The 57,671-nt window shown below is 39.5% G+C and carries 54 protein-coding genes, 1 pseudogene and 1 riboswitch (2 of these 56 cut by a window edge); of the genes and pseudogenes, 45 read left to right on the forward strand and 10 right to left on the reverse strand.

Annotation, left to right across the window (positions count from 1 at the left end):
- From ACLIBG_RS04725 to spoIIID, 24 genes are all read left to right on the forward strand, one after another.
- Window positions 1–870: the 3' portion of a methyl-accepting chemotaxis protein gene (locus tag ACLIBG_RS04725; protein ID WP_439311573.1), read on the forward strand. It extends 420 nt beyond the left edge of the window; 870 of the gene's 1,290 nt are visible here — the last part of the coding sequence; the start codon falls outside the window, past its left edge; its stop codon occupies window positions 868–870.
- A 92-nt stretch (window positions 871–962) separates the two neighbouring features.
- Entirely contained in the window at window positions 963–1,403 is a 441-nt protein-coding gene (gene rpiB / locus ACLIBG_RS04730; RefSeq protein ID WP_439311574.1) for a ribose 5-phosphate isomerase B, read from the forward strand.
- 71 nt (window positions 1,404–1,474) lie between these two features.
- On the forward strand, window positions 1,475–2,023 hold the full coding sequence (locus ACLIBG_RS04735) for a TIGR01440 family protein (protein ID WP_439311575.1): 549 nt from the start codon (window positions 1,475–1,477) through the stop codon (window positions 2,021–2,023).
- A gap of 191 nt (window positions 2,024–2,214) precedes the next feature.
- On the forward strand, window positions 2,215–2,982 hold the full coding sequence (locus ACLIBG_RS04740) for an NRDE family protein (RefSeq protein WP_439311576.1): 768 nt from the start codon (window positions 2,215–2,217) through the stop codon (window positions 2,980–2,982).
- 189 nt (window positions 2,983–3,171) lie between these two features.
- Entirely contained in the window at window positions 3,172–4,407 is a 1,236-nt protein-coding gene (glyA, locus tag ACLIBG_RS04745; RefSeq protein WP_439311577.1) for a serine hydroxymethyltransferase, read from the forward strand.
- Window positions 4,408–4,746: 339 nt separating this feature from the next.
- Window positions 4,747–5,376, forward strand: a complete 630-nt coding sequence (gene upp, locus ACLIBG_RS04750) for a uracil phosphoribosyltransferase (RefSeq protein WP_439311578.1) — start codon at window positions 4,747–4,749, stop codon at window positions 5,374–5,376.
- A gap of 131 nt (window positions 5,377–5,507) precedes the next feature.
- Entirely contained in the window at window positions 5,508–6,629 is a 1,122-nt protein-coding gene (gene wecB / locus ACLIBG_RS04755) for a non-hydrolyzing UDP-N-acetylglucosamine 2-epimerase (protein WP_439311579.1), read from the forward strand.
- 494 nt (window positions 6,630–7,123) lie between these two features.
- Entirely contained in the window at window positions 7,124–9,337 is a 2,214-nt protein-coding gene (locus ACLIBG_RS04760) for a S8 family serine peptidase (protein ID WP_439311580.1), read from the forward strand.
- 335 nt (window positions 9,338–9,672) lie between these two features.
- Complete coding sequence (locus tag ACLIBG_RS04765; RefSeq protein WP_439311581.1) at window positions 9,673–10,035, forward strand: ATP synthase subunit I; 363 nt, start codon at window positions 9,673–9,675, stop codon at window positions 10,033–10,035.
- A gap of 195 nt (window positions 10,036–10,230) precedes the next feature.
- On the forward strand, window positions 10,231–10,953 hold the full coding sequence (gene atpB / locus ACLIBG_RS04770) for a F0F1 ATP synthase subunit A (protein ID WP_439311582.1): 723 nt from the start codon (window positions 10,231–10,233) through the stop codon (window positions 10,951–10,953).
- 90 nt (window positions 10,954–11,043) lie between these two features.
- A complete protein-coding gene (gene atpE / locus ACLIBG_RS04775; RefSeq protein ID WP_439311583.1) occupies window positions 11,044–11,250 on the forward strand; it encodes a F0F1 ATP synthase subunit C in 207 nt (68 codons plus the stop codon).
- Window positions 11,251–11,390: 140 nt separating this feature from the next.
- Window positions 11,391–11,945, forward strand: a complete 555-nt coding sequence (gene atpF / locus ACLIBG_RS04780; RefSeq protein ID WP_439311640.1) for a F0F1 ATP synthase subunit B — start codon at window positions 11,391–11,393, stop codon at window positions 11,943–11,945.
- Window positions 11,942–12,484 carry a F0F1 ATP synthase subunit delta gene (locus ACLIBG_RS04785; protein WP_439311584.1) on the forward strand — a complete coding sequence of 181 codons (543 nt, stop codon included), beginning with the start codon at window positions 11,942–11,944 and terminating at the stop codon, window positions 12,482–12,484. Before atpF ends, ACLIBG_RS04785 begins: the two co-directional genes overlap by 4 nt.
- A 21-nt stretch (window positions 12,485–12,505) precedes the next feature.
- Window positions 12,506–14,020, forward strand: a complete 1,515-nt coding sequence (gene atpA, locus ACLIBG_RS04790) for a F0F1 ATP synthase subunit alpha (RefSeq protein ID WP_439311585.1) — start codon at window positions 12,506–12,508, stop codon at window positions 14,018–14,020.
- Window positions 14,021–14,118: 98 nt separating this feature from the next.
- On the forward strand, window positions 14,119–14,976 hold the full coding sequence (atpG, locus tag ACLIBG_RS04795; RefSeq protein WP_439311586.1) for an ATP synthase F1 subunit gamma: 858 nt from the start codon (window positions 14,119–14,121) through the stop codon (window positions 14,974–14,976).
- A 34-nt stretch (window positions 14,977–15,010) separates the two neighbouring features.
- The gene (gene atpD, locus ACLIBG_RS04800) at window positions 15,011–16,423 is read left to right on the forward strand and encodes a F0F1 ATP synthase subunit beta (RefSeq protein ID WP_439311587.1); all 1,413 of its coding nucleotides are present in this window, start codon (window positions 15,011–15,013) and stop codon (window positions 16,421–16,423) included.
- Window positions 16,424–16,516: 93 nt separating this feature from the next.
- On the forward strand, window positions 16,517–16,912 hold the full coding sequence (locus ACLIBG_RS04805; protein WP_439311588.1) for a F0F1 ATP synthase subunit epsilon: 396 nt from the start codon (window positions 16,517–16,519) through the stop codon (window positions 16,910–16,912).
- Window positions 16,913–17,180: 268 nt separating this feature from the next.
- A complete protein-coding gene (locus ACLIBG_RS04810) occupies window positions 17,181–17,411 on the forward strand; it encodes a DUF1146 family protein (RefSeq protein WP_439311589.1) in 231 nt (76 codons plus the stop codon).
- Between the two features lie 133 nt (window positions 17,412–17,544).
- Window positions 17,545–18,255 carry a YwmB family TATA-box binding protein gene (locus ACLIBG_RS04815; RefSeq protein WP_439311590.1) on the forward strand — a complete coding sequence of 237 codons (711 nt, stop codon included), beginning with the start codon at window positions 17,545–17,547 and terminating at the stop codon, window positions 18,253–18,255.
- Between the two features lie 35 nt (window positions 18,256–18,290).
- Window positions 18,291–19,628: a UDP-N-acetylglucosamine 1-carboxyvinyltransferase gene (gene murA / locus ACLIBG_RS04820; RefSeq protein WP_439311591.1), complete on the forward strand. Its 1,338-nt coding sequence runs from the start codon at window positions 18,291–18,293 to the stop codon at window positions 19,626–19,628.
- 235 nt (window positions 19,629–19,863) lie between these two features.
- On the forward strand, window positions 19,864–20,778 hold the full coding sequence (locus ACLIBG_RS04825) for a S66 peptidase family protein (RefSeq protein WP_439311592.1): 915 nt from the start codon (window positions 19,864–19,866) through the stop codon (window positions 20,776–20,778).
- A 463-nt stretch (window positions 20,779–21,241) separates the two neighbouring features.
- Entirely contained in the window at window positions 21,242–22,414 is a 1,173-nt protein-coding gene (gene spoIID, locus ACLIBG_RS04830; protein WP_439311641.1) for a stage II sporulation protein D, read from the forward strand.
- Between the two features lie 210 nt (window positions 22,415–22,624).
- On the forward strand, window positions 22,625–23,494 hold the full coding sequence (locus ACLIBG_RS04835) for a peptidoglycan DD-metalloendopeptidase family protein (RefSeq protein WP_439311593.1): 870 nt from the start codon (window positions 22,625–22,627) through the stop codon (window positions 23,492–23,494).
- A 624-nt stretch (window positions 23,495–24,118) separates the two neighbouring features.
- A complete protein-coding gene (gene spoIIID / locus ACLIBG_RS04840) occupies window positions 24,119–24,433 on the forward strand; it encodes a sporulation transcriptional regulator SpoIIID (RefSeq protein ID WP_439311594.1) in 315 nt (104 codons plus the stop codon).
- Between the two features lie 282 nt (window positions 24,434–24,715).
- Here the strand turns inward: spoIIID and ACLIBG_RS04845 are convergent, their stop codons facing one another.
- Window positions 24,716–25,756, reverse strand: coding sequence for a nuclease-related domain-containing protein (locus tag ACLIBG_RS04845; RefSeq protein ID WP_439311595.1), 1,041 nt, complete (start codon window positions 25,754–25,756; stop codon window positions 24,716–24,718).
- 939 nt (window positions 25,757–26,695) lie between these two features.
- Here ACLIBG_RS04845 and ACLIBG_RS04850 point away from each other — a divergent pair.
- The 4 genes and pseudogenes from ACLIBG_RS04850 (at window position 26,696) to ACLIBG_RS04865 (ending at window position 29,781) form a co-directional block, all read left to right on the forward strand.
- A complete protein-coding gene (locus ACLIBG_RS04850) occupies window positions 26,696–27,697 on the forward strand; it encodes a rod shape-determining protein (protein WP_439311596.1) in 1,002 nt (333 codons plus the stop codon).
- A 75-nt stretch (window positions 27,698–27,772) separates the two neighbouring features.
- Window positions 27,773–28,578, forward strand: a pseudogene (locus ACLIBG_RS04855) (flagellar hook-basal body protein).
- A 10-nt stretch (window positions 28,579–28,588) separates the two neighbouring features.
- Window positions 28,589–29,419, forward strand: coding sequence for a flagellar hook-basal body protein (locus tag ACLIBG_RS04860; protein WP_439311597.1), 831 nt, complete (start codon window positions 28,589–28,591; stop codon window positions 29,417–29,419).
- Between the two features lie 80 nt (window positions 29,420–29,499).
- Window positions 29,500–29,781, forward strand: coding sequence for a DNA-directed RNA polymerase subunit beta (locus ACLIBG_RS04865; protein WP_439311598.1), 282 nt, complete (start codon window positions 29,500–29,502; stop codon window positions 29,779–29,781).
- 124 nt (window positions 29,782–29,905) lie between these two features.
- Here the strand turns inward: ACLIBG_RS04865 and ACLIBG_RS04870 are convergent, their stop codons facing one another.
- Window positions 29,906–30,052, reverse strand: a complete 147-nt coding sequence (locus tag ACLIBG_RS04870) for a lmo0937 family membrane protein (protein ID WP_439311599.1) — start codon at window positions 30,050–30,052, stop codon at window positions 29,906–29,908.
- A gap of 147 nt (window positions 30,053–30,199) precedes the next feature.
- Here ACLIBG_RS04870 and fabZ point away from each other — a divergent pair, with 147 nt between their 5' ends.
- Both fabZ and ACLIBG_RS04880 read left to right on the forward strand, forming a co-directional pair.
- Entirely contained in the window at window positions 30,200–30,619 is a 420-nt protein-coding gene (gene fabZ, locus ACLIBG_RS04875) for a 3-hydroxyacyl-ACP dehydratase FabZ (protein ID WP_439311600.1), read from the forward strand.
- A 128-nt stretch (window positions 30,620–30,747) separates the two neighbouring features.
- Window positions 30,748–31,068 carry a hypothetical protein gene (locus tag ACLIBG_RS04880; protein ID WP_439311601.1) on the forward strand — a complete coding sequence of 107 codons (321 nt, stop codon included), beginning with the start codon at window positions 30,748–30,750 and terminating at the stop codon, window positions 31,066–31,068.
- 133 nt (window positions 31,069–31,201) lie between these two features.
- On the opposite strand, the gene ACLIBG_RS04885 is transcribed toward ACLIBG_RS04880, so the two are convergent.
- On the reverse strand, window positions 31,202–31,390 hold the full coding sequence (locus ACLIBG_RS04885) for a YjfB family protein (protein WP_439311602.1): 189 nt from the start codon (window positions 31,388–31,390) through the stop codon (window positions 31,202–31,204).
- A 250-nt stretch (window positions 31,391–31,640) separates the two neighbouring features.
- Here ACLIBG_RS04885 and ACLIBG_RS04890 point away from each other — a divergent pair, with 250 nt between their 5' ends.
- The 9 genes from ACLIBG_RS04890 (at window position 31,641) to ACLIBG_RS04930 (ending at window position 44,350) form a co-directional block, all read left to right on the forward strand.
- A complete protein-coding gene (locus tag ACLIBG_RS04890; RefSeq protein WP_439311603.1) occupies window positions 31,641–32,135 on the forward strand; it encodes a competence protein ComK in 495 nt (164 codons plus the stop codon).
- Between the two features lie 262 nt (window positions 32,136–32,397).
- The gene (locus tag ACLIBG_RS04895) at window positions 32,398–33,267 is read left to right on the forward strand and encodes an efflux RND transporter periplasmic adaptor subunit (protein ID WP_439311604.1); all 870 of its coding nucleotides are present in this window, start codon (window positions 32,398–32,400) and stop codon (window positions 33,265–33,267) included.
- Window positions 33,264–36,335 (forward strand): efflux RND transporter permease subunit, encoded by a 3,072-nt coding sequence (locus tag ACLIBG_RS04900; RefSeq protein ID WP_439311605.1) that lies wholly within the window; start codon window positions 33,264–33,266, stop codon window positions 36,333–36,335. The genes ACLIBG_RS04895 and ACLIBG_RS04900 overlap by 4 nt, the downstream gene beginning before the upstream one ends.
- 424 nt (window positions 36,336–36,759) lie before the next feature.
- Entirely contained in the window at window positions 36,760–37,077 is a 318-nt protein-coding gene (locus ACLIBG_RS04905) for a hypothetical protein (protein WP_439311606.1), read from the forward strand.
- A gap of 421 nt (window positions 37,078–37,498) precedes the next feature.
- Window positions 37,499–39,658: a helix-turn-helix domain-containing protein gene (locus ACLIBG_RS04910; protein ID WP_439311607.1), complete on the forward strand. Its 2,160-nt coding sequence runs from the start codon at window positions 37,499–37,501 to the stop codon at window positions 39,656–39,658.
- A 186-nt stretch (window positions 39,659–39,844) separates the two neighbouring features.
- The gene (locus ACLIBG_RS04915; RefSeq protein WP_439311608.1) at window positions 39,845–40,888 is read left to right on the forward strand and encodes a TRAP transporter substrate-binding protein; all 1,044 of its coding nucleotides are present in this window, start codon (window positions 39,845–39,847) and stop codon (window positions 40,886–40,888) included.
- Between the two features lie 129 nt (window positions 40,889–41,017).
- A complete protein-coding gene (locus tag ACLIBG_RS04920; protein ID WP_439311609.1) occupies window positions 41,018–41,494 on the forward strand; it encodes a TRAP transporter small permease in 477 nt (158 codons plus the stop codon).
- A gap of 4 nt (window positions 41,495–41,498) precedes the next feature.
- On the forward strand, window positions 41,499–42,770 hold the full coding sequence (locus tag ACLIBG_RS04925; protein WP_439311610.1) for a TRAP transporter large permease: 1,272 nt from the start codon (window positions 41,499–41,501) through the stop codon (window positions 42,768–42,770).
- 341 nt (window positions 42,771–43,111) lie between these two features.
- Window positions 43,112–44,350 carry a Zn-dependent hydrolase gene (locus ACLIBG_RS04930; protein ID WP_439311611.1) on the forward strand — a complete coding sequence of 413 codons (1,239 nt, stop codon included), beginning with the start codon at window positions 43,112–43,114 and terminating at the stop codon, window positions 44,348–44,350.
- 268 nt (window positions 44,351–44,618) lie between these two features.
- Here ACLIBG_RS04930 and ACLIBG_RS04935 read toward each other — a convergent pair whose 3' ends face one another.
- The 4 genes from ACLIBG_RS04935 to ACLIBG_RS04950 all read right to left on the reverse strand — a co-directional run bounded on the left by ACLIBG_RS04935 (window position 44,619) and on the right by ACLIBG_RS04950 (window position 47,812).
- The gene (locus ACLIBG_RS04935; RefSeq protein ID WP_439311612.1) at window positions 44,619–45,353 is read right to left on the reverse strand and encodes an ABC transporter ATP-binding protein; all 735 of its coding nucleotides are present in this window, start codon (window positions 45,351–45,353) and stop codon (window positions 44,619–44,621) included.
- Window positions 45,353–46,120 (reverse strand): ABC transporter permease, encoded by a 768-nt coding sequence (locus ACLIBG_RS04940; RefSeq protein WP_439311613.1) that lies wholly within the window; start codon window positions 46,118–46,120, stop codon window positions 45,353–45,355. The genes ACLIBG_RS04935 and ACLIBG_RS04940 overlap by 1 nt, the downstream gene beginning before the upstream one ends.
- The gene (locus tag ACLIBG_RS04945) at window positions 46,117–46,404 is read right to left on the reverse strand and encodes a thiamine-binding protein (protein ID WP_439311614.1); all 288 of its coding nucleotides are present in this window, start codon (window positions 46,402–46,404) and stop codon (window positions 46,117–46,119) included. Before ACLIBG_RS04945 ends, ACLIBG_RS04940 begins: the two co-directional genes overlap by 4 nt.
- A gap of 394 nt (window positions 46,405–46,798) precedes the next feature.
- A complete protein-coding gene (locus tag ACLIBG_RS04950) occupies window positions 46,799–47,812 on the reverse strand; it encodes an ABC transporter substrate-binding protein (protein ID WP_439311616.1) in 1,014 nt (337 codons plus the stop codon).
- Window positions 47,813–48,142: 330 nt separating this feature from the next.
- Window positions 48,143–48,252, reverse strand: a riboswitch (TPP riboswitch).
- Window positions 48,253–48,530: 278 nt separating this feature from the next.
- On the opposite strand from ACLIBG_RS04950, the gene ACLIBG_RS04955 reads away from it, so the two are divergent.
- The 3 genes from ACLIBG_RS04955 (at window position 48,531) to ACLIBG_RS04965 (ending at window position 51,139) form a co-directional block, all read left to right on the forward strand.
- The gene (locus ACLIBG_RS04955; protein WP_439311618.1) at window positions 48,531–49,256 is read left to right on the forward strand and encodes an ABC transporter ATP-binding protein; all 726 of its coding nucleotides are present in this window, start codon (window positions 48,531–48,533) and stop codon (window positions 49,254–49,256) included.
- 116 nt (window positions 49,257–49,372) lie between these two features.
- Complete coding sequence (locus ACLIBG_RS04960; protein ID WP_439311619.1) at window positions 49,373–50,389, forward strand: ABC transporter permease; 1,017 nt, start codon at window positions 49,373–49,375, stop codon at window positions 50,387–50,389.
- Between the two features lie 90 nt (window positions 50,390–50,479).
- Window positions 50,480–51,139 carry a TetR/AcrR family transcriptional regulator gene (locus tag ACLIBG_RS04965; RefSeq protein ID WP_439311621.1) on the forward strand — a complete coding sequence of 220 codons (660 nt, stop codon included), beginning with the start codon at window positions 50,480–50,482 and terminating at the stop codon, window positions 51,137–51,139.
- 269 nt (window positions 51,140–51,408) lie between these two features.
- On the opposite strand, the gene ACLIBG_RS04970 is transcribed toward ACLIBG_RS04965, so the two are convergent.
- On the reverse strand, window positions 51,409–52,062 hold the full coding sequence (locus tag ACLIBG_RS04970) for a LiaF transmembrane domain-containing protein (protein WP_439311622.1): 654 nt from the start codon (window positions 52,060–52,062) through the stop codon (window positions 51,409–51,411).
- Window positions 52,063–52,517: 455 nt separating this feature from the next.
- On the opposite strand from ACLIBG_RS04970, the gene ACLIBG_RS04975 reads away from it, so the two are divergent.
- Entirely contained in the window at window positions 52,518–53,597 is a 1,080-nt protein-coding gene (locus ACLIBG_RS04975; RefSeq protein WP_439311623.1) for a glycosyltransferase family 4 protein, read from the forward strand.
- 31 nt (window positions 53,598–53,628) lie between these two features.
- Here ACLIBG_RS04975 and ACLIBG_RS04980 read toward each other — a convergent pair whose 3' ends face one another.
- Entirely contained in the window at window positions 53,629–54,822 is a 1,194-nt protein-coding gene (locus tag ACLIBG_RS04980) for a CDP-glycerol glycerophosphotransferase family protein (RefSeq protein WP_439311624.1), read from the reverse strand.
- On the reverse strand, window positions 54,815–55,213 hold the full coding sequence (gene tagD / locus ACLIBG_RS04985; RefSeq protein ID WP_439311626.1) for a glycerol-3-phosphate cytidylyltransferase: 399 nt from the start codon (window positions 55,211–55,213) through the stop codon (window positions 54,815–54,817). The genes ACLIBG_RS04980 and tagD overlap by 8 nt, the downstream gene beginning before the upstream one ends.
- A 312-nt stretch (window positions 55,214–55,525) precedes the next feature.
- On the opposite strand from tagD, the gene galU reads away from it, so the two are divergent.
- Window positions 55,526–56,404: a UTP--glucose-1-phosphate uridylyltransferase GalU gene (gene galU / locus ACLIBG_RS04990; protein WP_439311628.1), complete on the forward strand. Its 879-nt coding sequence runs from the start codon at window positions 55,526–55,528 to the stop codon at window positions 56,402–56,404.
- A gap of 53 nt (window positions 56,405–56,457) precedes the next feature.
- Window positions 56,458–57,671, forward strand: the beginning of a protein-coding gene (locus ACLIBG_RS04995) for a CDP-glycerol glycerophosphotransferase family protein (protein ID WP_439311630.1). It continues 1,312 nt past the right edge of the window; only the first 1,214 of its 2,526 coding nucleotides appear in the window; its start codon is at window positions 56,458–56,460; its stop codon lies beyond the right edge, outside the window.

Raw genomic sequence — 57,671 nt, forward strand, 5'->3', positions numbered from 1 at the left:
AAAAAAGTAGCAAATCAAGCAGCTGATCATTCCGAAATGATTAGCGCTTCTTCAGATGATATTTCTAAAGGTGCGGTCAGTTCGGCCGAAGCTATTCAAGAAACAGCTGAAGCAGTGGAAGAAGCAACGAGACTTGCTGAAGAGGTACAAGAGAAAGCGGACCAATCAAAACAAAAGTCAAATGAAATGTTAGAGACGTTAAATACGAGCAAAGATGTGGTAAACAAATTAGTCGAAGGGATTCAAAAACTGGCAACCGAACAAGAAGCATCGTTAAAGGATGTCGAGCATTTAAAACAAAATGCACTGCAAGTTGAAACAATCATTACGATGGTTGGTGAAATTGCTGAACAGACAAATTTGTTGGCTCTTAATGCGTCAATTGAAGCTGCACGAGCTGGTGAGCATGGACGTGGATTTGCCGTTGTTGCTGATGAAATTCGTAAACTGGCTGATCAAAGTGCGAAAGCCGTTCAACGGATATCCGATCTAATTGTAGCAATTCAAAACGGGGTAAATCTAGTTGTTAATCAGATTAATGATAATGTGGAACATGCAAATAAAGAAGCAAAAAGCGGTGTGAAAACGAATAAAGCGATTGAGGAAATGTCCGGTTCGATTGTAGAAGTAGCATCTGAGGTCGATACCATTACAAACCTCGTCAGTAAGCAATTGGAATCCATTCAAGGAACGGTGAAGCAATCACAGGAAGTAGCTGCAATCGCTGAAGAAACATCCGCTGCATCCGAAGAAGTGAATGCAGCCGTACAAGAACAAACGAGTACGATTGATGAGGTCGATTATTTAGCGGAGCAACTGGATAAACAAGCTCAACGGTTAAAAGAGCAAATCAATCAGTTTAAAATGTAAAAAAATAAGCGTAAAATAAAGATAGAAGGATCGATTAATCAAAAAGCCTATTTTATGAGTTTGAAAGCCAACAAAGAAGGGTGCTGAATAAAATGAAAGTAATTATAACAGCAGATCATGCTGGCATGACAGTGCGTAATGAAGTGATCAGCTTGCTGGAGGAAATGGGTATTGAATACGAGGATACCGGTTGTGACTGTACAACTTCTGTTGATTATCCGGACTATGCGTTACCGGCTGCGAAGCGAGTGGCTGAGGGCGAGTTTGACCGTGGAATTTTTATTTGTGGAACGGGTATCGGCATGTCAATATCCGCAAATAAAGTAAAAGGCATTCGATGTGCGTTGACCCATGATGTGTACAGTGCAAAGCTAACAAGGCAGCATAATGACTCCAATGTGCTTGCAATGGGAGAGCGTGTAGTTGGACCAGGACTGGCACGAGAAATTGCCAAAGTATGGTTAGAAACAGAATTTGATGGTGGTCGCCATGCAAATCGAATAGGAAAAATAGCAACCTACGAAAATGAATAAGACTTGCTCAAATCAGCGGGTGTATGGTGCAGTTTCCATTGCTCCCACAACGAAAGAAAGGTGAATGAGAAATGAAACAGTTTTTGGACCGAGTGAAAAAGGATATGGCTACAATTGTTTCCGAATGGGAAAATAGTGGACACTTAAAAGCAGGGCAGTTATTTGTTATTGGCTGCTCGACAAGCGAAGTTGCTGGGGAACATATTGGAACTTCCGGTAGTGAAGAAATAGCAGCAGTTATTTTGGAGCAACTCGAAAAGCTGGAACAAGCAACAGGTATTCACCTTGTGTTTCAATGTTGTGAACACTTAAATCGGGCACTCGTTATCGACCGTGAACTATTGCAAAATCTGCGATTGGATGATGTAGCAGTCATACCAGTAGCTAAAGCCGGCGGGTCCATGGCTGCATATGCATACAAACAGAAGAAGGACCCTGTTGTAGTAGAAACGATTCATGCACATGCGGGCATGGATATCGGTGATACGATGATCGGTATGCATTTAAAGCACGTTGCCGTCCCACTTCGATTTGAACAAAAAATGGTCGGAGAGGCACGGGTAACAGGAGCCCGCACTAGACCAAAGCTTGTTGGTGGAGTCCGTGCTTGCTATAAATAATTTTCATGAAGCCTGGAAATATTTTTAGCTAATGCCTAAAAAGGTAATAGTGATAGAAGTTCAAACTGCTGAAAAAGCATTAAAGCTGTTTTTAACAAGATAATATAGCGATAGCTTTTCAATGCCCTCTTAACCTACGCGGTTAAAAGGGCGTTTAGCTTTACTCAACGGAACCGGAAGGAAAGATTTGAATGTGCTTGATTAACTTTCAATTTCATGAGCATCCGAACTATAAACTCATCTTGACAGCGAATCGAGATGAATTCTACAATCGACCGACAGCTGCAGCTCACTTTTGGGAAGATTATCCGCAAATTTTGGCCGGTCGAGATTTACAACGAATGGGAACATGGCTTGGAATTACAAAAACAGGTCGATTTGCTGCTTTGACCAACTATCGCGATTCGAGTCAAAAAGCAATCAGTCCACGTTCGCGCGGGGACATAGTGGCTAATTATTTAAAAAAGGATACAGCACCTGCTGAGTATATAGCTTCGTTGCAAAAGCACCGCCAGGAATATAATGGTTATAACATTATAGTTGGAGATCCAGATCAACTTTTTTATTATTCTAATATTGAAAATGAGGTTAAACAGATCTCCCCGGGTACGCACGGGTTAAGCAATCACTTTTTGAATACGCCATGGCCAAAAGTGATACAAGGAAATAAAAATTTAAAATCATATACAAGTGTTAATCAAACGATTGATCAACCAGATGAATTGTTTCGGACGATTTCCGACACGACGGAAGCAAATGATGAAAATCTTCCTGATACAGGAGTGGGTTATGATTTGGAGCGTAAATTATCGTCCCAGTTTATTGTTATGCCCGATTATGGCACACGCGCCTCAACCGTTTTACTTGTTGACAAAAACAATTATATTTATTTGAAGGAAAAAACGTTTGAAAACGGACGATTTACCTGCGAAACACAATTTTCTTTTGCAGCCGAATAAATGCTGTACATTGTGTAGTTGCTTGTTTTTTCATCGCAGCGTCTGTCGACAAGCGGGAGATGGAAACAGACAGACGGTTCCTTTTTTGGTAGAATAGTCGGTACGTATAATACATGAACAACCTATCAATTTTTGATATGATAAAAAAGTATTGAAATGAAAATCGGTGAAATACGGGAGGTTCAAGGAATGGAACATTTAAAGCGTGATGATCAAGAGCTATACGAAGCAATCCAAGCGGAGAGAAAACGACAGCAGGAAAAAATAGAACTCATCGCCTCGGAAAATTTTGTATCGGAAGCTGTAATGGAAGCACAAGGTTCTGTACTGACGAATAAATATGCAGAAGGATATCCGGATAAGCGATATTACGGTGGGTGCGAGTATGTCGACGTTGCCGAGAATTTGGCACGCGATCGTGCTAAAGAAATCTTTGGTGCAGATCATGTGAATGTACAACCACACTCTGGTGCCCAAGCAAACATGGCCGTTTACTTCACAATCTTGGAACTTGGCGACACGGTATTAGGCATGAACTTAAGCCACGGTGGGCATTTAACTCATGGCAGTCCGGTTAACTATAGCGGCAAGTTTTATAATTTTGTTGAATATGGCGTGGACAAGGAAACAGAATTAATTGATTATGATGATGTTTTAAATAAAGCACAAGAAGTAAAACCGAAGCTAATTGTAGTAGGTGCCAGTGCTTATTCTCGTGAAATTGACTTCAGCAAATTTCGGGAAATTGCAGATGAAGTTGGGGCGTATTTAATGGCTGATATGGCACATATTGCCGGGCTTGTCGCTGCTGGACTTCATCCAAATCCGATCCCGTATGCGGACTTTGTTACAACGACGACACATAAAACATTGCGCGGTCCACGTGGCGGCATGATTTTATGCAAAGAAAAATATGCAAAGCAAATTGATAAAACCGTCTTCCCGGGTTTGCAGGGAGGCCCTTTAATGCACGTGATTGCTGCAAAAGCAGCTTCATTTAAAGAAGTGCTAAGTGAAGATTTTAAAACATATGTTAAACAAATTATCGCCAATGCCAAAGCATTCAGTGAAGCCTTGACTGAAGAAGGAATCCGCATCGTTTCCGGAGGTACAGACAATCATTTGTTGCTGCTTGATGTTACACCGTTACAACTGACTGGAAAAGTAGCCGAGGAAGTGCTTGATAAAGTCGGTGTAACCGCAAATAAGAACACAATCCCATATGATACGGAAAGTCCATTTGTAACGAGCGGTGTCCGTGTAGGAACAGCGGCTGTAACGACACGTGGGTTTAAAGAAACCGATATGAAGGAAGTCGCAGCAATTATTGCTTTAACATTGAAGAACCATGAAGACGAAGCTAAATTAGAGGAAGCTTCCAAGCGCGTATTAGAGCTAACGAGCAAATTTCCACTTTACGTATAAAAAGAGTGGTTACAGCATGTGCGCGGATAAAATATAGTTTATAAAATAAGCTAGCAGACACACTTTTTCGACAGTGTTCCTGCTAGCTATATTTATAGGGTATGTATAAATATAACGAACTTTTGGATCATCCATAAAGGTGTTGACCTCTGCAAGTATAGTGTCATTTTGCCCAATGTTGACCATTTCCATATTTGCAATAGTAATTTATATACAATGCATTGATCAAAACATATCTAGATTCATTTCTTAACGTAATCGAAGGATTCACGCTTGAAAGCTGTAGTCTTTTTCTGTACAATTTTGACGATGGACTAAAATAAGAGAGGATGTAATAGCGTGAGCAACGTATTTGTACTGGAACATCCGCTAATACAGCATAAGTTAACATACATAAGAGATAAAAACACGGGAACGAAAGAGTTCCGAGAGCTCGTTGATGAAGTTTCCATGTTGATGGCTTTTGAAATTACGAGAGATCTTCCACTGAAGGAAATAACAGTTGAGACTCCTGTGAAAGAAGCGAAATCGAATATATTAGCCGGTAAAAAAATTGGCTTGATTCCAATTTTGCGAGCAGGATTAGGAATGGTAGATGCAATGCTTAATTTACTTCCTGCTGCTCGGGTCGGTCATGTTGGGCTTTATCGTGACCCGGAAACATTACTGCCTGTCGAATATTATATTAAGTTACCGTCTGATATTGCCGAGCGTAAATTGATTGTCCTTGATCCGATGCTTGCAACTGGCGGATCTGCCAATGATGCCATTGATTCGTTGAAAAAACGCGGTGCAAAAAGTATAAGCTTGATGTGTTTAATTGCTGCTCCTGAAGGCGTGGAATTAATTAAAGAAAACCATCCCGATGTTGACATATACTTAGGTGGACTTGACGATGAATTGAATGAAAAAGGATATATCGTACCTGGTCTTGGTGATGCTGGAGATCGTCTATTTGGTACGAAATAGTTCCATTTCGATTTTTTTGTGAAGTGTAACAATAAAATGTTTTAACTAATAGAATGCTTGGAAGTTGTTGGTATTTTTGCTAGTTATAGGAGAACTGTGTGAACGAATATAAATTGGAGTGAAACGATGGCATGCGTAAAAAAATTAAAGTGATGTCGATTTTCGGGACAAGGCCGGAAGCAATTAAAATGGCACCCCTTGTATTAGAACTGAATAAACGATCCGATGAATTCGAATCGATCGTTACTGTTACAGCGCAACACCGAGAAATGCTCGATCAAGTCATGGAAATTTTCGATATCACTGCAGACTATGATCTAAACATTATGAAAAGCAAGCAATCACTCGCCCAAATTACGACGAGAGCGCTCGAAGGTCTTGATGAAGTAATGAAAGAAACAAAGCCGGATATCGTACTCGTTCATGGCGATACTAGTACAACTTTTGCCGCTTCACTTGCTGCTTATTACAATCAAATTGCGCTCGGACATGTGGAAGCAGGTTTACGTACGTGGGATAAATATTCCCCTTATCCGGAAGAAATGAACCGGCAACTAACTGGTGTGATGGCTGATTTACACTTTTCGCCGACGGATAAATCGAAACAAAATTTGTTAAATGAAAATAAAGCGCCAGAAAGCATCACTGTAACAGGGAATACGGCGATTGATGCATTAAAAACAACCGTTGATTCGAGTTATACGCACCCGTTACTGGATGGTCTTGATAACAACCGATTAGTATTAATGACAGCCCATCGTCGCGAAAATCTCGGAAATAACATGGAGCAAATGTTTCGAGCAATAAAACGTCTCGTTGAAACACACGACGATATCCGTGTTATCTATCCCGTCCATTTAAATCCAGTCGTTAAACAGACAGCCGATGAAATTCTCGGGAACGATGACCGGATACAATTAATTGAACCGCTTGGCGTTGTAGATTTTCATAACTTTGCAGCGAAATCCCATTTAATTCTGACGGATTCCGGTGGTATTCAGGAAGAAGCGCCTTCACTTGGTGTGCCGGTTCTCGTGCTGCGTGACACGACTGAACGTCCGGAAGGGATTGATGCGGGGACATTAAAGCTTGCCGGAACCGATGAAGAGACCATTTTCAATATGGCCAATGAATTACTTTCTGACCCATCAGCATACAAGGAAATGGCACAAGCAGCTAATCCATACGGTGATGGACATGCTTCAGCACGAATTGCCGACGCGATTGTAGAATATTTTGATTCAAAAAATTAATCATGTGTACTGTCGATTGTGATTCAACTTCAGTACACTAATTAAATATATAAAACACAAAACAGTTAATGTCTTCCCATTAGCTGTTTTTTTGACGTTTTTTAAGTGGGTTTATTGAATAAAAACAACTTCGATGGTGTTTGTTTTACAGAGTGATTTAATGTATATTCCTCCTTTTTTTCCAAAAACTAAGGCTAAGAAAAGCGCAAGCGCCCTGGTCAGCCTCAGGCATAGCTTAAGCAAGAAATCGTAGCGGCGGTTATTGTCACGAAGAGTTATTGCTTAAGACCTCGAGGGGCTGGGCTGGCAGGCTTAGAACGCCACGTCCTGGGACTGCGCGTGAATGCTCGCCCCACCGAAAAGACTTGCACTAGAACATCCTGGGACTGTAGCTACGCTTTCTTCCCATCGAAAAAATTTGTACGTCGAAGCTAGATAGCTATAAACAAAATTTTATACTTTTTGATTTTTTTTAAAAAAGGAGCCCCCCCTATATGCACATACTTGTCCTTCTATTCTTATCGTTATCCCAGCTTATTTTTACGCCTGATACCATTGACGCGTCAACAGAACAACAAGATCAGGATTCTATCATTATAGAGGTAGAAGGGGATCCAAGTGAACATGAGGAATACTTGGAATTGCATCATCCCTTCGTGAAAGTGGTAGCTGTTTATGACACGCTATTCACCGGTATCGCATTACAAGGGAAGCCGGAAAAATTGGTTAGGGCAGGTCGTCAGGATTTTGTCAAAGCCGTCCATCCTGTCCATACATACAAAACAATGCAAAATCCGATCAACATGCCGAACGAATATGAACTATTCGGCAAATCAAATGTTGTCCTTCCTTCTGCCATAAATGATACGAATTACACAGGGAAAGGAGTTAAAGTGGGGGTGGTTGATACCGGCATCGATTATAATCATCCTGATCTAAATGCAAATTACAAAGGTGGTTATGATGTTGTTGATTTGGATGACGATCCAATGGAAACACAACCGTCTGAAGGAATGCCAACTGCTCATGGCACCCATGTATCGGGGATTATCGCATCAAATGGAAGTCTGAAAGGTGTGGCTCCAGATGCGGATATTTATGCTTATCGGGCATTGGGTCCTGGCGGAGCAGGTAGTTCGATTCAGGTTATTGCCGCAATGGAACAAGCTGTGAAAGATGGAATGGATATTATTAATTTATCGCTTGGCAATACGGTGAATGGACCGGATTATCCGACAAGCAAAGCGGTGAATAAAGCAGTAGAGCTTGGAACAGCAGTTGTCATAGCTAATGGTAATGACGGGCCGGACAACTGGACGGTCGGATCTCCTGCTACAGCATCAAAAGCAGTTGGAGTCGGAGCGGCAACTAATCCGCAGAAAATCCCTTATATATATGAGCCTTTAAATGAAAAAACGATCCAAATATCTCCAGTGGACGGCTCCGTTCCGTGGAACCTGTCGAAAGATTATCCAATCGTTCGACTCGCTGAACAGGGGGATATAAATGGTAAAATAGCGGTTATAACACGATCAGAAACACCTTTTTATGAACTCATTCAAACAGCAGAACAAAAAGGCGCGGTTGCGGCAATCATTTATAATAACGATGAGGCATTTCAGGGAGCGATTACAAATGAAGAAGATCCAATTACAATTCCTGCTGCAGCTATAGCGGGTAATGACGGAAAATGGTTGCTGAATAAAATGAAGACCAAAACATTGTACATGGATACAAGATATGAAGAGATGGAAACAACGACAGCTACCTTCAGCTCCAGGGGGCCGGTAACTGTGAACTGGCGAATAAAGCCTGATATTCTCGCACCCGGAACAAATATTTTGAGCACCGTTCCCGGCGGCTACGATGCTTTTAATGGAACAAGCATGGCAGCTCCCCATGTGACCGGCGCGATTGCCGTCATTAAAGAAGCAAAGCCTAATTGGACAAACAAACAAATTATTGGCGCTTTAAAAACAACCGCACAGCCAATAAAAGTAGATGGAGAACTGCTTGAGCCGAACGTTCAGGGGATGGGAAATATTTCAATTAGCCAAGCGTTACACACGAAAACAATCATAACTGAGCCATTACTCACTTTTGGAAAAATGGAAGATTATAAAGTAATAAATGAAAGAAATATAACAATCGAAAATATGTCTGATGCGCCCCAAACCTTCCATTTCAACATTCCGAAGCAGAGAAAAGGATTAACCTTTAAATTACCGCAAAGCTTTACTGTGAAAAAAGGGGAGAAAAAACAACTGCCAATTGAATTGACTACAATTCCTTCCCTTATAAATGAAGGGATCTATCAAGACTGGATTGTACTTGAAAGTAAAGATACGGAAAAAACAATCCATTTACCGTATTTATTCGTTAATCAAACAGCAGACTATGAAAAGGCAACAGGCTTTCAATTTTCATTGAACCCTTTTTCCGATAATCATACATATACATACCAGTTGTATATGACTGAACGTGCAAATAAAGTTGACGTCCATCTATATGATGCTGAATCACTCTTGTATAAACAAAAGCTACTTACATTAAAAGATGTTGACATTGGGATGAATAAAGGGGAAATAGAGAATGTAAAAATTAATCCAGGCTACTATAAAGCAGTCATTACCGTCGAACTGGAAAGTGGAGCTTATGAAAGCCATGAAACAGAGCTGATGATAGATGGTGCTCAGCCGAATAAGTAAAGAGTTTTTTAAGCGACTAAATACCAAAAAAATGTTCACAAAAATGTCATCCTTTCGACAGGATTCTTCCTTTATAATGGCAAAGGGGCAGAGCAAAAAGCATGTAAGGTGTACGCTTTTATACCCTTATTGTCAATAACTGATACTAATTGACAATGCTGTATCGCTAAGGTAGAATTGCAAGGTGTGGATTGTATTATTTTATACTGCATAACTATGTGCTTTCTGAAGGAAAAACAGTATGAAAAATACAAGAGCAAAAGTTCTTCCTGCAAAAATTAGTTTTTGCGGACAGTTTTCTATTACTTTAATGATTTAGAAGAGAAGAGTGAGGAATGTTGAATTATGAAAGAATGGTTGTTCGACAACGAAAGTGGATGCTCTATCTTCTCGCACTTTTAGTACTTGGGGCTGGGCTTACACCTTACACAAGCATTTTTTTCGGGCTTGTCTTAGGAAGTATCATTAGCTTTTATAATTTAAGCTTAATGCAAAAGAAAATAAATGATTTTTCCGAAGCCGTAGAGAAAAAAAAGAAGGCAAGGGGACTTGGCACATTGTCCCGCTTAGCTGCCGTTGCCTTAGGAGTACTTATCGTAGTTCGCTTTGAAGAAAATATCGATTTAATCGGTTTTATTGCTGGGTTAATGACAGCGTACTTTGTCATTATGCTGGATTTTATTTTGTTTAACAGATAGGGGATGGCAACCGCTCCCCAGCTGTACAACAACACGGCAACTAAAAGTTTACTGCCGCTGTTTTTCACTTAAGTAGATTGAGAAGGAATAGTACTTTCTCACTGCATAAGCGTCACAAAGGCCTTCGCCAATACCGACTTGGCGTTGAAGCCGACTAACTTGAACAAAACTGGTCTGAAAGCGGGGTGAATTTGTATGGATCACGGAGCACCAATTGTGGAAAATGTATTTGGTATTTCCTGGTTGGATTTTAACTTGTCCAACGTATTGATGATAGCCATTTCGTCACTGATCGTATTTGTCTTATGTGTGCTAGGTGCCAGAAAACTTGAAATGAAACCAACAGGTACACAAAATGTAATGGAATGGATTCTTGATTTCATTAAAGGCATGATTAATGACACAATGGACTGGAAAACAGGAAAAACCTTTCTTCCGCTAGCACTTACATTATTTACTTACATTTTAGTTGGTAATTTGCTTGGCGTTATTACAAATGGGGTGTTTGGAGATGAGGTATGGTGGAAATCACCGACAGCCGATCCAGGCATTACACTTACCCTATCAACAATGGTCATTTTATTATCTCACTTTTACGGGATAAAGATGCGGGGCGGAAAAGAATACTTCCTTGATTATTTCAGACCAATCCCGGTACTGTTTCCGATCAAGTTGATCGAAGAGTTTGCCAATACGTTAACATTAGGTTTACGTCTATTTGGTAACTTGTACGCCGGAGAAGTTCTTTTGGCACTATTGGTAGGACTGACTACTTCAGGTGTCTTTGGTTTCCTTGGTGGAGCAATCCCATTCCTCGCATGGCAAGGTTTCAGTATCTTCATTGGAGGAATACAGGCATTTATATTCACCATGCTGACATTAGTGTTCATTTCACACAAAGTTAGCGACGAACATTAAAACATATGTATAACCCAGCTTTAATAGATATTCTGTTGAAACTGGAAATAATGAATAAATGATATAAAAATTATGAGGAGGATTTATATTATGGGAGCTTTAGCAGCTGCAATTGCAGTAGGATTAGGTGCACTTGGTGCAGGTATTGGTAACGGTTTGATCGTAAGTCGTACAGTTGAAGGGATTGCTCGTCAACCAGAACTTAGAGGTCAATTGCAAACAACAATGTTTATCGGGGTTGCGTTGGTAGAAGCTGTGCCGATCATTGGTGTAGTTATCGCATTAATCGTTATGTAACACCTTTTGTATGTGTTTCAAAAAGGAGGTTCTGTCGGATTATTTGACCGACCTCTTTTAAAGCAAATGGCGAAGCGGATGTTTACCTTCGCCGTTGTGTTTATACGGAGAACAAATAATTGTATTGTCGTTATATATTTATGACCGATGTGGAAGGAGTGAATTCTGTGCAAGCACTTACGGATTATACACATGTATATGCTGTGTTGGGTGGTCTTCGTGTTGGAGACATGCTCGTTCAACTTTTCTTCTTTATCGTATTGCTTATTTTAGTACGCAAGTATGCCTGGGGACCTGTCATGGACATGATGAAAAAACGGGAAGACTATGTTGCAGGTGAAATTGAAGCAGCAGAAAAAAGCCGGGCAGAGGCGGAACAAGCATCAAAAGAAGCGGTTGAACAATTAAAGCAAACAAAGCAAGAAGCACAAACAATGATAGAAGACGCGAAAAATGCTGGTGTAAGACAAGAAAAGGATATCGTTCAATCGGCACGTCTTGAAGCAGATCGAATTAAGAAAGCGGCACAAGAGGAAATCGAAAACGAAAAAGAGAAAGCAATTCAAGCACTTCAAGATAAAGTGGCTTCACTATCCGTTCTTATTGCAAGTAAAGTAATTGAGAAGGAATTAAGCGCACAGGATCAAGAAGAATTGATCAATGACTATATTAAAGAGGTAGGAGAAGAGCTATGAGTGATGCCGTAGTTGCCAAACGATATGCAGATGCTCTTTTTCAAATTGGCGACGAAAAAGCTACATTGGATCAATTAATAGAAGAACTAGGTGTAGTTAAAGAAGTATTCGAAGTGAATGATAGTCTTTTTATATTCCTGAAGCATCCTCGTATAAATAACGAGAAAAAGAAACAGTTTCTGGAAGAAGTATTTCAAGGCATCCAGACTGATGTTTTAAACACATTGAAAATTCTTGTAGAACGCCAGCGTGTGGGTATTATCCCATCTATGGTAGATGACTTTATCCAGCTATACAATGATGCAAAAGGAATTGCAGAAGCTACTGTATACTCTGTTCGGGAACTATCGCAAACAGAAAAGAAAGAGTTGGAAGCGTCTTTCGCCAAACGGTTCGATAAAAATACAATTAAAATTAAAAACATTGTTGATCCCGAGCTAATCGGCGGAATGAAAATTCGCATCGGGAGTACGATTTACGACGGTACCATCAGTGGAAAATTAAAACGTATGGAACGAAGTATTGTAACTGTAAACTAATGGAGATAGGGGTGAAATGGTATGAGCATTAAAGCTGAAGAAATCAGTACGCTGATAAAACAGCAAATCGAAAATTTCGATTCAGATATTGAAGTAAGTGATATCGGAACCGTTATTGAAATCGGTGACGGGATCGCACGTGCTCATGGCCTTGACAATGTTATGGCCGGTGAACTCGTCGAATTTTCGAACGGTGTTATCGGTATGGCACAAAACCTGGAGGAAAGTAACGTTGGTATCGTTATTCTAGGACCATATACCGAAATTAAAGAAGGCGATGAAGTTCGCCGAACAGGTCGAATTATGCAAGTACCGGTAGGAGAGGAACTATTGGGTCGTGTTGTCAACCCGCTTGGCCAGCCGATTGACGGGAAAGGTCCTGCTGAAACGACAAAAACACGTCCAATTGAATCAGCTGCACCGGGTGTTATGGCTCGTAAATCAGTTGATGAGCCATTGCAGACTGGGATTAAAGCGATCGACGCACTCGTACCAATTGGAAGAGGGCAGCGTGAGCTTATTATCGGTGACCGTCAAACAGGTAAAACGACTGTAGCAGTGGACACCATCTTAAATCAAGCAGATCAGGATATGATTTGTATCTATGTAGCGATCGGTCAAAAGGAATCTACAGTTAGAAGCACAGTTGAAACTTTTCGACGCTACGGTGCTCTAGATTATACAATTGTTGTATCTGCAGGAGCGTCAGAGCCTGCACCATTATTGTATTTGGCTCCATATGCCGGAGTATCAATGGGTGAAGAATTCATGTATAACGGCAAGCACGTACTTGTTGTTTATGATGACTTATCCAAGCAGGCAGCTGCATATCGTGAGCTGTCCTTATTGTTGCGCCGTCCACCGGGTCGTGAAGCATTTCCAGGGGATGTATTCTATTTACACTCCCGTCTATTGGAACGAGCTGCGAAACTAAATGATGATCTTGGCGGAGGTTCTTTAACTGCATTACCTTTCGTTGAAACACAGGCAGGCGATATTTCTGCTTATATTCCAACAAACGTTATTTCGATAACGGATGGACAGATTTTCTTACAGTCTGACCTATTTTTCTCAGGGGTTCGTCCGGCGATTAACCCTGGTCTTTCGGTATCACGTGTTGGTGGTTCCGCACAAATTAAAGCAATGAAAAAAGTAGCGGGAACTTTGCGTCTTGATCTTGCAGCTTTCCGTGAGCTTGAAGCATTTGCTCAATTCGGTTCTGACCTTGACAAAGCTACACAAGCAAAGTTAAACCGAGGACAACGTACGGTTGAGGTTTTGAAGCAAGGTCTTCATAAACCACTCGTTGTAGAAAAACAAGTTATGATTATATATGCCTTGACAAGAGGATTCCTTGATGACATTTCAGTAGAAGATATTGTTCGGTTTGAAGAGGAATTCAACATGTGGCTTGACGGTAATAGCGAAGAATTACTAGCAACGATCCGAGAAACAGGAAAGCTTCCTGAAGATGACGATATGGCAAATGCTATTAATTCGTTCAAGAAAACATTTTTACCAACAGAAAGTAAATAAGAAGGTTGATTATTTAGAATAGAAGGTTTAGAGCTTGAGACAGCAGTTAGACGCCTCATTCTAAACCTGAATTCTGCTTTGAAAGGGTGGTGAAAAGCTTGGCATCACTTAGAGAGATAAAAGGTCGTATAGATTCAACGACGAAAACAAAACAAATAACGAATGCGATGCAAATGGTTTCTGCCTCCAAAATGTCGAGAGCAGAAGAAAATGCACGGAAATTTGCTCCATACAGTGATAAGATCCAAGAAGTTGTTGCAAGTATTGCAAATAACAACTCGGATGTTTCACACCCCATGTTGAAAAGACGTGACGTAAAAAAGACTGGCTACTTGGTCATTACTTCAGATAGTGGACTTGCAGGTGCATACAACAGTAGTGTTTTAAAGCATTTGTACCAGTCCATCCACAAACGTCATAATTCAACAGATGAATATACTGTAATAACCGTTGGGCGAATGGGTTTTGACTTTTGTACGAAGCGAGATTTACCAGTTTCCCAAAACGTGCTCGGACTATCCGATCAGCCACGATTTGCAGAAATTAAGGAATTGGCATCAAAATCCGTGCAAATGTACAGCGATGAAGAAATAGATGAGTTAATCATCATTTACAATCATTATGTCAGTGCTATTTCCCAAGTTGTAACAACAAAAACATTGCTTCCAATTACGAATATTGAAAGCAGTGGTGCGGCAAGTGATTATGAATATGAGCCAGACCAAGAACAAATTTTAAAAACATTACTGCCACAATATGCGGAAAGTTTGATTTATGGTGCATTGCTACAAGCAAAAGCTAGTGAACATGCTGCCCGTATGACGGCAATGAAAAGTGCAACGGATAACGCCGATGACTTGATTGGTGACTTAACATTATCGTATAACCGTGCTCGCCAAGCGGCTATTACACAAGAAATAACCGAAATAATTGGTGGAGTTGCTGCACTCGAATAATAAAGGATTTTGAAAGAAGTTAGGAGGGAAATCGATGAGTAAAGGACATGTAACACAAATAATGGGACCTGTCGTTGATGTAAAATTCGCAGACGAACAGCTACCTGAAATTTATGATGCATTGATCGTCCAGTTGGAAGCTCAGGAAGCAGGTGAGGAAGATACCCTTACTTTGGAAGTGGCATTGCACCTTGGTGATAATGCAGTACGGACAGTTGCTATGGGCTCAACGGATGGAATTAAGCGCGGATTGGAAGTAACAAGTATGAACGGGCCTATCTCTGTACCGGTCGGCGACGTAACATTAGGACGTGTATTTAACGTTTTAGGTGAAAATATTGATCTTGATGAGCCGCTTCCGGAAGACACACGTAAGGATCCGATTCACAGACAGTCTCCACAATTTGAAGACTTATCTACAGAAACAGAAATTTTGGAAACAGGTATCAAAGTAGTTGACCTTTTAGCACCATATATTAAAGGTGGAAAAATCGGTTTGTTTGGTGGTGCTGGTGTAGGTAAAACCGTACTTATTCAGGAGCTTATCAATAACATTGCACAAGAGCATGGCGGTATTTCCGTGTTCGCTGGTGTTGGAGAGCGTACTCGTGAAGGGAACGACCTTTACTACGAAATGAAAGATTCCGGCGTTATCGAAAAAACAGCAATGGTTTTTGGACAGATGAACGAACCACCTGGTGCACGTATGCGTGTTGCACTATCAGGACTTACGATGGCAGAATACTTCCGTGACGAGCAAGGACAGGACGTATTGTTGTTTATTGATAACATCTACCGATTTACACAAGCAGGTTCCGAAGTTTCGGCACTTCTTGGTCGTATGCCATCAGCGGTAGGGTATCAGCCAACACTTGCAACGGAAATGGGACAGTTACAAGAGCGTATTACTTCAACAAATAAAGGATCTGTTACATCAATCCAGGCTATTTATGTACCTGCCGATGACTACACAGACCCGGCACCTGCGACGACGTTTGCTCACTTGGATGCAACGACAAACCTTGATCGTAAATTATCCGAGCAAGGGATTTATCCTGCGGTTGATCCATTGGCTTCAACTTCTCGCGCACTGGATCCGGAAATTGTTGGTGACGAACATTATGAAGTGGCAACTGCTGTTCAGCGTACACTTCAGCGTTACCGGGAATTACAGGACATTATTGCCATTTTAGGTATGGATGAATTAAGTGATGAGGATAAACAAACGGTTGACCGTGCACGCCGTATTCAGTTCTTCCTATCACAAAACTTCCACGTAGCTGAGCAGTTTACCGGCCAAAAAGGGTCATATGTACAGGTTAGTGAAACAGTTCAAGGATTCAAAGAAATTCTTGAAGGAAAATATGATGACCTGCCAGAGGACGCATTCCGTTTGGTCGGCCGTATTGAAGAAGTAGTGGAAAAAGCAAAAGGAATGGAAGTTTAAATTAGGAGCACTTGGACTGAGTATTGAATTACTTGCTCATAAAAGAACGTGATTTTAAGCCCGATGCTTCAATAGTCTCTGGGAGGGGTTACATTGAAAACTCTAACGGTGAGTGTTGTTACTCCTGATGGCCCTGTTTTGGAAGATGACTTCGAGATGATTAGTTGTAAAGCAGAAAATGGAGAACTTGGTATTTTACCTGGACACATTCCAATGGTTGCCCCATTAACAATTAGTTCTGTTCGCTTAAAGCGAGGCAGCGATGAGGAAAAGATTGCTGTAAATGGTGGATTTTTGGAAGTTCGTCCCGACAAAATAACCGTTCTTGCCCAATCAGCGGAAAAGCCTTCCGAGATTGATGTTACACGTGCCGAAAAAGCAAAGGAACGTGCGGAGCAACTGCTACAGTCAAATCAAGACCAAGTCGATTTCCAACGGGCTGAATTGGCACTCAAACGAGCAATGAACCGTTTAGATCTTGCGAAATAACGTTAAGATAAATTAAAATGGTCATTTGTAAAAGCACACAGCATTTCGGAATGAAGTGTTGTGTGCTTTTGTTGTTAAGGAAATTTTCTCAGCTATAAACGGTGTCGATATTTCCCGGGAAATAAAGCTTTTTGTGTTATTTCCGCATGATGCTTTTTTTACACAACCAATTTATCCATTACTAATTCTTATTTTATTGACAAACAGTACTGTGAATGGCAAAGTATCTATTATAATCGAACTTCATTCAAGTAGTTAGGTGGTTTATATGTTTTCAATTGGCCAAATGGCACTTGTTACTATGATTTCGCACTTGATTTTTATTTATATTACCTGGGTTGCTATACAATCCCTTAATGTCGACCCGTTAATCAGAAAAGGGAAGATTGTTGAAGCTAGGATATTGATCATTTTTGTTACTATCTTCATTGGTACAAATGTCAGTCGTTTTGTGCTTGACATACTGAATGCATCACAAAATCTCATATATTTGTTTTAATAACAAATTTCATGGAACGACATGTCCTTTCATAATAAAAGGAGATCGTTACGAGGTTTGTCGCAATTTGTTTCGTATGAATTAGGATCCGCCGGTACATACTGTTTCTAGTATGTTCAAGGGGGATTTTTTCATGAAAAATACGATATTATTCACTGCATTTATATTTCTTCTTATCACCTCAACTGGAACTGCTCAGCCAATAGAACGTGATGAACTTATACTTATAGCGACCTTTTTAATGGAACATAAACAAGATATCGCTGAATGGGAAGTAATTGTAAAAGAAAAGATTTCGAACGAAAAGGCACATAATTTGTTAAAGGAACTTAAAGATAGTCACTTGGTCACTGTTACTGAAGATGAAAATGTTATAAAATATGTCATTGGGGACACTAATAAAGGCGAACCGTTCTCCGTATACTATAATGTAATCATTCCTAAGCAGAGGGATCATGCAGAAATTGTTGCCGTTATTAACGGTGATTACTGGGATCATACGGTGTTAGAAAAATATCGCTCCTATATGCAGACAAATATTGCGGTTTTCACACAATCTTCGCAACTGTTTACTTGTCTGAAGACAACAGATAGTGGTATAATGGATATTAGTGTTTTATTAGATAGTCTACAAAATAACTTTAATTTGCTACATATGTCTACACAAACTGACACAGTAGAAAATTCGACGCATAAAAAGTTGATATATGGGTATACACCACTATGGGAGACGAAAATACCGATTAAGAATAGTCCTGTGAACATTCAAATTGTGGAAAAAGGTGCAGGACCCGATCAATCCAATTTAACAATCGGAACACCTATCCTAGTAAATGAATATTAATGTAGTGAGACTAGAAATTGAAGGAGATTTAACACATGGAAAAGATCATCGTAAGGGGCGGAGAGCGGCTGAGTGGTTCCGTTAAGGTAGAAGGTGCTAAGAACGCTGTACTACCCGTTATTGCAGCTAGCATGATCGCCAGTGAAGGGAAAAGTGTTATAACGAATGTACCGGAACTAGCTGATGTATATACGATTAATGAAGTACTACGCAGTATGAATGCGAATGTTAAATTTAAAAACAATACAATAACTGTAGATGCCACCAAACAACTAACAACAGAAGCTCCGTTTGAGTATGTAAGGAAAATGCGGGCATCTGTCTTAGTACTGGGTCCATTATTAGCTCGTTATGGTCATGCTAAAGTTGCACTTCCAGGTGGATGTGCGATTGGCACAAGACCAATTGATTTGCACCTAAAGGGATTCGAAGCAATGGGAGCTCAAGTAAGTGTTGGAAACGGCTTTGTTGAAGTACGTGCAAACGGACGTCTTCAAGGAGCCAAAATATATTTGGATGTTCCCAGTGTCGGAGCAACAGAGAACATTATGATGGCTGCAGCACTTGCTGAAGGAAAAACAGTCATTGAGAACTGTGCAAAAGAACCCGAAATAATGGATCTTGCAAATTATATGAATAAATTGGGTGCTAATGTTATTGGAGCAGGTACAGAAACAATTAAGATTATCGGAGTTGAATCTTTAAAAGGCGCCAAACATTCCATTATACCAGATCGGATTGAAGCTGGTACATTCATGGTTGCTACGGCAATTACAGGTGGAAATGTTCTTGTTAAAAATGCAGAGAGTGAACATTTGCGACCGCTTATTTCCAAACTGCAGGAAATGGGTGTAAAAATTACAGAAGAAAACGGCGGTATCCGAGTGATTGGGCCGGAACAATTAAAACCAACGGATATTAAAACATTACCGTATCCGGGTTTTCCTACAGATATGCAATCGCAAATGATGGCATTGATGCTCTGTGCAGAAGGAACAAGTGTGTTAACTGAAACAGTATTTGAAAATCGGTTTATGCACGTTGAAGAGTTTCGTCGCATGAATGCAAAAATGAAAATTGAGGGGCGTAGTGTTATTATAGAAGGTCCTCGCAATTTGCAAGGTGCAGAAGTAGCAGCGACTGATTTACGTGCCGGTGCAGCACTTATTTTGGCAGGTTTACGAGCAGAAGGTGTCACACGAGTAACCGAACTGAAACATGTGGATCGTGGCTATGTTGATCTGTCGGGCAAACTGGCTGAACTTGGTGCAAATATTAAACGAGTAAGCGAATCTGTAGAAGAAAAAGTGGACACCACACCAATCGTACCTTTAGATTATCAGACTAATAGAGTAATAGCAGAGCTTTCTTAAATAAATACAATGATCTAATGAAAAAGGTGAGACGAAATTGTTTCATCTTTTTTTTATGAACAAATATACATGTGTTTTCTGTTAGTTTTCAATGGTTATTTGATAAACTATTCGGACCTACGAGCCGTCGTTCCAAAGATAGAGGTTACTTTTTATAGAAACATATAAAACCTATTGGAAACATACTTATAATACAGAGTCTATCTGTAAACTTTTGAGAAAGGGGGAAACGAATATGATTCAACCGGAACGATTAAACAAGGGTGATACGATTGGTATTGTTTCTCCATCTAGCCCACCGAATAAAAAGGCTTTGCATAATGGCATCACTATGCTTCAGAAAATGGGTTTACATGTAATGGTCGGAAACAATATGGAAAAGGAATATGGATACTTAGCAGGCAGAGATGAGGACAGATGGAACGATTTTAATGAGATGATTGCCCGTAAGTCGGTGAAAGCAATTATTTTTGCACGTGGAGGATATGGAGCAGCACGTATTGCACCGTATATTGACTATCATTTAATTGCACAAAACCCAAAAATCATTTGGGGGTATAGCGATATAACGTATTTGCACACAGCTATTCGACAGCGAACCGGACTTATAACATTTCATGGTCCGATGACTGTATCAATCGGTAAAGATAATGTTCACCCTTTGTCCATCAAAATGTTTCGTCAATTATTCCAACCTACCGAACTATTTTATTCTGAAAAAATATCTCCTTTACATGTAATCTCCAGAGGAAAAGCTACAGGGCAGCTTGTTGGTGGCAATTTATCATTAATTACTCGGTCGCTCGGAACTCCTTTTGAAATGGATACAAAAGAAAAAATCATTTTAATAGAGGATATTGGTGAGGAACCTTATAAAGTGGACGCCATGCTAAATCAATTAAAACTAGCAGGAAAGTTGAAAGAAGCTACTGGAGTTATTGTAGGTGATTTTGCTGAAGCAGCTCCGAAAGAGACGCCAACGCTTACGATGCATGAAGTGTTTCATCATTATTTTTCCAAATTGGATATTCCTGTGCTAGCAGGCGTTCAAATCGGCCATTGTGAGCCGAACTTCTCTGTACCACTTGGAGTCAAGGCGACAATTGATGCTGATAAAAAAACAATTTGGATTGAGCCTGGCGTTAAATAAAAGTTCTATTCTATCTTCACGATGTATAAAAATAGTAGTAGAAGTTGTTCAAAAGTATCTCTGGATTTCAGCACTTTTTACCTTTCTCATTAAACACGCAAAAACACTTACAACATGTATGTCAATTCATCACAGATCAGCTTGGATAGAGTTAGCCTATTGAACCGTGTCTATTAATTTTGGTATTTACCAGTCATTTACCGGACAAAACCGCACAATAAAGAATAGGGGGGCGATAGAATATTAAAAATATGCTAATGATTTAAAGTGAAAAATTCACTAATATCCAACTAGCTTATTGCACGTATTTATAGATACAATACATCCGCCAGCACTCGAGTAACTCGCTTCCATGGTGAGTGTAATAAAACAATTCCGTTGTTCGATCGATATACAACCGTATCCGATAGTAGTGTGAAAAATTCTCGCTGAATTTGGTTACAGAGGAGGACAGCAAATATTGATGAAACATAAACGTCATTTATTGAAGAAACACATTCGTCCTAAAAAAAAATCAACATTGCTGGAACGAGCTCAGGAAAAGCAAAAACGGAGGATCAGCAAGGTTGAAAACACAAAAAGAGGTAATACTCAACCATTGAAACCACGTAACGGCTTTTCTCAGTTGAAATCTTCATGGAAGCTCCCAGCTATTTTATTCGTTTCAGTACTCGTAATCATCATTGTTGTTGTACCGACATTGATTGTAATCCCATTTATTAAAGATGGCAATCAACAAGTGGTGCCAACAGAGCAGGAAGCAATACCAACTGTTAAACAAGCAGATTCTCCTTTTTCAGTTGCAGTTATGCGATCTGTATCTGACGAAATAGAGGATGTCCCGTTGGAAACGTATGTGACAAGAGTCGTTGCATCGGAAATGCCGGCAGAATTTGAAGTAGAAGCATTAAAAGCACAAGCACTTGCAGCACGGACGTATATCGTTAATCATTTAATGCACAATGAAGCAGATGTGGAACCAGATGTAACTGATACGACGAAACATCAAGTGTATCAAAACGAAACGGAATTACGCGAAAGATGGGGAAGTGACTTCGACTGGAAAATGGAAAAGGTTAGAAATGCGGTATATGCAACACAAGGGGAAATTTTAACGCATAATCAAGCACCTATTACACCAGCATTTTTTTCAACGAGTAATGGTTTCACGGAAAATTCCGAAGATTACTGGGAAAACGAACTGCCTTATTTACGAAGTGTAGAAAGCAGTTGGGATAAAGATTCACCAAAATATTTAGATCAGAAAGTATTTTCCATTCAAAAGGTAGAAGAGTCGTTACAAGTAGATCTTCCAGAAGCATTGCCGATGCAAGCGGCAATTACCCGGACGGAAAGTGGACGTGTGGCCGAACTGACACTGGCCGATCATACAATTAGCGGCAGAGATGTACGCGAAAAGCTGGATTTGCGCTCTAGCGATTTTTCCATCGAGCAAAAAAATGGGCACTTTGTTTTTACGACTAAAGGGTACGGGCATGGAGTCGGCATGAGTCAATACGGAGCCAATGGAATGGCAAAGGAAGGGCAAAACTACAAAAATATCGTCAGCTATTATTACCAAGGGGTTGAAGTGAGTAATGTAGATGAAATTGCACCGACCCTTGTTTCTAAATAATTGTTTTTTGCTACTGATTTGAGTTGTTTTTTTCATTAATATTTTCGTTTCCGACTGACCCAATTACGTATATCGTTGCAGGCTTCTTCGTCATAAATTTATTACTGTTTCCCAAATTGGGAAATAAATTCGAAAATAAATAAAAATTTTTCCACATTATGTATATAATCTCTTTTATTTGATCACAATGGTTGTTGAGGTGATGATCAAATGAAAGAAGAACAAAACGGCGCTTCTAAAAATAAGTTTCGCCGCATTTTCCGCAAGAAGTGGTTTTTCCCTGCACTGTATTTAACAATCGCAGCACTTCTGTTGACCGTTGTTGTATGGTATCAGAACGTGGATAACCAAATTCCTGATGAGGTCGAGGAAAATGAGACAGCTGACGGAATCGGTACCGATCCATATAATGAAGATGCAGAAGCAGTAATGGACCAGCAAGAAGTCATTAAAATGCCTGTAAAAAATGAGGAACAAGCAGAAATCGTAACTAAATTTTATGATTACAACGCAGATGAAAAGGATCAGGAAAGTGGATTGATTCTTTATAACAACCGCTACTACCAAAGTACAGGTATTGATATTGCTTCAGCAGAAGGAGAGCCTTTTGACGTAATTGCATCCCTTAGTGGAACAATTACAGAAGTAAAGGAAGACCCATTGCTTGGTAATGTCGTCGTAATCTCCCATGAAAATGATGTTGACACGTATTATGCAAGCTTGGGAGAAGTTGACGTGAAAGCAAACGACAAGATTAAACAAGGTGACAAAATAGGAACAGCAGGGAAAAACCTATTTGGTCAAGACAGTGGCACCCATGTCCAATTTGAAATTAGAAAAAATGACATGCAGGTTAATCCGGAAGACTTCTTTAACCAGCCATTAAGCAAGCTAGATAACGTTAAGACGGAAAATGACGAAGCAGCCGAAGAAGAAGTGGAAAAAGATACTTCAAAAGAAGAAGATGCATCTGAAGAGCAAGAAGGTACAGATGAAGAACAAGAAGCACCCGGAAATGAAACAGATGAAGGAGATACCGATAAGCAAATGGAATCCTCAACATCTTCCGGTCGCGCATAGACAAAATTAATAATATAGGAAAAGCAATCGACCCCGAATTTACCCGGGGTTATTTTTTTGCATAAAATGCGTATACAAATCATATCGTTTAAAAATGTCGTCTCATTTTCCAAAGCTTGAAAAATTATTCCGACATGCCACACGTAATTTAGCAAATCGCTTTTCTTTAAAAGCACACATCGTTGAATATTTAAATTTATAACTGTTTGCACTAAAAAGTGACAAGGTTATCCATCTAAAATCCCCATCTTATTCTACATCCAATCATGTTTATCCAGTTCAATAAAAAATTATAGAACAGCCTTTTTGAAAATACTACTTGTCCATTTTGGAAAATTTGCAATTTTACTCATAAACACGTACAACGAGTAATAAAATGTTACAAACCAAGCATTCAAGTAATGTCTGAGGTGAGAGCTTGTGTGGTCTTTCCTATTTACATATTTAAACGTTCTTTACATATAGAAATGGCAATTACAGATCGTACGTCGCTGCAGAAGAGATATTCGTTAGCAGATATGGAGGCAGTCGTCTTATACCGGTTTAAATCATGGGAGCCACGTAAACATGTTGCACCTTGTCTCTATCGACACCTCGGAAATTCAGCATAGGGAGGCGAACGGTGTGCACGATTACATCAAAGAAAGGACTATCAGGATAGGCAATTATGTCGTGGAATCACGAAAAACCGTCCGTATGATAGCAAAAGAGTTTGGTGTTTCAAAGAGCACAGTTCATAAAGATTTGACAGAACGATTACCAGAAGTGAATCCTGAATTGGCAAGACAAGTAAAAGAAGTTCTAGATTACCACAAATCTATTCGCCACTTAAGGGGAGGTGAAGCGACAAGAAACAAATATCGCACGGAAAGCACATCGAAAATACAATCAAAGAAAACCACACCAGAAAAAAAGATCCCAAAAAAACCAGTTGGATAATAAAAGAATACTGGAAGAACTATTAAATAAAACGCGGTAAATGAATGCAACCTTAAAAAATTATAATAAAAAATAAATCACCATTCTTGGGGAGCATAACAGCTTCCCTTTTATTACGTAATTAAAAAAGATAAAAACGACGCAAGGTATACAAGATGGCATAGCTTAGCGTAGAAAATGTGATTCCGGAGGATGGGCTGAATACAGCAATTGAAACACGACTTGTCGCTATTCATTCGAAGCGATTATTCCCTAGCCTTTTTGACACCCTCTTTTATTACGTTAGCTAAAGACGGTGGAATTCATTATTAGTGGGAACAGTTTTTTCTTCTGAGGGAAATCTGAGTCTTGAGGAAAATGATTTAAGGATGGAGCATAATATTTTCTACCTTTATTTTCTCCAGTAGTATGAAGATTCATTGGCTTCAGCAAGTTATATGCAGTGTGCGGAGAGGAAATTTGCAGTAATTCACGATATTCTAGATTGGTAATCGTATCCTTATAAAGGAGAAAGAAATCGAAAAGTAATTGCTTATGGCTATGCTTATCGGAATAATTGCACTTTGGACACCCCCATTTCCTAAATAAACGACGCATAGGGTAAAAACCGCAATTTTCACAGACGATACCTTGCATTAAGTGGTTTGCTGTTATTTGATATTTTGCGAGTAAGTCAGCGTACAGTGGATCGTTATGCTGTATTATCAAATCGATAAGACGGTCTATACTTGGTTTATTCAACTTTTTCTGGCTGAATTGTTTCTTTCGTTCATTTAATTGCGTTGGCAAATTATCAAAATGAATGAATTTGTTATAATAAGATGGATTGTTATGTACGTGTTTTATGATGGAGGAGGGGTGACTGGAGACCACAATTGTTTCTATGGGAAGATTAATATCGAATTGTTGAAGCCAATTATTCAGGTTCCATTTTTGCGTTTCTGCTTGTAAAACTGGATCTGAAAAACCAATTTCTTTTCCATCTACCTGTTGAATGAGCTGTTTTTGCAAAGAATCATAAATCACTGTCCCTTTTAAATTTTTGATTTCCACAATACAGATAAAAGATGGCGTTAAAATTAACGTATCAATCTGGAAATAATGCTCACTATGCTTTAGTCGCAAGCCGTAAAATAAATACAAATCATTATTGGGATATAAAGATAATTTATAGTCGACCCTCTTTTCTCCAATAAACCCAGCATAAAATCGAGCGTATTCATTACGTAAATGCTCATTGTTTTGATGGGATTTCTTAAGCCGACGAAAAAGAGCTTCGTATGCCAAAATAATATGAGGTTTTGTACGAGGTATTACAATCAAGACATCACTTCCTTTAAAAACTTACGTACAATTACAATATTCTACAAAGATTTACAAATACCTGCTTACTCTCACTATTTTTTATTTGAATAGTAAAAAATTGAAGGATATCCCGCATTTAAGGGATCATATCCACACTCGAGGAGAATATATCCGCACTCGAGGAGCTTATATCCACACTCGAGGGGAATATATCCGCACTCAGAAGATTATATCCACACTCGAGGGGAATATATCCGCACTCGGAGCTTATATCCACACTCAAGGTGAATATATCCGCACTTGAGGGGAATATATCCGCACTCGAGAGCTTATATCCACACTCAAGGGGAATATATCCGCACTCAGAAGCTTATATCCACACTCAAGAGGAATATATCCGCACTCGAGGAGCTTATATCCGCACTCAAGGGGAATATATCCGCACTCGAGAGCTTATATCCACACTCAAGGCAAGTATATCCGCACTCGGAGCTTATATCCACACTCGAGGGGTATATATCCGCACTCGAGAGCTTATATCCACACTCAAGGGGAATATATCCGCACTCGGGAGCTTATATCCACACTTGAGGGGAGTATATCCGCACTCGAGAGCTTATATCCACACTTGAGGGGAATATATCCACACTCGAGGAGCTTATATCCACACTTGAGGGGAGTATATCCGCACTCGAGAGCTTATATCCACACTCAAGGGGTATATATCCGCACTCGAGAACCATATATCCGCACCCGAACGAAAACCCGCCCCCTTAAATTTCCGTATAGGAGCAGCAATTCAAACCAAATGGTAAATAAATAGACCTTTGTCGAAAAATGATTCTACAATTTTTAATTATTTGCAGTTAATTGTAGAAGTTTGTGGTAAAATATAATATTAGTTATGGATTTTCGAATATGCACAGGATTGTATTGTTGCAAGGAGGATTAAAGCTCATGTTTTCTAGGGATATAGGGATTGATCTTGGAACAGCAAACGTGCTGATCCATGTTAAAGGTAAAGGAATTGTTTTAAATGAACCGGCAGTTGTGGCCATGGACCGAACGCAAGGGAGAGTTCTTGCTGTTGGGGAAGAAGCACACCGTATGGTCGGTCGTACACCAGGAAATATTGAAGCAATCCGTCCGTTGAAAGATGGAGTGATTGCTGATTTTGATGTAACAGAAGCAATGTTAAAGCACTTTATAAATAAAATAAATGTTCGCGGATTTTTATCAAAACCAAGAATGTTGATATGCTGCCCAACGAATATCACGAAAGTTGAGCAAAAGGCGATAAAAGAGGCTGCTGAAAAATCAGGTGGCAGAAAAGTCTATCTTGAGGAAGAACCAAAAGTGGCTGCGGTCGGCGCCGGTATGGAAATTTTCCAACCGAGCGGAAACATGGTTATCGATATTGGTGGTGGAACAACGGACGTGGCGGTACTATCCATGGGAGACATTGTAACGGCAGAATCGATTAAAATGGCCGGTGACAAATTTGATTTTGATATTTTACAGTATATCAAAAAAGAGTACAAACTCCTGATCGGTGAGCGTACAGCAGAGGATATTAAAGTAAATGTCGCAACTGTATTTCCGGGATCTCGTCACGAAGAAATGGCGATCCGCGGACGGGACATGGTATCCGGGTTACCTCGAACGATAACCGTTTATTCAGCCGAAATAGAGGAATCGCTGCGTGAATCGGTCGCATTGATTACACAAGCGGCAAAATCCGTCCTTGAACGCACTCCACCTGAATTGTCTGCGGATATTATTGATCGCGGTGTAATTTTAACAGGCGGCGGCGCAATGATTCACGGCATAGACCAATTATTGGCTGAAGAACTTAAGGTGCCTGTATTTATTGCGGAAGAACCGATGAATTGTGTAGCGGCCGGAACAGGTATCATGTTGGAAAACATAGATAAAATTGAACGTAAAAAAATAATTTAAAGAATCGTGATAGGGTGGCACAAAGGGATGTACAATCGCCCATTTAACAGATGAGCCAATAAGGAGGTTGACAGCTTGCTTAGAGGATTTTACACAGCCGCAAGCGGAATGATTGCACAACAGCGGCGTCAGGAAGCACTATCTAATAATATTGCGAACGCAAATACTCCCGGTTACAAAGCGGATGAAGCTACGGTACGGGCGTTTCCGGAAATGCTGCTGCAACAAATGGGCTCAAAAAATATTCCGACTGAACGCGGATTGAAATTACCGGTGCAGCAACCAATTGGCAGTATAAATACAGGCGTGTATGTTCAGGAGACAATTCCTGATTTTACGCAGGGCGATGTTAAAGCTACCGGGATCTCGACGGATGTCGCTCTTGTGAATCAGTTGCTTCCGGATGAAACAGGCAGCTTGTTTTTTACGGTGCAAAATGAAGCCGGAGAGACGCGCTATACACGTAATGGTAATTTCACCGTGGATGGACAAGGTTATCTCGTTACGAATGAAGGGTATTATGTCTCAGCCCAGTACAACCAAATAATCAAAATTTCACCATGTCACCGGAAGGGATTTTAGAAGCCGCTGGGCAAAATACCCCGCTTGGCATCACTTATATTGCTGATGCAAATAATTTAATTAAAGAAGGTAATGGCTTGTTTCGTGCCGGTGCAGAAGGAGATGCAGTCGCTTCCGAACTGGCTGGGGCAACATACACAATCAAACAAGGTTTTTTGGAACGTTCCAACGTCGACTCACTGCAATCCATGACGCAAATGATGGAGTCTTATCGGATGTTTGAAACGAACCAGCGTGTGTTAAAAGCCTATGATGAAAGTATGGGAAAAACAGTTAATGAAATTGGCCGTTTAGGCTAGGAGGTATGTTATGTCACGTTCTATGATTCAATCCGTAGTTACGATGAATCAGCTGCAGCATAAATTAGATGTTATCGGACATAATTTAGCAAATAGCCAAACGACAGGCTATAAAAGCAGGGAGACCGAATTCTCTTCTTTGTTATTTCAGCAGATGAATAATTTATCCGACCCGGGAAATGCTACGGGTCGCTTGACGCCTGATGGATTGCGTATCGGTTCCGGTGCGAAGCTTGGAGGAATCCATACAAATAATGCGCTTGGTTCCATCCAAGAAACGGATCGCGCTCTTGATACTCTGTTGTTACAAGAAAACACATTATACCAAATAAGTGTAACGGATGGCGGTGCAACGGAAACGCACTATACTCGGGACGGAGCATTTTATTTGCAGCCGGTTAATAATGACACAGATGTCATGTTGACGACTAGCGATGGCCACCCTGTCCTAGGGCTTACCGGCCCGATTGTAATCCCACAAGGATTTGATGCAATTGATATTCATCCGAGCGGACAAATAACAGTCAAACGTGGCAACGAAACAGAAGTAGTTGGGAACTTAGCGATTGTAGAAGCTGTCCGCCCAAGGTTATTGGAAACAACAGGGCAGAACGCCTTTAGACTACCTGATTTAGCTGTCATGGGATATAATTATGATGATATTATTGAAGCAGCAGATCCGACTGTCGATGTACTTAAAAGCGGCGCACTTGAGCAGTCTAATGTTGACCTTGCCAAACAAATGACTGATTTATTAATGACACAGCGATCTTATCAATTTAATGCACGTACAATTTCGATGGGTGATCAAATGCAAGGGTTAATTAACCAGCTCCGTTAAAAAATTTGAAGTTCGATCGATTACTAATTTTTCGGCGATAAAGAAGCCGATTTTTCAAAAGAATTAAGGTGAAACAATCCATGAGCCAAGAAAAAAATGAAAAAAATGAATTGACAACTGAAGATCAGCAAGCTAATGATCAGACTAGAAAGCAGAAAAAGGAAAAAAAGAAATGGTTAAAGAAACCAAGAAGACGCATTTTTCCTATTGGTTTGCGCATCGTTTTTGTTCTTTTGCTTTTCGCGGCAAGTTTGATGATCGGTTTAATGGTTGGATATGGAGTGCTGGGTGATGGAGATCCTGCCGATGCATTAAAGAAAGAAACATGGCAACACATTATCGACATCGTCACAAAAAAATAAAACAAGTGGGCAATATCAGATTCTTATTTATGAAACAAACACGTTCGCCAGTAGTGAGCGAACGCGCGTTTCCTAACTTGAAAATCATTCAATTTTTATACAAAACGTAAGGCATCAGTATTTGTTAGAGTGGCTTCCTGCCTGTAATAAGTCTAATGATTAGCACAACTAATGCAATCACAAGTAAAATGTGAATAAGGCCTCCAGCAATTTCAAATGAAAACCCGAGTAGCCACAAAATAATTAAAATAACAAATATCGTCCAAAGCATAACAAGCACCTCCTTATATCTTGATAGATGGTGTAATAATACGTGTTTGGTTTAATACATTTTTCGGACGAAGAGGTACATCTGTTACTTATAAAATACATATAGCCAATTTTAGTGCCGTTTAAACATTTTTTTGGAGTTGATTAGATGGATGTAAATGAAATTAAAAACATAATCCCACATCGCTATCCTTTTTTGTTTGTCGATCAAGTACTTGAAAAAGAGGAAGGCAAGCGAGTTGTCGGTTTAAAAAATGTAACGGTAAATGAGCCATTTTTCCAAGGACATTTCCCTGATTATCCAGTAATGCCCGGCGTGTTAATTCTTGAAGCGCTAGCTCAAGTTGGTGCGATTGCCGTACTTGATATAAAGGAAAACAAAGGGAAAATTGGATTTTTAGCCGGCGTGGACAAATGTCGATTTAAACGGCAAGTTCAACCGGGGGATCAATTAAAATTGGAAGTGGAAATATTGCGCATGAAAGGACCTATCGGAAAAGGAAAAGGTGTTGCAACCGTTGACGGTGAGCTTGCATGTGAAGCAGAAATAATGTTTGCTATTAAATAAATGAATAATTGATTCTTTAAACCTCTATTTATATAGAGGCTTTTTCATTTTCATAAAAAAATCTGTATCACTTAGCTAAAAGTGGTTAAGCTAAAATGGAAATCCAAATGACAAAGGAGGGAAGTCGGATGAAAAGGAACTTATTATTGAAACTTTGTGCACCGCTAATTGTTTTAGCGCTTGTAACAGCTTGTGGAACAACAGATGATTCGCCGGGTGACGACAATAACGACGCTCCGATGAATGAAGAAAACAATGATGAACTGAATAACAACGAGGATCAAATGGATAATGGAGATAATAACAACGATATGGGCAATGGGAACCAAGATAATAACAACGACATGGGCAACGATAATAACAATAATCCTGCTGACAATGATAACATGAACGAACCTGATTTGAATGATAATAATGGTGAAATGAATAATAATAACAACCAACAATAGGTTGATGTTTTCAAGTATGGATTGCAAAATTCCCTATTAAAAAGCTGGGGATTTTACACGTTCAATGTCACCCAAATTACTAAGCACATTCGCTAAATGTTTAAGCGAGTGTGCTTGTTTTGGTAGAATGAAGTTAAATGTTAAGATCAATTCGTGTGCCAAGGGAAGGATGATCCACTTTTTGATTTGATTGTTGCAACATTTCGACCAATTGATTTCCTTGTTGCTCCGTGAGGTTTTTTGCATGATTCAAAACAGCCAAACCAGCATCAGCTCGAACTTGTTTATTAGCCATTACGACAGACATAGCAGCAATATCCATTTGCACTCCCCCTTTTAAATGTCTATTCTGCAATCAATTATACCATATCCTTCCACTGTTTCGGAAGGTTTTATTCCAGCTAGTGACAAGTGAGAGCTTGTTAAGCTGTATCCAGATACATTCCAAATCCTCCTAATGCTTTGTAAAAACAATTTCCTTTAACAACTAGCTCATGCTCGCTTTTCCAGTGGCAAATATATAGATTAAATAGACTGAAAATAGTATAATAAGAGGTTAAAGGAGGCATTGCATGTCAACGGTGATTGTTGTTTCACAGCTCACAAAAGCAATTACAGTAAGTGATTCCGCTTATTATCGATCGGACGTATGGGAAGGAACGAAAATAAGACACTCCATTTATCCCCCCGAAAAAATACTCGATGACAGTTGTATTTTATTTGGTTCGAATTTGGAAGGTAGAAAACAAGCTGCAGCAAAATTATTAAAGACAAATACAAAACTGCCGTTTGCCGTTATCCCCTCACAAGGTGTTTACATGATTCCAACCGCTTCAACAAGAAATAAACGTTGCATCTATGTATCTTATTTTCACGTCGCGTCTTATGAAGCGAAAGAAAATAAAACCTTTATTTATTTTGCGGATGGCTCGGGTATGGTAGCCGATACATCTGTGAACAGTTTTGACATGCAATATAAAAAAGCAAGTCAACTCATTGTTCATTCCCATCGCGATGTCATATATAGAAAAGGATACATACCGGTAAACGACCTGCTACCAAAATAAGCTTTTCTTAAGCGAATAACTACAACACCTGAATATAAAAATGCACTCAATTTATCGCATGTTTGGCAGTTTATCTTTTCGCTATTCGGTTTGAATAATAGAAAAAAATCCATGCTCTCGGAGCGGATAAGTTTAACAAAACTTTCATTTTACAATAGCTTCAAAACATGTATGATAAGAAAAGAACGCACTATATGACCAAATATTTCAAGCTTGAGCTTGTTGTACATTAAAAGAATTTACCTAGGGGGAATACATACGAATGAAAAAGTTTTGGTACAGTACGATCATTGTCATTTGCATTACAATGATTGCGGCATGCAGTCAGGAAGAGAAAGGAAATACAGAAGAAGATGTTAATAATAAAACAATCCCGGTTGAAGTGGAAGAAGCGACAACCGATGATTTTATTGTTGAGAAATCAGTTTATGGACGTACCGCACCGGTTACCTCCGTCCCGGTTATCGTTCAAAATCCGGGTGAAATTGATTCGCTCGATGTGAAAAACGGAGATAAAGTTGAAAAAAATGATCGGATTGGTAAAATAAGTACCCCGATGGGTAAACAAAGTGTAAAAGCACAAACAGAAGGTGAAGTTGCCAATTTACAAACGGAAGGCTCCATGGCAACTACGGAGGAGCCAATCGCAATGATCGTGGACACAGAAGAAATGAATGTTACTTTTTCCGTAACGGCAAATGTACATAAGCTTCTTAAGTATGAAGATAAATGGCCGGTTTTTATTTCCGATGAGGAATACGAAGCAGAAATAACATCAATAGGCACGCTGCCGAGTGATACTGGTTTATATTCCATTCAGGCACGTGTTGATAATGCGGACGACGATATTTTAGCCGGAATGATTGCTGAAATGAGCGTAGAAGAGAAAGTCGTGGAGTCAACAATTATTATTCCTACAGAAGCAGTTGTTGAAGAAGGCGGAGAAACATTTGTTTATGTAATTAAAGATAATGAAGCCATTAAAACAGAAGTGAATGTGAAGGAAACACAAACCGACCAATCCGCAGTTGAAGGAGAAATTAAAGAAGGCGATCAGGTCGTTGTCAGCGGTCAGTTAACACTTTCCGATCAGAGTAAGGTGGAAGTTGTGAAGGAAGGGAAATCATCGTGAAGCTTGTAAATGTATCTGTAAAAAGGCCTGTTGGCGTCATTATGATCGTGTTAGCTATCATCGCCCTTGGGATTGTGTCGCTAAGGAGTTTATCTGTAGACCTGTTTCCGAAAATCGATTTGCCTGTTGCAGTAGTTGCAACGTCTTACCAAGACGCAGCACCAGAAGAAGTTGAAAAACTAATAAGTCGCCCAATTGAATCTTCCGTCAGTTCCGTCGAAGGGATGGAAACTGTACAATCACAATCACAATCCGGTTCATCCCTCGTCATGATGATGTTCAAAAATGGAACTGACCTTGATCAAGCTTTACTGGATGTACGGGAAAAAGTCGATCAAGTTAAAGGAATGCTGCCTGAACGTGCCGGTGATCCGCGTATTATGCGTTTTAGTCCAGATCAATTACCGGTCATGTGGGTTGGCTTAACCGGAAAATCTCCGGAAGCATTAACGCAAATTGCTGATGATCAAGTCGTTCCGTACTTTGAAAGGCAAGGTGGAGTGGCATCCGTAACTGTAGAAGGCGGAAAAGAGCGGGAAATCCAACTCGTTTTGGATCAAGCGAAATTACAGCAATACGGTGTCACAACCCAAACCATTACCCAAGCATTAAACGCAACCAATCAGTCTTCTTCAGTTGGAAAAATTGAAAAAGGAAGTCAGGATCTGCAGTTGCGGGTAATTGGCGAATTTACATCAATTGAAGACATTAAACAAACGATTGTTCAATCCGAGCAAGGTGCGGCTGTACATATCGAGGATATCGCTGAAGTGAAGGACACGTTCAAAAAATCCTCATCGGCGACATTAGTAAATGGAAAACCTTCTCTCGTGCTATCAATTATGAAAAAAACCGATGCAAACACGGTGGATGTAGCCGGGAATATATCAAGCAGTATGGAAGATATTCAAGAGCGGCTGCCACAGGATGTGAATTTGGACGTCGTCATTGACACATCCGAATTTATTCAAATGTCGATTGATTCCGTCGTTAAGAATATTTTAATCGGTGGAGCTATTTCCATATTCGTTTTACTATTATTTTTAAAAAGCGTCCGTGCAACGGTTGTTATTGGTTTATCAATTCCAATAGCCATTATTTCAACGTTTTCATTAATGTACTTTACAGGCGAAACGTTGAACATTTTAACACTTGGGGGGCTTGCACTCGGACTTGGAATGATGGTTGACAGTTCGATTGTGATTTTGGAAAATATTTATTCCTACCGGCAAAGAGGCCATTCTCTCGTAGATTCCGCCATTAAAGGGGCAACAGAACTCACCCCGGCGGTTATAGCATCGACAACGACAACACTTGTCGTATTCCTTCCGATTATTTATGTTGAAGGAATCGCGTCGGATATGTTTACACCGCTTGCGTTGGCTGTATCATTTTCATTAATCGCATCTCTAGTTGTGGCTGTAACGCTAGTTCCAATGCTGTCATCGAAATTGTTATCAAAGGCGATGGAAGACAGCGGAAGAAGGAATTGGTTTGATCGTTTATTGGAAAGAGTGAAAAACGGTTATGCGCGTGTGTTGAAAAAGGTACTGAAATTCCGCAAAACGACCGTACTTGGAACGTTTGTGGCCATTGCGGGTAGCTTAGCACTAACCCCGCTTATCGGAGCCGAGTTTATCCCAGCATCCGACCAAGGGCAATTGGAGATCCGCGTGGAAACAAAAGCGGGGACTTCACTTAAAAATACAGAAGAAGTAGTCGAACAAATTAATGAGAAGTTGGTTAATTACGAATCAGTCATGGAAACGAACTTCGTCAGTGTTGGCAGCAGTGGATTTGGAGGAGCGGGCTCTGGTGCTAACAGCGCCACCTATACGATTCAGCTCGTTCCATCCGCGGATCGTGATATGTCAACAACAGATTTTGAACAAAAGGTTGATAAAGAGCTTCAAACAATCCCTGGTGCGGAAATTATCGTAAGTGAGATGGATGCCGGAGTTGGAACAGGTGATCCGATCCAAATTCAATTAAATGGACCAGAGCACGATGTTTTGCGTGACCTAGCTGATCAAGTCGTCAACGAAATTGATGGAATCGATGGCGTATACAATGCGGAATCTGGAGCCGCAGAAGGCGTCCCGCAATTGGGGATTGAAGTGGATGAAGAAAAAGCTGCCATATATGGAACAACGAAGGAGCAAGTGACAGCTCAGATTCAAATGCAATTTACCGGTCAGGTCGCTACGCTATACCGGGAGGAAGGGCATGAAATAGATGTCACACTCCTCTATCCGGAAGAGAAACGTACAGAAATAAATGATCTGGAAAATATGAAAATACAAATACCGTCCGGAGCGCTCATTCCACTGGAAGAAATTGCTGCATTTAAGGAAGTCCAGGGGCCGGAGACATTAACACGGCAAAATCAACAAGCACAAATGAATGTCACGAGTGAAATAAAGGACCGTGATCTCGGAAGTGTTTCAAACGATGTGGAAGCTGCATTAAACAATATGAATTTCCCAGAAGGTTATAGTCACGATATCGGAGGGCAAGCAGAAGACATGGCTAAATCATTTTCTGATCTAGCTTTGGCACTCGTCTTCTCAATCTTCTTAGTCTATGCCGTTATGGCAATTCAATTTGAAAACTTCCTATTCCCGTTTATCATCATGTTTTCCATGCCAGCTACCGTTGTCGGAGTCTTTGGCGGTTTGTTCATAACCGGACTGCCACTCAGTATCCCGGCCTTTATTGGAATTATTATGCTGGCCGGAATTGTCGTCAACAATTCGATTGTATTAGTGGACTACATTAACATATTGCGCGATCGGGGAATGGATCGGTATGAAGCGATTATTGAAGCAGGACGAACCCGACTGCGCCCGATTTTGATGACCACGCTAACAACCATATTGGCGATGATCCCACTTGGTTTGGCACTTGGTGAAGGCGCGGAAATGCAACAACCACTTGCCGTAACCATTATATTCGGGCTAGGAATTTCAAGTATATTTACATTATTACTCATTCCGGTCGTCTACACATTTTTTGATGATTTAACTGGTAAACTTACCCGACGGAAGAAAAAAGAAAAACAAGCATAAGAAATGGGAAAGGCAAAATTTTAGAAGCTTGGTAAACTTTCCATCCTGCGCCGCATTCGCTTAAATAGAGGCGAATGCGGTTAGCTGTGGGGAATAGTCTTCAGTAGACAGTCCCGAGTGCGGCTGAAAGTTATTTTTAAAGGGTCAGATAGTATAAATTTTTGCGCATAGCTGTCTAGCTTAAGCGCCCATCCCCTCGAGGTCTTAAGCAATAACTCTTCGTGGCAAAAATCGCCACTACGATTTCTTGCTTAAGCTTGTCGGGGCTGACCAGGGCGCTTGCGCTTTTCTTTAAAGAACCGTAGAAAAGTCTTCTTTCAGTTAATTATTAAATTACGTCGACAAAAACAAAAGCGAGTGGTAAGATAAAGACGGCTTTTTTATTTTTCCAAAAATACAATCGTTTAGAAAAAGAGGTGAAAAGATGTCTATATCACGTATATTAAAATGGGTTTCCGGTGGCGCTGAAGCATTGCTTGCTATTCCAATTGTTGGGGGAGCTTTCGTTGTGGGTCTTTACTGGACACCGCTTTTAGTCATGTTAATTTTGCATATTGTTACGCTCGTAATGACGAAAAACGATGGTGGTCCATCAGCAGGCAGTATCGTTGGGATTGTTACTTCCTGTATTGCCTGGATTCCAATCTTAGGTTGGATTATGCACGTTGTAGCTGCTATTGTTCTCATGGTTAATGCAGCAACTCCTGATCCGGAACCAGAGATTGGCGGTGAAATTGTTTAATACAGCATAAAAATGTATTGTGCGATGGGAATGGATATTGAAGGGATTATTTCTAAGATTAATAGCAATTATATATACTTCATATTCCCGTCGTGCTATATTTTACCGCAACTGTTTATCGTAAATATTAAAGCAAAAAAACGTCACCCCACACCACAACCATATAACCAAACAATCACAAAAAAAGTGCATGCTCGAGCTACTTAAAGCCAGAGCCACACTTGTCATACTCCATATTTCCCCATACCAAAACAAAGGTAGACAAAAATCTATATATAATCCAAAGATTTTGATAAAATAAAAAAGTCATCACATGTTGATAGACATAGCGTTTTAAACTCTGATATGTGTGCAATAAAACGCAAGTGTTAAATGTCAGGAGTACCTATTTCACCTAATAATAAAGGATGATTAACAACAAATGTTACAAGTATATAAAACTTTTTCCGAATCGATTACGAATTTAGCGGAATTATTGGATCACCCTCTTATTGACATTGATATTGCCCATAATCAGGATACATATAATTTAATGCCGGATATAAACGAAATAGAATATAAAAAAGAAGAAATGACGATAGTTAGCGTTGAAGTAGAACAAAGCACGACCGTTATTCTTCAGTTTGCCAAAATATTTATGCCAGCCGACAAGCTTCGGTGGGAAAAAATAGTGTCGCAGCATTGGGAATTTGTCGGCTTCATTCGAAAGGCGGATTATCAGCTCAAATCTCGCAATCTTCTACTGTACACGGCGAAGACATTAGCCTCCCCACTTCGATTGAAAGACGTGCTGAAACAAATTTTAAGCAACACGCTGGAAGTTATTGAAGCGGCTGATGCGGGAAGTATTTATTTCTTTGATAAAGCGGAAAACGTACTAGTTCCAATGGTAACAGGAGGATATAACTGGAATTACATTAAACATATCCGGTTTAAACCTAACGAATCATTGACAGGGATAACTTATTCCACAGGCGAAGCAACAATTTACAAAAACACGGAAAATGTGTTAAATGCGATGAAAACGATGGAAGCGAAAAATCGTTATTACTTCGATTTGGCGGTTCCTAAGGATTCGAGCGGAGCAAGGGCACTGCCAAGAGACACGATGGGTGCCCCATTTATTATTGAAGGGAAATGTCTTGGCGTTATTGTAATCAATAACTATTTCATTAATGCGAATTTCAGCCAGGATGATCTTGAATTGCTTGTAGCTATATGCAATCAGGCATCACTTGCTATTCAGCGGGCACAGTTATTTCAGGAAATCGAAGGTCAAGTTCAGGAACTCCGACAATTAAACGATTCTATTCATCAAAAAAATCAATTGCTTGAATCAGCATCAAATATTCATTCGAAATTAATGGAAATTATTTTGCAACAAAAACAGATTTCCGAAATGGCCAATGTCATTGCAGACGTCGTGAATAATCCTATCGTGATTTACGATGAGCATGTAAATTTGCTAGCGGCATCTGTCATTGAGGATGATTTAGGCTTTGTGCAAGAAATGCCCTCCTTTTTAAATGAGTTTAAAAGAATAGAACAAACGAAACAATCGGTTCATATTAAGAAGGCAGACATCTATCCTGTAACCCATCCGTTGTATTTATATCCAATTATCGTAGCCAATCAAGTACGCGGGTATTTGGTCATTGTTGAAAAAAATAAAGCAATTAAAGAACTGGAAAAAACGACGGTTGAACAATCGTCTACTGTTATTGCCATCGAATTGCTGAAACGAGAATCCATTTATGAAACCGAGCAGCGAATTAGAGGAGAATTTTTGGATGATATTGAAACTAATCTGGATGTGGAACTCATTGAAAAGCAGGGAAGTTACTTAGGTATTTCCGATCGATTTTATTATAATTTCATTGGCATAGAACTGGATCAATCGATCGACAATAATTTCTATTTTGATAACCACCAAATAAAGCGGCTACAAAGAAGAATTGAAAAGATTATTCTTCAAGCAAACGACAGCAATATTACGTTTAACCGGATGCATGGATTGAAAGCCCTCGTCGGCTGGAATAAAAATATAACAAGTGAAATTGCTGTGGAACGGTCTTTAGAGCTCGTAAAAGCGATTCAACAACAAATCGAAAGAGAGTTTCCCGATTTTTCATGCTCTTTTGCGATTGGCAGGTTGTCAACATCATGGGGAGAAATGCAGCAATCTTTTCAAGATACGAATAAATGTATGGACGTCTTACATGAAAGAAAATTACCAGGTCAAATGATGACTTATAAGGAAATTGGTCTGTCACGTATTATTATGAATACCTCCCAAGAAGAATTGCAGCAATTTGTCATGGATCAACTGCATCCCCTTTTCAATTATGAACATCAGAATCGGGAAGAACTAATTAAAACATTGGATATATATTTGAACACGAATCAAAACCTGAAAGAAACAGCAAGGACCTTGCATTTACATACAAATACACTGCACTATCGGTTAAAACGAATCGAAGAAATCTTAGGATTATCCCCAAAAGATGATTTGTTACAATTGAAATTCGCCTGGAACATTATGGATATATTAGGAACAAAGAGTTCGTGGATGAACATATGATTTATTTTTGTAATTTATTCAATATTTATTTAAAAAGTTTGTATGTTTACACATCGAAATAAGTCGTATAATTGCTTATACTGTTAATTAATCAATATTCGGGGGAGGTTCTACAGAAGAGTAGCTGTATGATAAACGAATGATCAAATGTAAGCGTAATTATTATAAAATATGGAGGACTTATAAATGAAGAAGCGACTGGTGTTTTTATTTGGGATAACCGCATTTGTCCTAGCTTTTGCTACAGCTTGCGGTGGGAACGATAATGCTAATGAAGGTAGCAGTGACAGTAGTGGAGAAACCCATGAATGGAGAATCGGTTTTAACACCGTTGAAGGCTCTGTTAAAGATGTCGCAGCGAAAAAGTTTAAAGAAGTAGTTGAAGCTGAGTCCGACGGTAACATTACTGTTGAAATTTTCCCGGGGGAATCATTAGGAAACGAACAGGAAATGCTTGAATCGATTCAGGCCGGAGCACTTGAAATGCAAATTGTTGGGTCAAGCCTTGTAGCAAATACGATTCCGGAATACGGTTTAATGGGCTTGCCATTTTTAGTAAATGATTTTGACGAAGCATACGCTATATTGGACGGAGAACTTGGTCAAAAGTGGGCTGACATGGGGGAAGATCACGGCTTTAAAGTAATTGGTACAACTGATTTGGGAGGATTTGCTCAAATTACGAACAATGTTCGACCAATTAACAAGCCGGAAGATCTAAAGGATATTTCCATGCGTGCACCGAATGACGTTATATTAATGGAAACCTTTGAAGCATTGGGTAGTCAAGTATCTCAGCTTCCGTATTCCGAGCTATACTTAGCACTTTCTCAAGGGGTAGTCGATGGCCAGTTTAACCCAAAAGATGCGATATACCAAACGAAGTTCCATGAAGTGCAGGATTATTTAGCGAATGTAAATATCGCTTTCTACACGTCAAAGTTCATTATGAACCTCGATATGTTTAATGAATTAGATGAAGAAACACAAGAGCTCGTATTAAAAGCAGGTGAAGAAGCGGAAGCAGCATCCCGTGAATATACGATTGAAGAAAGTCTAGAAATGGATGAACTTCTGGAAGATGAATTTGTTGAAATCACCAACCCGGATCCACAACCTTTTCGAGATAAAATGGATCCTGTTTACGATATCGCTAGAGAGCAGACAAGTCCGGAAGCGGTAGATGAACTACTAGAATTCTTGGAAGAATATCGCGCAAATAATGAATGATCGTATTGAGTTGAATAGTCGGTTGCCCATCAACAGAACCGGTACCGAAATAAGAAAATAAGAAATAGAGGCGGAGCAAGCCGTCTCTATTTCTTTTAAATGAAGGAATTAGAAGAGGGAGGGTTACACATGATCGATAAGTTTATATCTATTGTACGTATAATAACGAATATATTGATGGCTTTATTAACAATGATCGTCTCTTTTGAAGTTATTAGTCGTTACTTTTTAAATACGCCGGTTAAACAAACGAGTGAACTGGCTGCAATCGTATTCCCTTGGATGGCTTTTTTGGCTGCAATTATTGTAACGAAGGATAATGGACACTTTGCAGTTAGCTACTTCAGAAACTTCTTGCCGAAAAAAATGCAAGTTGTATCGATATTTATTACGAAATTAATTATGCTTTATTTTTCTGTATATATGATTATATCGAGTGTACAATTATTTAACATTTCCGCATCACAGCGTCTCCCTGTTTTGCAAATATCCAAAGCATGGTTGCATTATTCCATTACCGCAGCATTTATCGGTATTACCCTCGTTATTGTATATCAATTGTATTTGATGATCGTAAAAAAAGACCTTGCGTTAGAGGAGGAATAATAACATGATTTGGGTAATGATTTTAGCTTTCTTTGGCTTGATGTTTTTCGGTGTGCCTATCGCATTTGCAATGGGGGCATCCGCATTAATGTATATGATGGTAGAAGGGATTCCGCTATCCATGGTAGCACAGCAATTTTTCTCTAACTCGCAATCTTTTGCTTTTTTAGCGATCCCGTTTTTTATTTTGACAGGTAGTTTAATGGTCCATGGAGGTATTGCTCAACGAATCATTAGCCTGGCAGATACAATGGCTCGTCAATTACCGGGTGGACTTGGTTGTGTCTCCGTTGTAACGAGTATGGGAATGGCCGGTGTGTCCGGTTCATCTGTTGCTGATGCAGCTTCTGTTGGAAGTGTATTAATTCCAGAAATGAAGAAAAAAGGGTATTCATCTCCTTTCGCAGCCGCAATTAATGCATCCAGCTCGGTTGTAGGAATTATTATCCCGCCAAGCAGCACAATGATCATCATCGCTTGGCTTGCTAATTTATCGGTAGCGGAAATGTTCCTAGCCGGTGTTATACCAGGTGTTATGATCGGTGTCGCATTTTTATTTTTGACGATTTTTATTTCCGTAAAAAGAGACTATCCGAAAGAAAAACGTGCAACATTTTCCGAGTTTGTCGTCAGCTTTCGAAAAGCGATTTGGGCATTGATCCTTCCGGTTGTCTTAATTTATGTCATTGTATTTGGGATTGCAACAGCTACTGAAGCAGCAGCGCTTGCAGCCGTATATGCATTTCTAGTCGGTACAGTTGTGTATCGTACATTGAATTTCAAAAAGATTGTTGATTCCCTCGTCGAAGCAGTGTACGGTACGGCGATTGTTATGTTTATTGTGAGTACTTCCACGATCTTTACGTGGGTACTTATTTCGGAGGGAATTCCAAAAATGCTCGGGGAATTATTATTAGGACTTGGTGTTGCTGATTGGGGGCTCATCTTGTTGCTTGTAGTCGTCATGTTACTTGCCGGGATGGTTATTGAGCTCGTTCCGAATTTATTTATTTTCATCCCCATCTTCTTTCCGATCGCCCAAACGATCGGCATGGATCCAATACATTTTGCGATTGTTATGCTTTGTACGTTGGCGCTTGGATTGTTTACACCGCCAGTTGGATCGACATTGTACATATCGATTCACCTCGCGAAAATTGATATGGAAGAAACAATCAAAGATGTACTACCATTTTTCTTTGTCGGAGCAGTTGTTGTCTTGTTAGTGACATACATTCCGTCCTTAACACTCTGGGTTCCAAGTTTATTTATGTAAGTGCTTGAATGAATGCAGTTGTTTTCCTTTCCACTGTAATTAATCGCCTAAAGTGCGAGGAAAAGCATAATTTATCAATATAGGAGACTTCTTTTTTTAAAAGATAAGAATGTATAAAATTTGTCGCATATCTGTCTAGCTTCAGCGCCCAGAAACTAGGCGACTTCCCACAGCGCCTTACGATAAGTCATCATCGATTCGCGGTGCTCATCGTGATTTCTTTATCTCAGTTGCTTCGGTCCAGTCGCTACGTTTCTAAGCGGGGCGCTTGCGCTTTTCTTATATAGGTTGTGAAACAAATGATGATACGTCAAGTATAGGAAGTTGCAGGAGGTGAATCGATGCAAAAGAATTATGAAATTAATAGAGACCGGCTATGGGCATCGATTCTTGAGCTATCGGAAATTGGCAATGATGATCGTACCGGTATAACAAGACTATCTTTCAGCGAAGCGGATATGGAAGCAAGGAAGTACATTATGCTGTTAATGAAGGAAGCGGGACTTCATGTGCGCATCGATGCTGTAGGAAATATTATTGGAAGATTATCCGGTACAGATAATACAAGGCCGGCCGTCATTACCGGTTCACATATTGATACCGTCATTCAAGGAGGCATGTTCGATGGAGCACTTGGTGTTCTTGCAGGAATTGAAGTCGCACGCACGATCAATGAATCAGGAGTAACGCTCGTTCACCCTCTAGAAATTATTTCTTTCACCGACGAGGAAGGAGCTAGATTTGGCTCTGGTTTTATCGGAAGCAAAGGAATGATCGGTGATTTGAACGAGGAGCATTTTCAGATGACGGATGTAAATGGAGTTACCTATGCCGAAGCATTTGCCCACGCCGGATTAAATGCGAAGGAATATAGGAATGCAATTCGACATCCAAAAGAAATAAAAGCATATGTCGAACTTCATATTGAACAAGGCAAAATTTTAGAAATGGAGGACTTATCAATCGGCATTGTTACAGACGTACGAGGCCCTGCACTAATGAACGTTTCTTTTATCGGTGAAGCTAATCACGCAGGCACAACCCCAATGTCTTTGAGGAAGGATCCATCGCTTGCTATGGCCGTCGCACTTCCTCTCATTGAAAAAATTGCAGTCAAATGGGAAGGAGTAGCCACTGTCGGAAAAATGAATTTCAAACCGGGCGAAACAAACGTCATTCCCGAAGCCGTTGAATTTACAATAGACTTCCGGCATACCGATAAAGCAATTCGTCAACAAATGAAAAAAGAAATAATCCAAAGACTGCGAATGATCGCCAAACAAAGAAATGTTGAACTGCAAACGGATATTAAGTTGGACATAGGGCCTGTCGCCTGCTCTCCTGAGGTAATTAAACAAATGGAAAAGGCCTGCTGGGACGCTTCTTTGCCGGCACATAAAATGAAGTGCGGTGCCGGACACGACGCACTTGTACTCGGTAAAATAACAAATTTCGGTATAGTATTTGTCCGTTCGAAAGACGGAAAAAACCACCACCCAACTGAATGGAGCAGCAAAGAAGACTGTGGCAAAGGGACCCAAGTTTTATTGAACACAATAATGTACTTGTCTGAAGAATAATCAAAAAAGTTGTTGTCGCCAATGGTGCAACAGCTTTTTAAAATGGATAATAAGGGAGTTATTTAAATTGAAAAAGGGGATCGCGCGTCAGGGTTAGAGGACATCACCATGAGAAAAACGTGTGTAACCGACGCACCAATATACTCCTTAAAGCGGTGGCAGGGCACTTCACCTTAGTATAATCATTTTAAGCCGATAGCCTAATTAACACCGAAATAAAATTACGCTAAACACCCACCCATCTACATTAAAAATCCAAGGCAATGCACTAATGCATATCGCCTTGGATTATTTTAATAATATCCTTTTTCCATTGTAAAAATTCCGATGTTAATAAAATTTCTTCATCCCTCGGTCGGGCAAATGGAACATTTACAACTTCCTTCACTTCTGCCGGATTTGCAGACAAAATAACAATTTTATCCGATAAAAACAATGCTTCATCTATACTGTGGGTAATAAACAAAATTGACTGATCATGCTCTTCCCAAATAGATAACAACCATTTTTGCATGTCCAGTCGCGTAAATTCATCGAGCGCAGAAAACGGTTCATCGAGACACATAATTGATTGCGGACTTAGCAACGCACGAATAAAAGCAGCACGTTGCATCATGCCGCCGGAAAGCTCATGGGGATAGGCATGAACAACATCTCCAAGCCCAGCCTTCTCCAACATCGCAATTGCACGCTCGGCATCTTTTTCTCCTTGCAGCTCTTGGCCAAGCAACACATTATCTAGAATCGTCCGCCATGGAAAAAGGGAAGCTTGCTGCGGCATATAGCTAATAAATCCGCTTTTGTTTGTAATTTGCTCCTCATTTAAATAAATATCACCACTATCGGGAGTGAGCAATCCTCCGACAAGGCTGAACAATGTACTTTTACCACTCCCGGATGGACCAATTAATGAGACAAGTTCACCATCCTCCACTTGCATGGAAATTTCCTTCAACACATGCTTGTCGCCAAAAGATTTACTCACCTGACGCAACTCCAGCATTATGCATCATCTCCTTTCCGCTGCCACCGAATGAAAAACTTTTCCAGCAATAAAATCAGACCGAAAAAGGATAAGCTCAATGCCATCGCAACAATGATTGCAACAAACACACGCGGGGTACGGTAGGATGAAGCAGCCAAAGTCATAAAGACGCCGATCCCTTTCTGCGCGCCAAGCCATTCGGATACAACCGCCGCCATGACGCTATACGTTCCCGCAATTTTTAAGCCGGAAAATACGGAAGGAATCGCATGTGGAAGTTCCAACTTCCAAAATAACTGTCTCTTACTCGCCCCCATCATTTTCATGTAATGAACCAACTCACGGCTTGTTTGCGTAAACCCGCTCAACGCTGAAACGGCAATCGGGAAAAAACATGCGAGCGTAATAATTATCAGCTTCGGCAAAGCATTAAAGCCAAACCATATGACAAGCAATGGTGCCAGCACGATGATCGGCATGTTTTGTGATAAAATGATAAACGGAAAAAACGTTTCCCGCACACGCGGCAATAAATGCAAGATCGTTGCAACACCAAGTCCAACCGTCGTTCCAATCAAAAAACCTGAAATAGACAATTGAATGGTGGAAGTCAAATGTGGCATGAATGTTGGGACAACGTCTTTAGCCTCCCGCACAATATCAGAAGGGGCGGGAAGCAGCCAATCTTCAATAGAAAAAATACGCGTAGCTACTTCCCATAATCCAATAAAAAGGATAATTGCAATAATCGGCCGCCAACTTTTTACGAAGATGCTTTTCTTCATTGATATTTCTCCGTTAGTTTATTCATCGAGATCCCCTCTGGTTGATATGCAATTTTCACTTGTGAAATAACCCCCGGTGCACCGAGTTCTGCCATTTTTTCATTCATTTGTTGGACGATTTTCAACAGCTCTGATAATTCACCTTCCATCGTCGTTTCCATTGGATGTACCTCAAATGTCACATTTGCCGAGTCTATTACTGCAATTGCTTCATCAACAAATGAATAGACGTCTTCATTGTTTACTTTAGGAATAATTTGAATGCTTAACAACGCATTAGCCATTTAACCACCACCTTTATATATGAAGAGACAAGCGTGCTTTTCTTTATAAGATTAGAATGTATATAACATTGTGTATAGCTGTCTAGCTTAAGCGCCCAGAAACTAGGCGACTTCCTGCAGCGCCTTGCGATAAAGAAGACTTGCCGATTGGCTTTAGACAGAGGCTTAGTCGCCCTTATGCCCTCGGGTGAAAGTCATCATCGATTCGCGGTGCTCATCGTGATTCCTTTATCTTAGTTGCTTCAGTCCAGTCGCTACGTTTCTAGGCAGGGCGCTTGCGCTTTTCTTATGACCCGCCAAGCACGCTATCCAATTTATACAATCGTTATAAAACCCGTTTCACAATTCAAGCTTATAATAAAAATTATTTTTTATTTCACCTGACTTTAACAGTTTAATCTTCAGGTAAAAATTCATTCGTAAATGCTTTGTCTACATCTACTGCTTCATCAATAATTTCATTGTCTAGTAGAAAGTCAGCAAACTTTTGCCATCTTTCCTGTTCCTGAATACCGAAACGCTCCGCATCATCCTGGTATCGAGGTGACAGCCATTCTTGACTTCTTTTAACTAATTCTGGATCCAAATCAGGCTCAGCATCAATTAAAACTTGCGCAGCTTCTTCCGGGTTTTCAATCGCAAATTCATATCCTTTCACCGCAGCCGCAGTAAAAGCTTTTACTGTTTCCGGGTCTGCGTCAATCATATCCTCGCTCGTTGCTAGAATTGGCGTATAGAAATCAAGCTTATCGGAATAATCGGCAAGATAAACCATATTCAAATCTACACCTCTAAGCTCTGCTTCAATTCCAGTCCAGCCGTAATAAACGAGTGAGAAATCAACGTCCCTTTCTACAGCGACGAAAAAGTCGGAATCACCGGTCGTAATAAAGTCAACTTCTTCTACATCTGCACCATCATTATTCATCAATGTTGTCATCATCGCTTTTTCCAAATCAGAGCCGTATGCACCAAATTTTTTCCCTTCGAAATCTTTTGGCTCGGTAATATCTTTTTCTACTGGTGAAGCATAGCCTGCAGTATTATGTTGTATCACTGCTGCAACTGAAACAATCGGCAACCCCTCCGAACGTGCTTGCGTTAAACCTTCTTGGTAGCTAACCCCAAAATCCGCTTTCCCTGCAGCAAGCAGCTGATTAACTCCTACTTCTCCGGGTAGTAAAATCTCTACATCCAATCCTTGTTCCTCAAAATATCCTTTTTCTTTGGCAACATAAATTCCCGTATGGTTCGTATTCGGTGTCCAGTCCAGTGCAAATTTCACCGGTGTTAGCTCAGCGTTATCGGCATTGTCTTCGGACGATTCATTTGTGTTCTCATTATCATCCCCGCACGCCGCCATCAATACAAGTACAAAAATAAATAAAAACGAATAAACTTTTTTCAACTGTATTCCTCCTTATGATGTTTCAACCTGTTTACACGTTTATGTGGAGTTGTTCCTTCATCTGCCAGCAATGAGACCTGCCATTGAGCTCAACCTAACTAATCCGTATAAAAGCTGCGGATATGGCCCAATATGCAAACACCTGCTACAAAAACAACGATGATAGATCACTAGAGTTTTAGCTGATTGTCATGTTTAATTTGGCAAAGTGAGTCGTATATTAACCCGAACACTGATCAATGGATTGAAGAAGTCATGGAATTATATTTTCCCGAACAAAATAAAAATGCGCCAAAGGTTCGGCCTTTAGCGCATCGGTTATTCACATTAAGATACATATGAAATGTTCCCTCCGCTGGTACCAACCAGATCAGGTTCAAAGGGTTAGCATCTTAAGGATGCAATCTCAGCCAGCATAACCAGCTCCCCCACATAAAAGCTATAAAATTGTACTTGGCGATAAGCCAAATGCTCAAAACGTCTTTTGAACATGTAATGCATTACAGAACTAGTATGCCATAAAATAGACCTCGTTGCAAATAGGGGGCGAGTTGACAGTAGGCAGGACCCGAACGAACGACAGTGCAATGCCAAAAAAACCTTTTTCATAAATGAATAAAAATAAAATGGAACTATTTACAATATAGGAAGAATCATATAAAATAAAAAGTGAGTAATCACTCATTAAAATAAAACTTCAATAACAAGGAGGGTAAACATGTCATTTATTACACTCGGAAATATTCAAAAAAGTTTTAAGACGGAATCAGTTTTAAAAGAAATCAATCTATCCGTTTCTAAAGGAGAACTTTTTGGGCTGCTTGGTCCATCGGGTTCAGGGAAAACGACACTCGTAAAAATTATTATTGGGCTTTTAGGTGCAACTGCTGGAACGGTACGTATTAATGACGAAAAAATTCCATCACTAAACGTAATGCAAAACGTTGGCTACATGGCACAATCAGATGCACTATACAGCGAACTTACCGGTCGGGAAAATTTAAGTTTTTTTGCCAACATTTATAAAATACGAAAGACAAAACAGAAAGAACGTATTCATGCAGTAGCTAATATCGTTGGTCTAACCGAACATTTGGATAAAAAAGTAGAACACTATTCTGGTGGGATGAAGCGCCGCATGTCCCTCGCTATTGCTCTGTTACATGAACCGCAGCTGCTCGTTCTTGATGAACCTACCGTTGGAATAGATCCAGTTTTGCGCGCCTCGATATGGGAGGAATTGAAGGAGCTTCAAAAGCAGGGGACGACCATATTAATAACAACACATGTCATGGATGAAGCAGCAAAATGTGATCGACTGTCATTATTGCGGGATGGGTATGTAACCGCAGAAGGAAGTCCAACAGAATTAAAAGAGCGGAGCAACACGAAAACCTTGGAAGAGGCATTTTTATACTTTGGAAGCGCCAGCTACTCTGTTTAAAATGATAATCGGCAAAATGGTATTTCGATGAACAAAGCGCCATGATAAAACAACTACTCACTACCAGAAACGTACCAATCACAATACATTAATATTTAACTTTGGAGGTGGTAATCATGCGTATACGCGCAATTATTAAACGAATTGTTCAGCAATTTATTAGAGATAAGCGGAGCATTGCACTAATGATGATTGCCCCATTGCTAGTTATGACCTTGCTCTGGCTTGTGTTGGATTTAGATCCTTATGAGCCTGTCATTGCAGTTACGGACGTACCAAATCAACTGGAGACGGCGTTGGAAAATCAAGACTCATCAATTAAAACATTAACGAAAAATGAAGCGGAAAACGCATTAAAAAACGGCACTGTCGATGCCCATGTAATGGTAGATAATTCGACTTTGAATATTATGATGGAAGGAAGCGACCCAACAGCGACATCAGCTGTTCAAAAAGTAATGAACGGAGCAGCAGATCAAATGAACCCAAGCCCATTCAGTCGAGACATCGATTTTTTCCACGGATCATCCGATCTTAACTTATTTGATCAGACAGGGCCGGTTCTTATAGGTTATTTTGTATTCTTTTTCGTATTTTTAATTGGCGGCGTTTCCTTCTTACGCGAACGTACACAGGGGACGTTGGAACGACTGCTCGCAACACCTTTAAAGCGGTGGGAAATTGTTGTCGGCTATTTAAGTGGATTCGGCATATTCATTATTATACAATCAATCATAATTGCGGGGTTCTCGATCTATGTTCTCGACCTTTACATGAGCGGGTCATTTATTGCGGTGCTCGTCATCACATTTTTATTGGCAATAACTGCATTAAGCCTTGGAACACTGCTATCAGCTTTTTCAAAAAACGAATTTCAAATGATTCAATTTATCCCGGTAGTAATTATCCCGCAAGTATTTTTCGCCGGCTTGTTCCATGTCGAGTCAATAGCATGGATTAATGCCATCGGAAAAGTAATGCCACTGACATACGGAGCAAACGCACTTAAAGAAATTATGATTCGCGGACAAGATTTATCTTATGTTATGTTGGATATCGCCGTGTTAATGGGGTTTTCATTCCTGTTTATTTTACTGAATATCATCGCGTTAAAACGACATCGACCATTATAGGGGCTATTACTAACTACTTGAAGCGGTCTAAATAATAAAAGTTGCACAGCCACATGCTGAAGAGTAACTAACTTACAGGAGGAAATATAAATGGCAACCGATGATTCCATACTAAAACATATGCTGGAAACGATGGAGCAATCAGAAAATATGACGCCAAAACAAATAAAAATTGTGGAGGCTGCAATCGAATTGATCGCCGAAAAGGGCTATCATGCAACATCAACAAGTGAAATTGCAAAACGAGCAGGTGTAGCAGAAGGAACGATTTTCCGCCACTACAAAACAAAAAAAGACTTGCTCGTTTCCATCGTCATTCCAGGGTTAACTAAATTTTCCGCCCCTTTTTATGCCGACCAATTTGTCGAAGAAGTTTTTCAACAAACTTATGACCGATTTGATGACGTTTTATATCATTTTATAAAAAATCGCTTTGCATTTGCCGAAGCAAATATTCCGTTATTAAAAATTCTGTTACAGGAGCTCGCCTTCCACCCGGAAATCCAAGAAGCCTTAAAAAAAGTATTTACGGAAAAAGTTTATCCTGCATTAAATAAAACCATCGATCATTTTAAAGCAAAGGGCCAGCTGATGAATATACCAAATGAAAGCATCGTTCGCATGATTGTACCGACCATTCTCGGACTGACCATTAGTCGTTTTATCCTACAACCAACGATAGATTGGGATGAGGAAGTTGAAATCAAACGGACCGTTTCATTTATAATGAATGGAATTGGGAAGGATTAATTTAGAAAAAGACGATTACTACTTCCCCCAAGCGTCTCGCTAGAAGTGAAACATACTTAAGAAGTAAATGTCGTCTTAAAAGGGAATTGAACTATCGATGAGGGTTAGAAAGAGTCCACTTCCATGGATGTGAGAAAACAAAGACAGCCATGGAAGCAGCTAAATCGTGCAACTAAACAAGCTGGACACATATAAGTCTCATGTGCGAATGAGGACGCGGATCGAATATAGTTTGTTATAGGAAATCAACACTTATGAATAATTAAGTGTTAATTTCTAATCTCGACGCCACCAAAAGCCGCGACACATTTAATCCGAAGCAGCGGAAGATTATCGTCCTTATCAACCGTCTGTCTCGTTTTGTTTTCCCAACCACCAAAGATGGGCATGCCAGTAACTTCAATGCGCACATTTTCGGGAACCCTAATCTCGATTCCGCCAAATAAAGCTGTTAAATCCAGGGCAGCACCTGAGCTTGAGATAGCTGTATCTCGCAGATCGATTTCCGCACCGCCAAATATAGCAGTAACATTCCCACCTTCAAACTGTTGTGATTGACTTTTTATTTCTGTTCCGGAAAATAGGGATAAAGATTGAATAGACCGGTCTGAATGAAGCGAATTTTTAACATGGCTATTTCGCGAAAAAATAAATACCAAACCAACAAGAATCAAAATGAGCGGCCATAAATAGGCGAGCAAATTAACGTCTACCCACTGGTTAACTAGGAATAAACCACCAATCCCTATAGCCAGAAGCCCGGATATCGCTCGATTTGTTAATTGAATAATGCCAACACCAATTAGAATAAGCGGCCACCACGTAGAAAACACACTGAAAAAGTCCCACATATCCGCTTGCTGTAATAAAAAACCGACACCGAACAAAATAAGAATCAACCCGATCCAAAATCGTCCTAGCATACCCCATACCTCCATTTTCTCTTTAAAAGCTGATTTTATCATACAGTATAAATGCAGTGCTGACTAGTAGTCTATTATGATTGAGAAGGGGGATTTGTGCCTCTGGTAATAACCGACAGACGTTGGCCAAAAGACCGGAACGATTCACAACAGCCCAATCGTTCCACAATTTAATTTGACTGACCTCCTGTAACCAATCGAAATCCCGCTATTGTTTGCATATTTCGACACGAATCCGCTATAATTTAGAACAACCTACAATATGCTGCCGAGAGTTCATAGCATAAAACACCTGTCATACCGCTGTTATTATTTGACTAAGCCTCATCCAAGCGGCAAATGGATTCACTTTCGCCCAGTTTGCTGCTCTGTTTACGCAACTGACCGAATATTAAGTTGCATAAAAAATATTAAAACCGAAACCCGTATGAAACCGCACGATCAAGGAGAATACCATGTTTAACTATATTGATTTAGTAATCGCATTTTTCATTGCACTATTGTTATCTTTTCTATTCACTTATCCAATCAAAAAACTGGCCATCAAACTACGCGTTGTTGACTTCCCCAACTTCCGCAAAATACATACAAAAACAACACCGCGCCTTGGAGGAGTAGCCGTTTTCCTAGGTGCATTTTTCGGTGCGCTTTATTTACAACCACGCCATGAACATTTGCCGGAAATCGTGCTCGGTGCCTTTGTCATCCTTCTTACCGGGGCACTCGACGATCGTTACAGTATTCGTCCGGTCATCAAGTTGTCCGGGCAGCTTATTGCCGCTTCGTTCCTTATTTCATCGGGACTCATCATTGAACGAATCACACTGCCAATGATCGGCATGATTGATCTGGGCGTTGCCAGCGTCCTCATTACCTTACTATGGGTTGTCGGAATTACGAATGCCATAAATCTGATTGACGGATTGGACGGGCTTGCTACCGGTGTAACGACGATCGCTTTTACAAGCATGCTCGTCATGGCAATCATCGACATGCAGATCGTAGCTGCATACTTATGTATCGTGTTAATTGGCGCCAACATTGGATTTTTATACCATAATTTTTATCCTGCAAAAATATATATGGGCGATACAGGCTCCAACTTTCTCGGCTATATGATTGCTGTCGTGTCCATGCTTGGCCTGTTTAAAAATATTGCCCTGTTCAGCTTTATTATCCCAGTGATTGTGCTAGCCATTCCGATCTTTGATACGTTATTTGCTATCGTTCGCCGAGCATATAATAAAGAGAGAATTATGGGTGCCGATAATAAACATATTCATTATCAATTATTGAAAGCCGGCTACAGCCACCGAAAAACCGTCCTCATTATTTATGCTTTCAGCACCTTATTTGGTATCATGGCCATTTTATTCAGTGAAGCATCCTTGACCGTTTCCTTAATCATTACCGGCGTTGTTCTCATTCTCGTTCATATACTTGCTGAAATCGCCGGGCTTGTTATGGGTGGGAAGCGGCCGGTGTTGGATTTTCTTATAAAACCATTCAGAAGAAAGGAAAGAAGTGATGAGTAGCATTATAAGAAACAAAAAAAGTCCGAGGCAATTAAACTTGCACTCGGACTTTATAAGTTGATTGATTTTGATCCGTACGATAAATTGTCTTAATTAAATTTTTAGTAGAACGGCCTACTGAGTATTCATTCCATTCAGCAGCAAATTTACTTATCTTATCAATATCATAATTATTTTCTTTAATAATTTGGATGAGGGCGTCTGTTGTCTTTGCAATTGGTCCCGGTACAAGTTCTTCGTAAGTTTCCCAAAATCCTCTTGCCTTCGAATACTCCTCAATATCGTAAGCGTAAAATATCATCGGCTTATTTAATAACGAAAATTCAAATGGTATTGATGAATAATCCGTAATCAATATATCTGTTATCGTTAATAATTTGTTAACGCTTGGATAATTCGTCACATTGTATATAAACCCGGGATATTTATTTTCAAATGTCCCATCTACCGCAGGGTGAAGTCGCAAAAATAACACATAGTCATACTTCAGCTCACGATACATTTTTTCGAGATCCAACATTAATTTCGGCGACTGTAAATCATTATCACGATATGTCGGAGCATATAAAATAACTTTCTTATTTTCAACAATTGGAAAGCTATCCCGTAATGATTGTTGTGCATTTTTTATCTTTGACTCACTAAAAAAGAAGTCTGTTCTAGGAACGCCAGTACGCAAAAATGTTTCTTTAGCTAGTCCAAAGCCTTCATTGAATATTGCCGCCATCTTTTCTGAACCAACAACCACATGATCAAAACGGTTATACACTTGTTTAAAACGTCTATACGCACGATCCGGACGTTTTTTAATGGACAGGTCTTTCAATCCAAATTGTTTAATCGCACCAGCAGCATGCCATAACTGGATACATTTCACATTCGACTTAAAATTGGTCACAGCCAAAAACCCGTAATAATTATCTGCAATTATATACCGGGCAGTAGCTAAATGGTAAATTGATTTAAGAAAAGAAACTAGATTGCTGGAATCAAAGTCTAGCAAGATTCTATTTGAATTGTAGCCATAATCTATTGCAGACTTTACCGTTTTGAGAACAACAATTTGCTCATCTGTTTGCTTTTCCAATTCATCCATGGCACACAAAACGTTTCCGCCAAAAGAGGCTACAAAAACTGTTTTCCTTTTTTGAGGGAGAATCTTGAGGAAATTAAATAAAATACGAAATATAGATAGATAGACACTGATCGCTGCCTCTCTAACCATGGCTTGTGTTATTCAAATCTTTTTTAATTTGTGTAGTTGAAATACCGACAGTCCTTGGCAAATAAACGACTTCGCAATGTTCCTTAAGAAAGTCGAAATCACCTTTCCAGTCATCCCCCATCACAAAAACATCAATCTCATTATCTATTACATCTGTTACTTTTTGTTCCCAATTATGCTCAGGAATAACTTCATCCACATAGCGAATCGCCTCTAAAATAGCTTTCCGTTGTTCGAACGAGTAGTATGCCTTTTTCCCTTTAATGGCGTTAAACTCATCTGAGGAAATAGCAACAACTAAATAATCCCCATATTCTTTCGCACGGCGCAGAAGATTAATGTGTCCTGTATGAAGTAAATCGTAAGTTCCATATGTGAGTACTTTTTTCATTGTTAAACCTCCGTCTAGGAATATGCTACACTATATTACATAATACAATAATAAAACACAAAAGGCTATGTGAATATTTTACAATTTAATTACTATTTGTTTAAACTACTTTAATTATACTACGGATAAAGGGTATTATAAATAAGTACGAATGAGCTAAAGACATTTTAAGGAAAAAGTTGTATAATATTGTCGATAAAAGAGATAATATTTTTCCGATATATGGTAATGTTATAATTGATAGCATAAAGCATTTAAGAATAAATTATAAACTCAGTATAAAGATTGTATGAAACCATAGGGGGATCATAAGTGAATAAAGTCAGAAAAGCAATCATTCCAGCCGCAGGATTAGGAACTAGGTTTCTACCTGCTACAAAAGCAATGCCTAAAGAAATGTTACCAATAATCGACAAACCTACTATTCAATATATTGTTGAGGAAGCTGTTGAATCAGGTATAGAAGATATAATTATAATTACTGGAAAAGGTAAACAAGCAATAGAAAATCATTTTGACAGTGCTCCAGAGCTGGAGCAAAATTTGTTGGAAAAAGAAAAGTATGACTTGCTGGAAAAAGCTCGTTATTCATCAAGTTTAGCTAACATCCATTACATTCGGCAACGGGAACCAAAAGGGTTAGGTCATGCTATATGGTGTGCACGTAAGTTCATTGGGGATGAACCATTTGCTGTGTTGTTAGGTGATGATATTGTACAAAATGAGGTACCATGTTTACAACAGTTAATTAATGAGCATGAAGATACTAGATCCCCGATAATAGGAGTTCAGCAAGTTCCGGAAGATGAAACACATAGGTATGGCATAATTGAGCCAATCACAAAAGATGGAAGACGTTATCGAGTTAAAAACTTCATTGAAAAGCCCGAACAAGGAACAGCTCCTTCCAATTTAGCAATTATGGGACGCTATATTTTGACACCAGAAATATTTAGTTTTTTGGAGAGTCAAGAAGTTGGTGCAGGCGGTGAAATTCAATTAACAGATGCTATCCAAAATTTAAATGAAATTCAATCAGTTTTTGCTTATGATTTTCAAGGAAAAAGGTATGATGTCGGTGAGAAGCTAGGTTTTGTTAAAACAACAATAGAATTTGCCTTACAGCATGAGGAATTGAGAAAGCCAATAATGGATTTTATGGAACAGTCATTAAGGGATACAAAGTTATAAGGTCGACTATATGTTCCATAATAAGGCTTTAATTGTAACCTAGGAGGATTTATATGGGAAGAGCAGAGAAAGCGATAAAACAATATAAAGAATTAAAAAGAATTTTTAAGATAGCCGTAAAACCGCTAATTGATTACTTAATTGATCCTAATTTTAAATTAAAAGCCAAGTATTCCAGGTATCTACAAAAATTATCCGTTAAAGATAACATAATTCTATATGAATCTTATCACGGGAAAAACATTACAGGTAATGCTTATGCAATTTATAAAGGATTGATTAACAACAAAAAATATCGTAATTACAAACATGTGTGGGCGATAGATAGTTATGAAAACCCGTGTATAAAAGAATTGAGTGATAAAAATATTGAATTTGTAGAGATTCACACGCTTAAATATGCAAAGTATTTAGCGACTGCAAAGTACCTTATAAACAATACATCATTTCCTTATTATTTCCAAAAAAGAGAGCATCAAATATATGTTAATACATGGCACGGGACACCATTTAAAAAAATGGGTATGGATATTAAAAACGGAGGTTTAAGTAGCCATGCCAATATATTACGAAATTTTATACATGCTGATTATTTTGTGAATCCTAATAAATTCACCTCAGATATCCTTCTGAAATCTCATGATATTGAAGGGATTTATAATGGTTATATTTTAGAAACCGGATATCCTAGAATTGATTTAACTTTAAATACAAATGAAAAACAAATGAAAAGCAGATTAAATTTAGACGATGATAAAAAAACAATACTTTATGCGCCTACTTGGAGAGGGGTAAGTGAAGCTAATCAGAGGTTAGAAACAGAAAAAATATATGAAGAAATCAAATTGTTAAGGGAAAAATTTTCAAATGAATATAATATTGTTTTAAAAGTACATTATTTTGTCTTCAATTATCTAAAAGAAAAAAAACTTGAGCATATATGTGTTCCAAACTGGATTGATACAAACGAACTTTTAGCTTGCGTAGATATTTTAATTACAGATTACTCCAGTATTTTCTTTGATTTTCTACCTACTAAAAAGCCTGTTATATTTTATGCGTATGATCAAAAGGAGTATGAGAATGAAAGAGGGTTCTATATAAACTTCGAAGATTTACCGGGGCCTGTATGCCATCATATTAATGAATTATCCAATACTATTGAAAATATATCTGAAGTTACAAAAGTGTTTCAGCACAAATATGAAACATTTTTAAAAAAATATAATTATCTTGATGATGGTCATGCTACTGAGCGTTTAATAGA

The organism is Virgibacillus sp. W0181 (genome assembly GCF_051846915.1).
Taxonomy (GTDB): domain Bacteria; phylum Bacillota; class Bacilli; order Bacillales; family Amphibacillaceae; genus JBPYCR01.

Excerpts from the sequence above, each read along its gene's own strand:
- ACLIBG_RS04895 (WP_439311604.1), top strand. The coding sequence starts at position 32,398 with ATGAAAAAGTTTTGGTACAGTACGATCATTGTCATTTGCATTACAATG.
- ACLIBG_RS04910 (WP_439311607.1), top strand. The coding sequence starts at position 37,499 with ATGTTACAAGTATATAAAACTTTTTCCGAATCGATTACGAATTTAGCG.
- ACLIBG_RS04850 (WP_439311596.1), top strand. The coding sequence starts at position 26,696 with ATGTTTTCTAGGGATATAGGGATTGATCTTGGAACAGCAAACGTGCTG.
- rpiB (WP_439311574.1), top strand. The coding sequence starts at position 963 with ATGAAAGTAATTATAACAGCAGATCATGCTGGCATGACAGTGCGTAAT.
- fabZ (WP_439311600.1), top strand. The coding sequence starts at position 30,200 with ATGGATGTAAATGAAATTAAAAACATAATCCCACATCGCTATCCTTTT.
- ACLIBG_RS04740 (WP_439311576.1), top strand. The coding sequence starts at position 2,215 with ATGTGCTTGATTAACTTTCAATTTCATGAGCATCCGAACTATAAACTC.
- ACLIBG_RS04970 (WP_439311622.1), bottom strand. The coding sequence starts at position 52,062 with ATGCTAGGACGATTTTGGATCGGGTTGATTCTTATTTTGTTCGGTGTC.
- ACLIBG_RS04835 (WP_439311593.1), top strand. The coding sequence starts at position 22,625 with ATGAAAGAAGAACAAAACGGCGCTTCTAAAAATAAGTTTCGCCGCATT.
- ACLIBG_RS04935 (WP_439311612.1), bottom strand. The coding sequence starts at position 45,353 with ATGCTGGAGTTGCGTCAGGTGAGTAAATCTTTTGGCGACAAGCATGTG.
- murA (WP_439311591.1), top strand. The coding sequence starts at position 18,291 with ATGGAAAAGATCATCGTAAGGGGCGGAGAGCGGCTGAGTGGTTCCGTT.
- atpB (WP_439311582.1), top strand. The coding sequence starts at position 10,231 with ATGGATCACGGAGCACCAATTGTGGAAAATGTATTTGGTATTTCCTGG.
- ACLIBG_RS04735 (WP_439311575.1), top strand. The coding sequence starts at position 1,475 with ATGAAACAGTTTTTGGACCGAGTGAAAAAGGATATGGCTACAATTGTT.
- ACLIBG_RS04760 (WP_439311580.1), top strand. The coding sequence starts at position 7,124 with ATGCACATACTTGTCCTTCTATTCTTATCGTTATCCCAGCTTATTTTT.
- ACLIBG_RS04955 (WP_439311618.1), top strand. The coding sequence starts at position 48,531 with ATGTCATTTATTACACTCGGAAATATTCAAAAAAGTTTTAAGACGGAA.
- ACLIBG_RS04980 (WP_439311624.1), bottom strand. The coding sequence starts at position 54,822 with ATGGTTAGAGAGGCAGCGATCAGTGTCTATCTATCTATATTTCGTATT.
- ACLIBG_RS04825 (WP_439311592.1), top strand. The coding sequence starts at position 19,864 with ATGATTCAACCGGAACGATTAAACAAGGGTGATACGATTGGTATTGTT.
- atpE (WP_439311583.1), top strand. The coding sequence starts at position 11,044 with ATGGGAGCTTTAGCAGCTGCAATTGCAGTAGGATTAGGTGCACTTGGT.
- ACLIBG_RS04880 (WP_439311601.1), top strand. The coding sequence starts at position 30,748 with ATGAAAAGGAACTTATTATTGAAACTTTGTGCACCGCTAATTGTTTTA.
- glyA (WP_439311577.1), top strand. The coding sequence starts at position 3,172 with ATGGAACATTTAAAGCGTGATGATCAAGAGCTATACGAAGCAATCCAA.
- wecB (WP_439311579.1), top strand. The coding sequence starts at position 5,508 with ATGCGTAAAAAAATTAAAGTGATGTCGATTTTCGGGACAAGGCCGGAA.
- atpD (WP_439311587.1), top strand. The coding sequence starts at position 15,011 with ATGAGTAAAGGACATGTAACACAAATAATGGGACCTGTCGTTGATGTA.
- ACLIBG_RS04865 (WP_439311598.1), top strand. The coding sequence starts at position 29,500 with ATGAGCCAAGAAAAAAATGAAAAAAATGAATTGACAACTGAAGATCAG.
- ACLIBG_RS04960 (WP_439311619.1), top strand. The coding sequence starts at position 49,373 with ATGCGTATACGCGCAATTATTAAACGAATTGTTCAGCAATTTATTAGA.
- ACLIBG_RS04945 (WP_439311614.1), bottom strand. The coding sequence starts at position 46,404 with ATGGCTAATGCGTTGTTAAGCATTCAAATTATTCCTAAAGTAAACAAT.
- atpA (WP_439311585.1), top strand. The coding sequence starts at position 12,506 with ATGAGCATTAAAGCTGAAGAAATCAGTACGCTGATAAAACAGCAAATC.
- ACLIBG_RS04940 (WP_439311613.1), bottom strand. The coding sequence starts at position 46,120 with ATGAAGAAAAGCATCTTCGTAAAAAGTTGGCGGCCGATTATTGCAATT.
- ACLIBG_RS04870 (WP_439311599.1), bottom strand. The coding sequence starts at position 30,052 with ATGCTTTGGACGATATTTGTTATTTTAATTATTTTGTGGCTACTCGGG.
- ACLIBG_RS04925 (WP_439311610.1), top strand. The coding sequence starts at position 41,499 with ATGATTTGGGTAATGATTTTAGCTTTCTTTGGCTTGATGTTTTTCGGT.
- tagD (WP_439311626.1), bottom strand. The coding sequence starts at position 55,213 with ATGAAAAAAGTACTCACATATGGAACTTACGATTTACTTCATACAGGA.
- ACLIBG_RS04905 (WP_439311606.1), top strand. The coding sequence starts at position 36,760 with ATGTCTATATCACGTATATTAAAATGGGTTTCCGGTGGCGCTGAAGCA.
- ACLIBG_RS04810 (WP_439311589.1), top strand. The coding sequence starts at position 17,181 with ATGTTTTCAATTGGCCAAATGGCACTTGTTACTATGATTTCGCACTTG.
- ACLIBG_RS04885 (WP_439311602.1), bottom strand. The coding sequence starts at position 31,390 with ATGGATATTGCTGCTATGTCTGTCGTAATGGCTAATAAACAAGTTCGA.
- ACLIBG_RS04785 (WP_439311584.1), top strand. The coding sequence starts at position 11,942 with ATGAGTGATGCCGTAGTTGCCAAACGATATGCAGATGCTCTTTTTCAA.
- ACLIBG_RS04920 (WP_439311609.1), top strand. The coding sequence starts at position 41,018 with ATGATCGATAAGTTTATATCTATTGTACGTATAATAACGAATATATTG.
- ACLIBG_RS04915 (WP_439311608.1), top strand. The coding sequence starts at position 39,845 with ATGAAGAAGCGACTGGTGTTTTTATTTGGGATAACCGCATTTGTCCTA.
- ACLIBG_RS04975 (WP_439311623.1), top strand. The coding sequence starts at position 52,518 with ATGTTTAACTATATTGATTTAGTAATCGCATTTTTCATTGCACTATTG.
- ACLIBG_RS04930 (WP_439311611.1), top strand. The coding sequence starts at position 43,112 with ATGCAAAAGAATTATGAAATTAATAGAGACCGGCTATGGGCATCGATT.
- ACLIBG_RS04965 (WP_439311621.1), top strand. The coding sequence starts at position 50,480 with ATGGCAACCGATGATTCCATACTAAAACATATGCTGGAAACGATGGAG.
- ACLIBG_RS04815 (WP_439311590.1), top strand. The coding sequence starts at position 17,545 with ATGAAAAATACGATATTATTCACTGCATTTATATTTCTTCTTATCACC.
- ACLIBG_RS04765 (WP_439311581.1), top strand. The coding sequence starts at position 9,673 with ATGTTGAATTATGAAAGAATGGTTGTTCGACAACGAAAGTGGATGCTC.
- ACLIBG_RS04890 (WP_439311603.1), top strand. The coding sequence starts at position 31,641 with ATGTCAACGGTGATTGTTGTTTCACAGCTCACAAAAGCAATTACAGTA.
- spoIID (WP_439311641.1), top strand. The coding sequence starts at position 21,242 with ATGAAACATAAACGTCATTTATTGAAGAAACACATTCGTCCTAAAAAA.
- atpF (WP_439311640.1), top strand. The coding sequence starts at position 11,391 with ATGACCGATGTGGAAGGAGTGAATTCTGTGCAAGCACTTACGGATTAT.
- ACLIBG_RS04860 (WP_439311597.1), top strand. The coding sequence starts at position 28,589 with ATGTCACGTTCTATGATTCAATCCGTAGTTACGATGAATCAGCTGCAG.